Annotated in this window: 49 protein-coding genes, 1 tRNA gene and 1 riboswitch (1 of these 51 running past the window's edge); of the genes, 44 read left to right on the top strand and 6 right to left on the bottom strand. The window is 48.9% G+C overall.

The window, feature by feature from the left end; all coding sequences use genetic code 11:
* The 15 genes from DWW13_RS12435 to DWW13_RS12370 form a co-directional block, all read left to right on the top strand.
* Positions 1-786, top strand: partial view of a substrate-binding domain-containing protein gene (locus DWW13_RS12435; RefSeq protein ID WP_118720231.1) — the 3' portion only. 165 nt of this gene lie to the left of the window's left edge; 786 of the gene's 951 nt are visible here — the last part of the coding sequence; the start codon falls outside the window, past its left edge; it ends in the stop codon at positions 784-786.
* Positions 787-799: 13 nt separating this feature from the next.
* Entirely contained in the window at positions 800-1849 is a 1050-nt protein-coding gene (locus DWW13_RS12430; RefSeq protein ID WP_330425608.1) for a galactose ABC transporter substrate-binding protein, read from the top strand.
* 119 nt (positions 1850-1968) lie between these two features.
* The gene (locus DWW13_RS12425; protein WP_118720227.1) at positions 1969-2541 is read left to right on the top strand and encodes a DUF6553 family protein; all 573 of its coding nucleotides are present in this window, start codon (positions 1969-1971) and stop codon (positions 2539-2541) included.
* A gap of 55 nt (positions 2542-2596) precedes the next feature.
* Positions 2597-3019, top strand: a complete 423-nt coding sequence (locus DWW13_RS12420) for a PPC domain-containing DNA-binding protein (RefSeq protein WP_055228550.1) — start codon at positions 2597-2599, stop codon at positions 3017-3019.
* Positions 3020-3221: 202 nt separating this feature from the next.
* Positions 3222-3719 carry a flavodoxin family protein BilS gene (gene bilS, locus DWW13_RS12415; RefSeq protein WP_118720225.1) on the top strand — a complete coding sequence of 166 codons (498 nt, stop codon included), beginning with the start codon at positions 3222-3224 and terminating at the stop codon, positions 3717-3719.
* Between the two features lie 170 nt (positions 3720-3889).
* Positions 3890-5254 carry an MATE family efflux transporter gene (locus DWW13_RS12410; protein ID WP_118720223.1) on the top strand — a complete coding sequence of 455 codons (1365 nt, stop codon included), beginning with the start codon at positions 3890-3892 and terminating at the stop codon, positions 5252-5254.
* A gap of 338 nt (positions 5255-5592) precedes the next feature.
* Positions 5593-5907 carry a helix-turn-helix domain-containing protein gene (locus tag DWW13_RS12405; protein ID WP_022461712.1) on the top strand — a complete coding sequence of 105 codons (315 nt, stop codon included), beginning with the start codon at positions 5593-5595 and terminating at the stop codon, positions 5905-5907.
* Positions 5908-6245: 338 nt separating this feature from the next.
* Positions 6246-7454: an RtcB family protein gene (locus DWW13_RS12400; protein WP_118720221.1), complete on the top strand. Its 1209-nt coding sequence runs from the start codon at positions 6246-6248 to the stop codon at positions 7452-7454.
* A 49-nt stretch (positions 7455-7503) separates the two neighbouring features.
* Positions 7504-7758 carry a helix-turn-helix domain-containing protein gene (locus DWW13_RS12395; RefSeq protein ID WP_117510109.1) on the top strand — a complete coding sequence of 85 codons (255 nt, stop codon included), beginning with the start codon at positions 7504-7506 and terminating at the stop codon, positions 7756-7758.
* 106 nt (positions 7759-7864) lie between these two features.
* On the top strand, positions 7865-8017 hold the full coding sequence (locus DWW13_RS18860) for a hypothetical protein (RefSeq protein ID WP_158555015.1): 153 nt from the start codon (positions 7865-7867) through the stop codon (positions 8015-8017).
* Complete coding sequence (locus DWW13_RS12390) at positions 8017-8556, top strand: hypothetical protein (RefSeq protein ID WP_055220204.1); 540 nt, start codon at positions 8017-8019, stop codon at positions 8554-8556. Before DWW13_RS18860 ends, DWW13_RS12390 begins: the two co-directional genes overlap by 1 nt.
* 8 nt (positions 8557-8564) lie before the next feature.
* On the top strand, positions 8565-9950 hold the full coding sequence (locus tag DWW13_RS12385; protein ID WP_055228548.1) for a TrkH family potassium uptake protein: 1386 nt from the start codon (positions 8565-8567) through the stop codon (positions 9948-9950).
* Positions 9951-9997: 47 nt separating this feature from the next.
* On the top strand, positions 9998-10654 hold the full coding sequence (locus tag DWW13_RS12380) for a potassium channel family protein (RefSeq protein WP_118720219.1): 657 nt from the start codon (positions 9998-10000) through the stop codon (positions 10652-10654).
* 11 nt (positions 10655-10665) lie between these two features.
* Positions 10666-11436, top strand: a complete 771-nt coding sequence (locus DWW13_RS12375) for a TrmH family RNA methyltransferase (RefSeq protein ID WP_055228546.1) — start codon at positions 10666-10668, stop codon at positions 11434-11436.
* 182 nt (positions 11437-11618) lie between these two features.
* Positions 11619-13088 carry a hypothetical protein gene (locus tag DWW13_RS12370; protein WP_022461704.1) on the top strand — a complete coding sequence of 490 codons (1470 nt, stop codon included), beginning with the start codon at positions 11619-11621 and terminating at the stop codon, positions 13086-13088.
* A gap of 90 nt (positions 13089-13178) precedes the next feature.
* Here DWW13_RS12370 and DWW13_RS12365 read toward each other — a convergent pair whose 3' ends face one another.
* Complete coding sequence (locus DWW13_RS12365; protein WP_158579770.1) at positions 13179-14945, bottom strand: DUF885 domain-containing protein; 1767 nt, start codon at positions 14943-14945, stop codon at positions 13179-13181.
* 119 nt (positions 14946-15064) lie between these two features.
* A riboswitch (cobalamin riboswitch) is annotated at positions 15065-15268 on the top strand.
* Between the two features lie 31 nt (positions 15269-15299).
* Here DWW13_RS12365 and DWW13_RS19045 point away from each other — a divergent pair.
* From DWW13_RS19045 to DWW13_RS12345, 5 genes are all read left to right on the top strand, one after another.
* On the top strand, positions 15300-15488 hold the full coding sequence (locus DWW13_RS19045; protein WP_147398329.1) for a hypothetical protein: 189 nt from the start codon (positions 15300-15302) through the stop codon (positions 15486-15488).
* 59 nt (positions 15489-15547) lie between these two features.
* A complete protein-coding gene (locus DWW13_RS12360; RefSeq protein WP_118720215.1) occupies positions 15548-19336 on the top strand; it encodes a hypothetical protein in 3789 nt (1262 codons plus the stop codon).
* A 79-nt stretch (positions 19337-19415) separates the two neighbouring features.
* Positions 19416-20780, top strand: a complete 1365-nt coding sequence (locus DWW13_RS12355) for an ABC transporter substrate-binding protein (protein ID WP_226906338.1) — start codon at positions 19416-19418, stop codon at positions 20778-20780.
* 11 nt (positions 20781-20791) lie between these two features.
* Entirely contained in the window at positions 20792-21853 is a 1062-nt protein-coding gene (locus tag DWW13_RS12350; protein ID WP_226906339.1) for a FecCD family ABC transporter permease, read from the top strand.
* A gap of 6 nt (positions 21854-21859) precedes the next feature.
* A complete protein-coding gene (locus DWW13_RS12345) occupies positions 21860-22957 on the top strand; it encodes an ABC transporter ATP-binding protein (protein WP_055220215.1) in 1098 nt (365 codons plus the stop codon).
* Positions 22958-23529: 572 nt separating this feature from the next.
* Here DWW13_RS12345 and trxB read toward each other — a convergent pair.
* Together trxB and DWW13_RS12335 are read right to left on the bottom strand one after the other, a co-directional pair.
* Positions 23530-24450 (bottom strand): thioredoxin-disulfide reductase, encoded by a 921-nt coding sequence (gene trxB / locus DWW13_RS12340; protein WP_118720213.1) that lies wholly within the window; start codon positions 24448-24450, stop codon positions 23530-23532.
* A 59-nt stretch (positions 24451-24509) separates the two neighbouring features.
* The gene (locus DWW13_RS12335; RefSeq protein WP_118720211.1) at positions 24510-25835 is read right to left on the bottom strand and encodes a hypothetical protein; all 1326 of its coding nucleotides are present in this window, start codon (positions 25833-25835) and stop codon (positions 24510-24512) included.
* A 205-nt stretch (positions 25836-26040) separates the two neighbouring features.
* On the opposite strand from DWW13_RS12335, the gene dapF reads away from it, so the two are divergent.
* Together dapF and nrdD are read left to right on the top strand one after the other, a co-directional pair.
* Positions 26041-26889 carry a diaminopimelate epimerase gene (dapF, locus tag DWW13_RS12330; RefSeq protein ID WP_022461696.1) on the top strand — a complete coding sequence of 283 codons (849 nt, stop codon included), beginning with the start codon at positions 26041-26043 and terminating at the stop codon, positions 26887-26889.
* 171 nt (positions 26890-27060) lie between these two features.
* Entirely contained in the window at positions 27061-29196 is a 2136-nt protein-coding gene (nrdD, locus tag DWW13_RS12325) for an anaerobic ribonucleoside-triphosphate reductase (RefSeq protein WP_117510100.1), read from the top strand.
* A 97-nt stretch (positions 29197-29293) separates the two neighbouring features.
* Here nrdD and DWW13_RS12320 read toward each other — a convergent pair whose 3' ends face one another.
* A complete protein-coding gene (locus tag DWW13_RS12320; protein ID WP_117510099.1) occupies positions 29294-30661 on the bottom strand; it encodes an MATE family efflux transporter in 1368 nt (455 codons plus the stop codon).
* Between the two features lie 177 nt (positions 30662-30838).
* Here DWW13_RS12320 and DWW13_RS18855 point away from each other — a divergent pair, with 177 nt between their 5' ends.
* Positions 30839-30988, top strand: coding sequence for a hypothetical protein (locus tag DWW13_RS18855; RefSeq protein WP_158579769.1), 150 nt, complete (start codon positions 30839-30841; stop codon positions 30986-30988).
* Between the two features lie 210 nt (positions 30989-31198).
* Positions 31199-31271: transfer RNA gene (locus DWW13_RS12315), tRNA-Lys, on the top strand.
* A gap of 211 nt (positions 31272-31482) precedes the next feature.
* Here the strand turns inward: DWW13_RS12315 and DWW13_RS12310 are convergent.
* Both DWW13_RS12310 and trmB read right to left on the bottom strand, forming a co-directional pair.
* Positions 31483-31791, bottom strand: coding sequence for a hypothetical protein (locus tag DWW13_RS12310; RefSeq protein WP_117805220.1), 309 nt, complete (start codon positions 31789-31791; stop codon positions 31483-31485).
* 73 nt (positions 31792-31864) lie between these two features.
* Complete coding sequence (trmB, locus tag DWW13_RS12305; protein WP_117761983.1) at positions 31865-32515, bottom strand: tRNA (guanosine(46)-N7)-methyltransferase TrmB; 651 nt, start codon at positions 32513-32515, stop codon at positions 31865-31867.
* A gap of 414 nt (positions 32516-32929) precedes the next feature.
* Here trmB and DWW13_RS12300 point away from each other — a divergent pair, with 414 nt between their 5' ends.
* The 20 genes from DWW13_RS12300 to DWW13_RS12200 all read left to right on the top strand — a co-directional run bounded on the left by DWW13_RS12300 (position 32930) and on the right by DWW13_RS12200 (position 57326).
* A complete protein-coding gene (locus DWW13_RS12300; RefSeq protein ID WP_022461691.1) occupies positions 32930-33241 on the top strand; it encodes a hypothetical protein in 312 nt (103 codons plus the stop codon).
* Between the two features lie 4 nt (positions 33242-33245).
* Positions 33246-34286, top strand: coding sequence for a V0D/AC39 family V-type ATPase subunit (locus DWW13_RS12295; RefSeq protein ID WP_118720209.1), 1041 nt, complete (start codon positions 33246-33248; stop codon positions 34284-34286).
* Positions 34287-34297: 11 nt separating this feature from the next.
* Positions 34298-36244: a V-type ATP synthase subunit I gene (locus DWW13_RS12290; RefSeq protein ID WP_373142148.1), complete on the top strand. Its 1947-nt coding sequence runs from the start codon at positions 34298-34300 to the stop codon at positions 36242-36244.
* Between the two features lie 127 nt (positions 36245-36371).
* Positions 36372-36806 (top strand): ATP synthase subunit C, encoded by a 435-nt coding sequence (locus DWW13_RS12285; protein WP_022461688.1) that lies wholly within the window; start codon positions 36372-36374, stop codon positions 36804-36806.
* 50 nt (positions 36807-36856) lie between these two features.
* Complete coding sequence (locus tag DWW13_RS12280; RefSeq protein WP_055220228.1) at positions 36857-37165, top strand: V-type ATP synthase subunit F; 309 nt, start codon at positions 36857-36859, stop codon at positions 37163-37165.
* A 23-nt stretch (positions 37166-37188) separates the two neighbouring features.
* Positions 37189-37776 carry a V-type ATP synthase subunit E gene (locus DWW13_RS12275; protein ID WP_055220230.1) on the top strand — a complete coding sequence of 196 codons (588 nt, stop codon included), beginning with the start codon at positions 37189-37191 and terminating at the stop codon, positions 37774-37776.
* Entirely contained in the window at positions 37769-39535 is a 1767-nt protein-coding gene (locus DWW13_RS12270) for a V-type ATP synthase subunit A (protein ID WP_022461685.1), read from the top strand. The genes DWW13_RS12275 and DWW13_RS12270 overlap by 8 nt, the downstream gene beginning before the upstream one ends.
* A gap of 14 nt (positions 39536-39549) precedes the next feature.
* Positions 39550-40974: a V-type ATP synthase subunit B gene (locus tag DWW13_RS12265; protein ID WP_118595941.1), complete on the top strand. Its 1425-nt coding sequence runs from the start codon at positions 39550-39552 to the stop codon at positions 40972-40974.
* Between the two features lie 20 nt (positions 40975-40994).
* On the top strand, positions 40995-41618 hold the full coding sequence (locus DWW13_RS12260) for a V-type ATP synthase subunit D (protein WP_022461683.1): 624 nt from the start codon (positions 40995-40997) through the stop codon (positions 41616-41618).
* Positions 41619-41849: 231 nt separating this feature from the next.
* The gene (locus DWW13_RS12255) at positions 41850-43616 is read left to right on the top strand and encodes a sulfatase-like hydrolase/transferase (RefSeq protein WP_118720207.1); all 1767 of its coding nucleotides are present in this window, start codon (positions 41850-41852) and stop codon (positions 43614-43616) included.
* A 228-nt stretch (positions 43617-43844) separates the two neighbouring features.
* On the top strand, positions 43845-45530 hold the full coding sequence (locus tag DWW13_RS12250) for a formate--tetrahydrofolate ligase (RefSeq protein WP_118595939.1): 1686 nt from the start codon (positions 43845-43847) through the stop codon (positions 45528-45530).
* 187 nt (positions 45531-45717) lie between these two features.
* Positions 45718-48462, top strand: coding sequence for a hypothetical protein (locus DWW13_RS12245; protein WP_118720205.1), 2745 nt, complete (start codon positions 45718-45720; stop codon positions 48460-48462).
* Positions 48463-48627: 165 nt separating this feature from the next.
* Entirely contained in the window at positions 48628-49698 is a 1071-nt protein-coding gene (locus DWW13_RS12240; RefSeq protein ID WP_147398328.1) for a BMP family lipoprotein, read from the top strand.
* A gap of 197 nt (positions 49699-49895) precedes the next feature.
* The gene (locus DWW13_RS12235) at positions 49896-51251 is read left to right on the top strand and encodes a C40 family peptidase (protein WP_117510092.1); all 1356 of its coding nucleotides are present in this window, start codon (positions 49896-49898) and stop codon (positions 51249-51251) included.
* 240 nt (positions 51252-51491) lie between these two features.
* On the top strand, positions 51492-52193 hold the full coding sequence (locus tag DWW13_RS12230) for a hypothetical protein (protein ID WP_173815424.1): 702 nt from the start codon (positions 51492-51494) through the stop codon (positions 52191-52193).
* Between the two features lie 294 nt (positions 52194-52487).
* A complete protein-coding gene (locus DWW13_RS12220) occupies positions 52488-53207 on the top strand; it encodes a GntR family transcriptional regulator (RefSeq protein WP_022461676.1) in 720 nt (239 codons plus the stop codon).
* Positions 53204-53890, top strand: coding sequence for a deoxyribose-phosphate aldolase (deoC, locus tag DWW13_RS12215; RefSeq protein WP_055220244.1), 687 nt, complete (start codon positions 53204-53206; stop codon positions 53888-53890). The genes DWW13_RS12220 and deoC overlap by 4 nt, the downstream gene beginning before the upstream one ends.
* 143 nt (positions 53891-54033) lie before the next feature.
* Positions 54034-55095, top strand: coding sequence for an NAD(P)-dependent alcohol dehydrogenase (locus DWW13_RS12210; protein ID WP_118720201.1), 1062 nt, complete (start codon positions 54034-54036; stop codon positions 55093-55095).
* A gap of 32 nt (positions 55096-55127) precedes the next feature.
* Positions 55128-56072 carry a CobW family GTP-binding protein gene (locus tag DWW13_RS12205; RefSeq protein WP_118720199.1) on the top strand — a complete coding sequence of 315 codons (945 nt, stop codon included), beginning with the start codon at positions 55128-55130 and terminating at the stop codon, positions 56070-56072.
* A gap of 171 nt (positions 56073-56243) precedes the next feature.
* Positions 56244-57326, top strand: coding sequence for a hypothetical protein (locus DWW13_RS12200; protein ID WP_117510090.1), 1083 nt, complete (start codon positions 56244-56246; stop codon positions 57324-57326).
* The last annotated feature ends 345 nt before the right edge of the window (positions 57327-57671 follow it).

The raw sequence follows: 57671 nt of genomic DNA, 5'->3' as shown, positions 1-57671 counted from the left end.
AAGCAGGCTGCGGCAGAGAACAACGTTCATATGATCATCTGCAATACGGAAGAGATCGACGGGCCGGAGGTGGAAAGAGAATTTATCAGGGAACAGAAGGACAACGATATTGATGGCTTTATCATATATCCGGCACCCGGTCATGAGACGGAAAATATGCTGAAAAAAGAGTGTGGAAATAAACCGTATCTGCTGATTGCAGATGGTCTGGCGGTAAAAGAAGGAAAAACTGCCAGTCCCACGATCCAGCCGGATTACCGGGAGATCGGAAGATGGCTGGGAGAACGGCTGAGAACAAAAAAGCAGAAGATCGGAATTATCGCCGACTGGAAAATGTCCGAGGCTGTACAGGCTGAGATTTGTGGATTGAACGAGGCGCTGGAAGGCAGCGAAAGCAAGATCAGCTGGTGTATTTACCGGAGAAAAGAACAGGATATTGTGGAGCGGATGAAGAAGGAAACAAAAGCGGATGCCCTTGTCGTCCTGGATGCAGGAATCCTGGAGGAGTTTGGAGAGCAGGCAGAAAATGGAACATACGAGGGCGCAGAGCTCTATGGAGTGGGTTACAGTCTGAAGACGATTGCACTTCTGGATAACGGAAACATTCAGGGGCTGGCTGTGCCGGACGGATATGAAATCGGCTATAAAAGTGTGGAAGAAATAACCAAAAGGATCGAGCACAGGTCTTATAAAATGCAAGGATATATAACCGAATATCAGGTACTTGGCAAGGAAAATTTCTCTATGGACGAAGATTTAGAAAGGTTTTTATATTCCTATGAATAAAAAGAAAAGAAGGGTGGCAGTATTATTATCTGCCACGATAGGGAGTGCGGTGCTTGTGCTGTCGGGGTGTTCCGGCAAGTCGGACCAGACAGAGAAAACCCTGCGGGTCGGAGTGATAACCTACACGCAGGATGATCCTTTTATCAATGGATTGACGGATGAACTGAGGGAGCAGCTGAAAGCCATGGAAAACAAAGAACGAAGGATTATCGTATCGACAAAAAGCGGAAACGACGATCAGCAGGAACAGAACGAAAAGGTGGAAGAGATGATTGATGCCGGCTGTGATGTGCTCTGTATCAATCTTGTGGACCGGACAGCTCCGTCCCGGATCATCCGAATGGCAAGGAATGAAGACATTCCTGTGATCTTCTTTAACAGGGAACCGGTAAGAGAAGACCTGGTGCAGTGGGAAAAGCTGTATTATGTGGGCTGTGATGCAGAACAATCCGGGATCATGCAGGGTGAGATCGCAGCAGAATACATCAACAGCCATTCGGAAGTCGATAAAAACAAGGACGGAAAGATCCAATATGTGCTTCTGGAAGGAGAAGCGGGCCATCAGGATGCCATCAGCAGAACGGAATATTCCGTAAAGACACTGATGAAAAATGATGTTATGCTGGAAAAGCTAAGTTATCAGTTAGCGGACTGGAACCGGGGACAGGCGGAGAACCGCATGAACCGTCTGATCAGCCAGTACGGAAAAAAGATCGAACTTGTCATGTCCAACAACGATGAGATGGCACTGGGGGCGGTGGAGGCCTATCGGAAAGCAGGCTATGCCCGTGAAGACTGGCCGGTGATCTTCGGAATTGATGGCCTGGAAGAGGCTCTGGAAGCCGTAAAGGCAGGAGAGATGCAGGGCAGCATCCTAAATGACAGAGTGGATCAGGCAAAGGAAATGGCGAAAATGGCAGTGGAGCTGTTCGAGGGAGAGGACTTTGAACAGGAAAGCCTGAAAGAAGGCCGGTACTATTTTTCGGAATATCAGAAGGTAGACGGCAGCAACATCGATGAGTACCTGAACGCAGAAGAGACGATTTCCCACTCCGGAATGTAAGCAGGAAGACTGCGTTTGCAGGCAGAAAGAGTAAGTGAAGACGTGTCTTTATTTTAAACCAATCAAGCAAGCAGCGAAACGGATTGCGAATATCCGCTTGACAGAATGAGGAAAAACAGATGGAACATACATGGACCAAAGATTTTTATCAGGAGACAGATCCGGCAAAACGGCAGCAGATCTTAAAAGAACATATCGGAGAGGAGGAAGCCTGGGAAGAAGAATACCGGGCTCGGCTCTGGACGGCCCGATACGGACAACGCAGGCTCCAGAAGGATGAATTTGTCAAATGCCTGATGGAACTGAAGTATCTGGCGGAAGGAACCTCCCTGGATCTGGGAGGCGACAGAAAAAAGACGGGAGCCCGGATTCTCTCTACGTTGTGCCTGGCGGAAGCCATGCAGTCAGATGAGGGATACCAGAAAATTCTTGCAGATGAACTGTACAATGTATTCCTGAAATTTATTCAGGTCAGCAGAGGAGGCAGAGGATTTACCTCTCTGGTATTCGGCATGGGACAATTGTCCGAAGAAGGAATCGCGAAAAAAATCGCCGAACAGATCAGTGTGATCGCGTTCAAGGCACCACGCCTGCTTCACATGGAAAAAGAATTCATCCTGCTCCGGGAAGCCGCCCTCCGGGCATATCGGCAGGAGTATCCGAACAGGGAGCATTTTCTGAATAAATATTGAGGTTATTGCAGTAATGTCTGAAAAGTGACCGGGCGGAAAGAGAAAGGAGAATAAAATGGAATACAGAAAATTTGACAATGTTATAGTAGCAAGGATTGACAAAGACGAAGAAATATTGGAGCAGCTGAGGGTAATTGCCATAAAGGAGAATATAAAGCTTGCCAGTGTCCAGGCTCTTGGAGCGATCAATGATTTCACAGTCGGAGTATACAAGACAGACGAAAAGAAATATTATTCAAACAGCTTCCAGGGGTATTATGAAATTACATCACTGACAGGTACAATCAATACAATGGATGGAGAATATTATGCGCATCTTCATATGAGTGCCGGAAATCAGAAGGGCGAGGTGTTTGGAGGACATCTGAACAGAGCGATTGTCAGTGCAACCTGTGAGCTGGTCATCACGGTAATTGACGGAAGAGTGGACAGAGTTCATGATGAAGAAACCGGACTTAATATTTTTAAGTTTAACTGAAGCTGCAAAGCAGCTATTCGGTTATGAGCAAGTAGCGAAGCGGATTGCGAATATCCGCTTGACTTAAAAGCCTGAGAGGAAATAGTGAGAAGCAACATCGGGATGCAGCGTAAGCGAAATCGAGATGTGATCTGAAGAGATAATACAATTTACGAAAAAGTGGATTTTCCACATAAATACCTGAACTGGAGGTGTATGGGCTATGATAAAAGAACATTATTCGATCCTGTTTTGCAGCTTAACGGGTAATACAAAGAAGCTGGCTGATGTAATCTATGAAACGTTGCCAAAGGACAAATGCGATTATTTTGGCACAAACGATTCGCAGGTACCGCAATCCGACGTATGCTATATCGGATTTTGGACGGACAAAGGGAATGCAGACCAAAAGACATTAGAATTGCTGTCGAAATTAAAAAATAAAAAGATTTTTCTGTTTGGAACAGCTGGATTTGGCGGAAGTGATGCCTATTTTGAAAAGATTCTCGGACAAGTCAAACAGTCGATCGATGCAAGCAATACGGTCATCGGTGAGTATATGTGCCAGGGAAAGATGCCGCAGTCTGTGCGTGAACGGTATGTGAAAATGAAAGAAAACCCGGAACATCCGGTCAATCTTGATCTGCTGATTCAAAATTTTGACCGTGCTTTGTCACATCCGGACAGCGAAGATTTGGAAAGACTGAAAAAGTCATTATGAGATAGAAAAGTATGTTGTGCTTGATAAAAATAATCAGATAAGAGCAAAATTCGCGAAATGATTGCAATGGGTCGTCAAATGGAATAGAATGGAGAGAAAAAAGAAAGGTGTGGAAAAGGCAGGGCTGGCAAAGCATATCCGGCAGATGAGGTCATGCAGAAACAAAAACAATGAAAACTACAACAAAACAAACTCATTTATACAGTAACACGGATCTTCGCAAGCTTTTAATTCCAATCATCATTGAACAATTGCTTTCTTCCCTGATGGGAACTGTCGACACGATGATGGTCAGCAATGTCGGGTCTGCCGCAATTTCGGCAGTCTCGCTGGTGGATTCCATTAATATCTTAGTCATTCAGGCGCTTTCTGCGCTGGCGGCAGGAGGAGCGATTCTCTGTTCGCAGTATATTGGAAGCGAAAAACGGGATGGAGCAATCCGTTCGGCACAACAGGTGCTTTTTGTTATGGCAGTTTTGTCCGTCGCATTATCCGCGGGCTGTCTGATTTTCCGTGTTCCGCTGCTGCGTGTTATTTTCGGGGCAGTGGAAGCGGATGTTATGAAAAATTCACAGGTATATTTCCTGTTTACGCTGCTGTCATTCCCGTTTATCGGTCTTTACGATGCGGGCGCATCCATTCTGCGGGCGCAGAACAACAGCCGCAGTCCGATGGTGATTTCGGTGATTTCCAACTTTATGAACATCGGCGGAAATGCCATTCTTATTTTCGGCTTCCACATGGGTGTCGAAGGAGCCGCGATTTCGACTTTAATTTCGCGTATTTTCTGTGCGGTTGTCGTACTGTGGAAGCTTCGGGATGAAAGCAAACCGATTTTTGTGAAGCAGTATCTTTCCATTCGGCCGGACTTTGGTTTGATCAAAAAAATACTGTTCATCGGTATTCCATCGGGAATCGAGAACAGTATGTTCCAGTTTGGAAAGCTGGCGATTCAGTCCACTGTGTCCACACTTGGCACGGTTGCCATTGCCGCGCAGGCGATGACGAACATCCTTGAGAACCTGAACGGTGTCGCTGCGATTGGTGTCGGCATCGGACTGATGACGGTAGTCGGTCAGTGTCTCGGCGCGGGCCGGAAGGATGAAGCAATCTACTATATTAAAAAACTGTGCTGGCTGTCAGAAATGGTTATCGTTGCAAGCTGTCTGCTGGTATTTGTGCTGACAAAACCGATTACGATGATCGGCGGTATGGAGGCAGAGAGTGCAAAGCTCTGCATGCAGATGATGATCTTTATCACGATTGTAAAGCCGCTCTGCTGGGTCATGGCGTTTGTCCCGGGATACGGCATGCGGGCTGCCGGGGATGTAAAATTCTCCATGATCACATCCTGCTGTACGATGTGGCTGTGTCGTGTGAGTCTCTGTATTTACCTGTGCCGCATATGGGGATTCGGCCCGATTGCGGTCTGGATCGGTATGGCGGCAGACTGGAGCCTGCGGTCCATTCTCTTTACCATCCGGTTCAAATCAGGAAAATGGCTGAATCATCATTTGATAGAAGAAAAGAAATAGGAAGTTCGCCACACGCTCTAGACATCTTCTTGCGGTAAAAAGGAAAGCGCATATGCAAGAGAGTCGTTGAGATGAGATTTTTGACCGCGGCTGGAAGCCGTACCGGATCAATCACCTGAGCTGGTGGAAAGAGGAGCTTGCATCCGAAGAAGAGATGGAAGAGGGACGGAACAATCTTGCAGCACATGACAATCGGAATGTAGATGAAAAGAAAATCCTTTTGTATGAACAGATCATTCGGGTTGTGTAGAAACAGGAAGAAAAAACTGGATTTTTCCAGTACCGGATGATAAGATAAAACTGTGTTTCGGGATGGCTTAAACATATGGAGGTGCAGGATGGAACCAATTTATTTGTCAATCCAGCAGAAAGAAACTGGCAGCCGCATCAAATCCCTTCTTCGTGAAAGCGGATACACCGTGAGAGACATTCAGAATGCCATGGGTTTTGAAAATCCACAGGCGGTCTATAAATGGATTTCCGGCAAGTGCCTGCCAAGTCTGGACAACTTTCTCATTTTAAGCAGATTATTAAACACAAGCATCGAAGATATCCTCGTCATTGACGGGGATATTCCTCGTTTCCGAAGCAAATACAGAGAAATCCGAGAAAGATTAAACCGCTGGTATAATGACAAAATCGTTATTTTGTGATACAGTGAAGAAAAAGCAGAAAAAGAACCGGTTAAAAAGGTTTTGGAAAGGAAAAACAGATGTCAGAAGGAATACGTTTTGGCTACCGCAATTTAGAACATACCCCAGAAGCAACGTTTGTCGTCAAACAGCGTGGCTTTGTTTTGATATGTTCAATTGAGAAAAGCGACAGAACGGATTCTGTGGAATATGATACGGGAGGATCAAATTAGATGACCGCATCAGACAACTGGATACGAACGAAGAGGAGCCGCTTATCTTATGTTGAACACATGGGATAGGTGGCTTTTTCTATTAAATTTTTATATCAGAACAAATTGAGAAGGGAGAAACCCGGAATGGATCAGATCAAAATCAAAGGAAAAGTAAATACAGCCATCTGCTATGCCAGGGTCGTAGAGGAGGAAGCCATCGAGCAGATCCGCCGCATGTGCGATTATCCGATGACGGAAGGCTCGCGGATCCGCATCATGCCGGATGTGCATGCGGGAAAAGGATGTACGATCGGAACAACGATGACTATCCGTGACAAGGCAGTGCCGAACGTCGTCGGCGTGGACATCGGGTGCGGCATGTACACCGTAAATCTTGGAAGAGCCGAACTTGATTTTGCAAAAATCGACGAGGCGGCACATGTTATCCCGTCTGGCATGAATGTCTGGGAGGGGAGACAGGAACGTTTTGACCTGATGACACTTGCCTGCAGCCGGGAATTAAAAGACACAAAACGCCTGGAGCGGTCGCTTGGAACCTTAGGCGGCGGCAACCATTTTATCGAGATCGATGAAGCCGCCGACGGCACAAAATATCTCGTCATCCATTCCGGCTCGCGGAATCTCGGAAAACAGGTGGCAGAGTATTACCAGAATCTGGCAGTGCGGCTGGACCGCGGTTATGACGAGTACCTGGAAAAACGCGAGGAGCTCATACGCACCTACAAAGAGCAGGGCCGCAGAAAGGAAATCCAGGAGGCGTTAAAACAGCTGCAGTGGAAACCGGACGAAGCGCAGATGCCGGAGGATCTCTGCTATCTGACCGGAAAATATCTGGAAGCCTATCTGCACGACGTGGAGATCTGCCAGCAGTTTGCACGCCGGAACCGGGAAAAAATGGCGGAAATCCTGCTGGAACGAACCGGCCTTACAGGCACCGATGCGTTCCACACGATTCATAACTATATCGACACAAACGAGATGATACTCCGAAAAGGCGCAATCGCAGCGCACAAAGGAGAACGAGTGCTGATTCCGATCAATATGCGCGACGGCAGTATTCTCGCCGTCGGAAAAGGAAATCCGGAGTGGAACGATTCTGCCCCGCACGGAGCCGGACGGCTGATGTCGCGCAAAAAAGCGAAGGAAACCCTGGCACTGGAGGAATACCGGAAGAGCATGGAGGGAATCTATACGACTTCCGTCAACGAACATACCCTGGACGAGGCGCCGATGGCGTACAAATCACTGGATGACATTCTCGATATAGTCCGTGCATCGGTCGATGTCGTGGAGGTGCTGCGTCCCGTTTACAATTTCAAAGCATCAGAATAGAGGCGGAGGAAACCAGTAAAATTCCTCCGCAAGAAGGAGGAAGAAAAAAATGATGGCAATTCCGTCAATTGATATGGAAGCAACAGGAAGAAACATTACAAGACTGCGGCAGCAGGCAGGCCTTACCGTCCGCGACCTGCAGGAAATTTTCGGTTTCACCACCCCGCAGGCAATCTACAAGTGGCAGCACGGCACCGCCATGCCGGCAATCGACAACCTGGTCGTGCTGGCAGCGGTATTGAATGTGTCGATCGATGAGATCGTGATTGTGGAGACAAGAGAGCTTGTGCTTGCGAGTGCATAAACCTGAGAACGTATTTTACGCAACTTTAACACAATCTTCCCTCAATTTCATGTAGAATAAAAAGCACAGATTCCGTAGCTTTTCTACAAGCCGCAGCAGCCGGCTTATGGTAGCAGAAGCACTCGGTGAGGCAGAAACAGCAGGCTGGATCGGGTTGGCTCCGTTGACTTTATATGTGCAAACTGATAAGATACTCATAAGTATGTTCTTAGGGGTATCTTATTTTTGTATTTCAAAAAGAAAAGGGGAAATTAAATAATGACAAAAAAGAAAATCATTGGCCTTTGCATCGGCGCTGTCGTTCTTGCCGTGGCTGCGGCCGGTGTGAAGGAAGGCAGCTGGCTGATGAAGCATCGCCGGATGCAGAATGAGTTTACGCATGAGATGAATGCATTCACGACCAAAACAAACGCTGAGCTGATCCAGCCGACGATTGTTGCGGAGGATGATATCTACGGCTGGTTTTTCCATGAGGAAGATGACGGGCTGTACATGAATCTCTATTACCGGATCAAAAACGAGTCCAATCAGCACGAAATTGCATCCAGTGAATTTCCTGTGAAGATCAAAAAGGAGCTTCTTGCGGATGATAAAGTGTGGAGCAGAACGACGGGGACCGCGAAAAATCAGGTTCACGCGGAATACCTGGAAGGAGAAGATGACATGACGGTTTCGTTTGACGTCTATTACCAGTGTGAGGGTTCCTGCGGGGAATATTTTGCGGATATTACCGTGACGGATAGTGAGACCGGAAAGCTCTACTACAGCAGTGAAGCAGAAAATGAAGCGGCAGAATAGGAGGAGCGATGGCCGAAAAACAAAGCAAAAATAAATGGCACACACCGGCGGAGCGGATTATGATGCTGGGATTTGCGGCGGTAATCCTGCTGGGAACGATTCTTCTTTGCCTGCCGGTTTCTGCGGCGGACGGAAAAAGCGTTTACTGGCTCGACGCCCTGTTTACCGCAACGACATCTGTCTGCGTGACGGGCCTTGTCACCGTTCCGACGGCGACGACATGGAGTACCTTTGGAAAAATTGTGATCCTCGGGTTGATTCAGTTCGGAGGTCTTGGCATCATGGCGTGCCTGACGATGGTGTTTCTGATCCTGCGCCGGAAAATCAGTCTGCAGAGCCGGAAATTAATTCAGGATACCTATAATCTGCCGGTTTTAAAGGGCAGTGTGGGCATCGTGCGCCGGCTTCTGATTGGAACAGCAACCGTAGAGATTGCGGGGGCGGTTCTGTATAGCTTCTGGTTTGTGCCGGAGTATGGCTTCTGGAAGGGAATCGGCTACAGTATTTTTCACGCCGTTTCCGCTTTCTGTAATGCGGGAATCGATCTCGTTGGCGAAGCCTCTTTTGCTCCGTTTGTAACGAACCCGCTGATAAACTTTACGACGATGGGACTGATTCTTTTGAGCGGTCTTGGTTTTCCCGTCTGGTGGGAAGTTATGGAGCGGGTGCAGGAGCTTGTGAAGGGAAAACGGCCCCGTAAAAATTTTGTGCGAGGATTCACGCTTCATACGAAACTGGTTTTAACGACAACCATGATTCTGGTGTTCGGTGGAGCACTGCTGATTCTTGCACTGGACTGGAATCACGCGCCATCACTTGGCAGCCTGAAACCGGCGCAGAAGGTCATGGCGGCTTTTTTTCAGTCCGTGACGACAAGAACGGCAGGTTTTGAGACGATCCCGCAGGCTGATTTCTCGGACAGCTCTGCAATGGTAAGTATGGTTCTCATGTTCATCGGTGGCTCCCCGATGGGAACGGCAGGTGGTGTTAAGACGACAACGGTTGCCATTCTGGTTGTGCTGGTTGCCTCCTATATTCGCGGAGACTCAGATACGGTGGCCTGGGGGCGGAAAGTGATGGAAGAAAATATCCGTACCGCTGTCGTCATTTTCTTTTTTGTACTGACGACAGTCTTTACTGCCACCGTGCTGCTGATTTCCGTAACCGGAAGCCCGCTGCTGGATTGTACGTATGAAATTATTTCTGCGGTTGCAACGGTGGGCCTCACCCGTTCCCTGACGCCGACGCTTCCTTTTATGGGAAAGGTGATTGTTATTCTGGTTATGTTTATGGGAAGAATCGGGCCGGTGACGCTGGCTGTCGCACTGCGCCGCAGAACAGGAAGAAAAGATGTCGATATTCAGAGACCGGAGCAGCGGATTCTGATTGGATAGTTGGGAAAATAAAAAACAGGACAGATTTCAGAAAACGAGGAAAAGAAATGAGTAAACAGTATGCAGTCATTGGACTTGGAAAGTTTGGTTTTTCTGTAGCAACGACACTTGCGCAGGCAGGAAAAGAAGTGCTTGCCGTTGATAAAGACGCTGAGCCGGTACAGGAAATTGCCGATCTTGTTACCTATGCGGCGCGCGCGGACATCACCGACAGCCGTGTTTTTGCATCGCTTGGCATCAGCAACATGGATGTCGTGATCGTCGGCATCTCTGAAAATATGGAGTCGAGCATCCTCGCCACCCTGCAGGCAAAAGAGGCGGGCGTGCCGCTCGTCATCGCAAAGGGCATGAGCCAGATGCATGCCAATATTTTGAAAAAAGTCGGCGCGGACCGCGTCGTGATGGCGGAGAGTGAGACGGGCATCCGCCTCGGAAAAAGCCTGATTTCCGGCGGCTTCCAGGACTTCTTCATGCTGTCGGATTCGTTCTCCATGGTAGAGCTTCCCGTGCCGGAAGCGTGGACGGGGCATAGCCTCGAGGAGCTGGATCTGCGGAAGAAATACAGTATCAACGTAATCGCCGTCAAGGACGGGGAAGACATCCGTGTCACGGTCAATCCGAAGACGCTGCTCCGCGCAGAGGAAGTGCTGATTCTGGTCGGCGAAAACAAAGAACTTGCCAAATTGATGAAAAACAGGAAATGAGGGGACCATTCATGATTACAAGCAGCAGCAATGCACAGGTAAAAAACATTATTGCGCTGAACAAAAAAGCAAAAGAACGCCGGGAGCAGGACGTTTTCGTGGCGGAGGGCTGGAAAATGTTCCAGGAAGCGCCGCGGGAATGGCTGAAAAAAGTATATGTGTCTGAGAGCGGCAGCAAAATGCATGAAATGCCGTCCGACGGGACAGAATACGAAGTAGTGGACGACCGCGTGTTCCAGTCCATGTGCGACACGAAGACGCCGCAGGGTGTTTTAAGTGTGATCCGCATGCCGCATTACACCGAAGAGGAGGTGATGGACAACGGAAAGACACCGCTTCTGATGGTACTTGAGGATCTGCAGGACCCTGGAAATGTCGGAACAATCATCCGCACCGCAGAGGGCGCAGGAGTCACCGGCATCATCATGAGCCGCGGTACCGCGGATATCTTCAATCCGAAAACGATCCGCTCGACGATGGGCTCGATCTACCGTATGCCGTTTCTGATCGTCGACGATGCGGTCGGATTTGTAAAAGGCTTAAAAGCGCGGAAGATCTGTACGTACGCGGCACATCTGCACGGCGTGCATTCCTACCGCGAGGAGGATTACACAAAAGGAACGGCATTCCTGATCGGAAATGAGGGAAACGGCCTGACCGATGCAATGGCAGAGGCCGCCGAGTGCCTGATCCGTATTCCGATGGAAGGAAAAGTGGAGTCGTTAAACGCAGCGATTGCATCCGCCGTTCTGATGTATGAGGCACATGGCCAACGCGCATAAAAGATACCTTCGATTGCGTTACCGGCTTTCTTACATTTCTCTTAACCTGCCGGAAACCTACTCGACAGAACCGGTATTTTGAGCTAAAATAGAAAGAGCAGAGTCCGGGCTGAATTTCTGTCAGTCCGGTAAAACTGTAATATTTGCCAGAAAAGCAAAAGCTGTTTTGGGAGGAAGGAAAAATGAGTGAGAAAAAAAACATCAGTAAAAAGGAGCTCCGAAGAAGAAAGCGGAAGCGTGCGCTGATGATCAAAACAGGAATTCTATGTGTTCTGCTTGTCATCTTCGGCATTGGAATCTGGGCTTTGGCCGGAGGAACAGAAAAAATCCAGCAGAAAGCACAGGAAAAAGAGGATCAGAAAACAGCAGAGGTGGACGGTTCCGTATCGTCGGACAGCACGGGAAGTGCTGAAGCGCCGACAACGAAAGCACAGATTATGGCGGAAGCCGATGCACTTGCGCAGACATACGATTACGATGGAGCCATTGAAAAGCTCCAGAGCGTAGAGGGCGCAGCGACCGACGCGGATATCATCACAAAAGTAGCAGAGTACACCAGCACGAGAGATGCCTGTGTGCGCGTCAACGTCAACGAAGTAACCCACATTTTCTATCATTCTCTTGTAGTCGATCCGCAGAAAGCGTTCTATCAGGACAACGCACAGACCGCAGGCTTCTGCCAGTGGATGACCACCGTGGATGAGTTCAACGCGATCACCCAGCAGATGTACGACAGAGGATATGTCATGGTTTCGATCAACGATCTCGTGAAAAAGACCGTAGATGATGACGGAACCGTTCATTACGAGGAAGGGGACATTTACCTGCCGGAGGGCAAGAAAGCATTCGTTCTTTCTCTGGATGACCTTTCCTATTACCACTCTTACGACGGACGCGGCATTGCCAGCAAGATGGTAGTCGGCGACGACGGAAAACCGACCTGCGAATACATTCAGGATGACGGAACTGTTGTGACCGGTGCTTACGACTGTATCCCGCTGATGGATCAGTTTATCGAAGCGCATCCGGATGCCGTATACCACAATGCGCGCGGAACCGTAGCACTGACCGGCTACGACGGAATCCTCGGATACCGCACCGACGGTGATTACAAGACGAGAGAAGATCTGACGGATGATCAGGTAGCATGGCTTGATGCACACCCGGATTTCGACTGGGATAAAGAGTGCGAGGAGGCGAAAAAAGTAGCCGATGCGATCAAAGCAGACGGCTGGACATTCGCAAGCCATACCTGGGGCCATATCCGTGTCGGCGACAAACCGATCGAGACGATCCAGGCGGATACCGAGAAATGGCTGACGTATGTTGCACCGCTCATCGGCGGAAGCGATATCATCATCTTTGCACATGGACAGGATCTTTCCGACTGGCACGATTACACGATGGACAATGAGAAGTTTGCTTACTTAAAGAGTCAGGGCTTCAACATTTACTGCAACGTAGATTCCTCCCAGTATTTCGTTCAGGTAAGAGACAATTACCTGCGTATGGGACGAAGAAACCTGGATGGATACCGTCTGTACCAGAACCTCTACGGAGGCGGCGAGGACAGAACAAGCGATCTGTTTGATTCTGCCTCTGTTATTGATCCGCAGCGGCCGACAGATCCATCTCTTTACAATTTAGGTTAAAGAATTTTGAAAATGAAAAAGATCTCACAGAACTTTCTATTATTTATAGAAGAAAGTCTGTGGGATCTTTTTTTCAGCAGGGCGAACCGTTTACAGATATTTTTCTACGAGCGGAAACGGCAGAGGCCCGAGACGGAGCAGTTTTTCATGGAAACCGATCAATGAGAATGAGTCACCTTCCTGTTCCCGCACTTCCGAGAGGAGCTGCGAAAACGAGAGCGATCCGACACAGTATTTCAGATAGTTCGCCGGTGTCTCGAGAATATACTGATATAAAGAGGCAGCGGCCGACGCATCCGTGATGCCGAACTGCGCCAGAAAGGCTGACGCATCCGAGAGGAGCCATCCCTGGCTGTGGATTCCGAGATCCAGCAGCGAGCAGAGGGTAAGATGCACCGAGCGGTTCAGATACCAGAGACGGCAGAGCGCCTGCGTGTTTGCATCGAGATTACGTGCGGCGTAGCGGCAGGCATATGATTCAACGTAGGTTGCCCATCCTTCCACATAACCCGACGGCGCGTAGAGATGGCGGATCAGAAGCGGGTCGGAGCGCGAGAACGAGACGGTCTGGTACAGATGGCCGGGAAAGCCCTCGTGGGCAAGTGTGGAATACAGCTCGATGCCGGTCATCTCATCCGCGGGATTCAGGTAAATGGAGTTGGGTGAATTGATATCGGCGGGCGGTGTGAGATAAAAGGCGGGGCTTAAAAAATCCTTGAGGGAGTCATCCACGGTCTTTACTTCGTATGCGATACCCGAAAGAACGGGAAAATCTTCAGAAACGGCATTCTGCAGATCGGCAAGCATTTCCTCTGGCGTGGAGAACGGCAGCACGAGCGCTTGCTCGGAGAGGGAGAGCGACGGATTCTGATCGAGAATGATCTGCATTTCGGCACACTGGTCCGCAAGCTGCTGTGTTAAAAGGCGGGTCAGCTCCTCCGGTGAAGCATCAACACCGACGCGGCTGCGGAGAAGATACGCATAGTAGGAAAGTCCGCCTTCCTGCCGGGAAAGACCACCGGCGTTCTGTGTTCCTTTGCCGCGGAGTGAAGAAAGCGCATCGGAAAGAGAGCGGTAGGCGGGAAAAACACAGGAGGTAAGGAGTTTTTCATGCGTCTGCAGACAGAGATTCCTTTCCGCCTCAGAAAACAGTGAAGACGCCTGCAGTTTATTCTGAAAAACGGTGTGGAGCAGATGGCTTTCCGGTGTATCCGCGTCGGCGAGAAAAGCACTGCACTGGCGGATAATGCCATCGACCGCAAGGTCATTCTGAAACACGCCCTGCCGGGATTTTTCCTGCTCGAGTGCGATGAGGTCGGAGAAATAGCGCGGGAGATCCTGCAGAAGATGGAGGTAGTCGGCGATATCCTGCTGTGTGCGGAACGGGTACTCCGCGAGCAGAATGGGAAGCTGTGCCTGAATCCCAAGCGACGGACCGAGCGGTTCCGCAAGAAGGCTGGTGCTGCCCGGCATTTTTTCGCAGTCCAGCTCGTAGAGCAGAAGATCGAGCGTGATCTGATTTTCCGCGGAGAGGCGGTTTCGATGAAAGGATGTGAGCGTTGTTTCCACACTCTGCAGCAGGGCATCATACGAGGTGCGGTCAGGGATGGAAACCGTGCCGAACGAGGCGGTGCCGGGGGCAATTCCGCGGGAAGCCGGATCGGCGAGGGTATAGTGGAGCGTGATGGCAGAAGAGGTTACCTCGGAGTGGAACCGTTCCTCCACATACGCGGAAAACCGGCGGTTCTCACCAGGGGAAAAGAACGGGGAAAAATACCAGAACAGCAGGGCGAAAAGAAGTCCGCCGCACAGAAGCAGAGGGAACAGGATGCGGCGGTGCAGAGAAGCTGGTTTCATAGAATAGGCTCCGGTGCGGACAGTTATCATAAAGTATGTAAAAAATGCTGATTTTATGCGCTTTTTCCGTGGCCTTTCATTTGACTTTCCAAAACGGCTTTGCTATAATCAGTAACGAATGAAATAAGGGACTTTTCAGTGCGGAACGGATTTGAAAAAGAATCCGCGAAGGTAAAAGGGAATCGGGTGGAAATCCTGAGCGATCCGGTCACTGTAAGCAGGGAGTGTTAGCTGCAGAAATGCCATTGTGCGAAACGCATGAGAAGGCGCGGCTGCCGTGAAGATCTGCGAGTCAGGAAACCTGCTGGAAAGGTTAGTGAATCGCTTCCGATGAAAGCATATATTCATGGAAAGATGTACGAAGCAAAATCGGACATCTGCTTTTTTGTCGCCATGCGTCCGAAAAAGAGCTTCGGTGGAGAAACTCTTTTGCAGAAAAAGCAGATGTCTGTTTGTCTTTTCGCAGAAAAAATGTGTCCTCAAAAACAAGATTACTTGCAGGGAGACATCATTGACGGGGACAGGCACCGCCCAGCTGCCTGAAAAAGTCAGACGGAATCCGGAGCAGATGCGCGAAGGAGATCCGAAGAAAAGGAGAAGTTATGAAAGGAAATTCAAGCAAATTTCTGGCACTGCTGCTGTCGGCGTCCATGATCATGAGCCCGACTGCCAGCGTATTAGCAGATACGCAGGAAAAAGCAGCACAGACAGAAAGCAGCGCAGCCGCAGAGGAAGCGCCGCAGAGCGAAGAAACAGCAGAGACGGCAGAACCGGAAACAACACCGGCAGAAACCGAGAGCAGTGAAAGCACTGCAGAGACTCCGGCAGAAGAGCCGACGGAAACACCGGCCGCGCCTGCAGAGGATCAGACACCGGCAGGATCTGACGAGACCGAGACACCATCCGCAGATGAGGATGCTTCGGAAGATACTGCAGAGGACACTGCAAAAGACGGTGAAGAGACTGCCGATACCACAGAAAAAGAGCCGGAAGCAGCAGATGAGACTTCCCAAGATGCTGAAAAAGAAACACCGGCAAAAGAAGAAACCAAAGATGCTGTAAAAGAGAATACCAGTCCGGCGGCAGAACAGCCGAAAACGGAAGTAAAAGAAACAACCCAAAATGAGGCATCCAATACAGCCGAGAAGAAAGAAACAAAAGTAGCGGAAGCAGCAAAACCGGCAGATGGTGAGTATGAGACTTCTGCAGAAGCAACCGGAAGCATGTTCCGTGTGATTTCTTCCAGACTCATCGTAAAAGATGGAAAACTGAAAGCATCCATTCTGCTGAGTGGAACCGGCTATGATTACCTGTATACGGGAACAGCAGCAGAAGCTGCCGCAGCAGATGAAAAGAGCTGGATTGCTCCGACAGGAAGCGAAACCTATACGGATACGAAGACCGGTGCAGAAAAGACCGGATATCGTTTTGAAATTCCGGTGGAAGAGCTTGACAAACAGATGGATGTTGCCGTTCGCTCAGCCAAGAAAAAAACATGGGCTGATAAAACCGTTACGATCCACAGCACCGATGCAATCCCGACGGTAACACCGGAACCAACCGAGACTCCAAGCGAAAATCCAGGTGAGGATTCCTCGAATAAGCCAGCCAGTGTAGAAGCACCGGTTACCAAAGAGGACGGCAGCGTATTCAAAATGTTCGTCATCTCCGAGGCAACAATGATCAACAAGGGTGATAAACTCGTTCTTACACTGAAAACAAACAACGTATCATTTGATAAACTGTATCTTGGAAAGAACGATGACCTTGCAAAAACACCGGCTATCCAGGGAATGCAGGAAGCAAACGGCGGTTATTCCTTTACATTTGAAGTAGATGCGGACAAAGCCGGCACAACCGTTCCGATCGTTCTTGGAAAGAAAGACGGAACCTGGTACACCAAACAGCAGCTTTATCTTGCAGTTCCGGGAAGTAAAACACCGGAAGTAACTCCGATACCGGAGCCGACCGAGACTCCGGTCCCGACTGCAACCCCGACTCCGAGTGAGACTCCGGTTCCAACCGCAACTCCAACTCCGGAACCGGCGAAAGTAGAAAACGGTATCTACAGCGGAACCGCGGAGACCGGCGCAGCTATGTTCAAAGTAGTCGGCGTAGAGCTGACCGTAAAAGACGGCGACATGAAAGCACGCATCACGTTAAGTGGTGTTGCCTACGATTATCTGTACATGGGAACACCGGAAGAGGCAGCTGCCGCAGACAAGAGTGCATGGATTGCAGGCGTCGGCACCGTTGATTACACAACAGCAGACGGCGAGACGAAAACAGGAATGCAGTATGATATTCCAGTAGCAGCACTCGATCAGGCACTTGTTGTTTCTTCCCATTCTGCAAAACGGGATAAATGGTATGCAAGAACCATTACTATTGCATCTTCCAGTCTGAAAAAGACCGCAGATCTTCCGGCAGATGAGACCAATAAAGTAGCAGATGGTATTTACAGTGCAGAGGCAACAACTAATGCAGCAATGTTCAAGGTAGTCGGCGTAAAACTGACCGCGAAAAACGGAAAAATGACAGCAGTTATCACCTTAAGCGGAAGCGGCTATGATTATCTGTATATGGGAACCGGAAAAGATGCGGCAGCAGAGAGCGGCGCATGGATCGCTTCCACCGGAAAAGTGGACTACACCTTAGACGGTGAAACCAAAACCGGAATGCAGTTTGAAATCCCGGTAGAGGCACTTGATCAGGAATTTGCTGTAGCAGCTCATGCAGTAAAGAGCGGCAAATGGTACGACAGAGCCATCACGATTGCATCTTCCAGCCTGAAAAAGACCGGAGACCTTCCGTCGGATGACAACAAGGGCGATACTCCGAAACCAACCCTCGTTCCGACCAATACCCCAACCGTATCTCCATCTGAGACACCGGTTGTAAAACCCACCAGCACCCCGACTCCGGCACCGACCCAGAAACCGGCCGATACCAAACCGGAGCAGGAATCCAAATATGAGTCTGACTTAAGCGGTGGCACATCCAAAGTAGACAGTGCAACCACACTGGCAGACGGCGTTTACACACCAGACGGATTCTCCTTCTCCGGCGGATCCGGAAAGGTAACCATCTCCTGCAGCAAGATTACTGTAACGAACGGACAGGCTTATGCAACGATCGCATTCAGCAGTCCGTACTACGGATATGTAAAAGCAAACGGAAATAAATACATGGCAAATGTCAGCGGCGGAAGCAGCATCTTCACCATTCCGGTTGAGCTGAACAAGAACAATACCATTATCGGTATGACCACCAGAATGTCCGTTGCCCATGAGATTTCCTACAACATCTTCATCTCCCTGGCAGCAGCAAAGAAGGGCGGCAGCACTTCTTTCAGCACAGGATTTGTAAAAGCAGACGGAACAACCTCCACGATCAGCACCGATAACTCCAAGCTGGATACCACCGCTCCAGAGATCATGGGACTGGAATACAAAGCAGAGACAAAACTTGCTTACGCAGAGTACTTCAAGATGTATCATTACGACGAAGGCATCACCCTGCTGGAGATCGATATGACAAAAGATACCGAGCGTGATCCGGAGAAACGGACCGAGGACGACAAGAAAGCAGAAGATACCGATACCGCAGCAGCAGAGAATACCGCAGCAGCAACCGACGAGGAAGAAGCGGCAGCAGCATCCGATTCCAAAAAAACCAGCACTGAGAAAGCGAAAGATCTGACCGAAAAGACAAAAGAGCTGTACGAAGGCAATGTTGTCAAATATCTGATCGTTCCGAAAGATGTTGAGATTCCGGCAGGACTGGACAAAGATATGATCGTGATCCAGCTTCCGGTTGAGAAAACATACGTAGCATCTGAGGATGCCCTGAAACTTCTCGATGAGCAGTTAGACGCAGCAGAGAGCATCAAAGCAGTCGGCATGGAGCAGAAAGACTGCCAGATCGAAAACATTGCAAAAGCAATGGAAAACAAAAAAATCTCCTTCGACGGAGCATTCGATGATCTGGACTACAAAGCTCTGGTAAAAGACGAAATCGATTTTGCAATTCTTCCGTCTGAGTTCCTTCCGGGAAATGCAAAAGATGAGGAAGATGCTGATGCAGCCGACGAGACCGCAGATACCAAAGCTGAGGATCAGAAGGACGATAAAGACGATAAGACAACGGATGAGAAAGCAGACGAAGACAAGACTCCGGAAGAACTTCTGAAAGAGGAAAATGAGCGTCTGTCCGACACCGCAGAGCGTCTGGCAACCCTGACCATTCCGATGCTGGTTGACCGTTCCGCAGACGAGAAGACCGATCTTGCGAAAGCAGAGTGGCTGAAAGTCTACGGCGTGATCTTCGGATGCGAGGATCAGGCAAACGAGCTGTTCCAGCAGATGGTAAAGGCAGAAGAGAATAAATAAGTACAATAATTTGCAGCAAAAAATGAGAAAGGGCTGCTGCCGTATGGCAGCGGCTTTTTCTTTAAGAAAGGAATATCAAATGACAGGAAAAAACGAAAGAAAGCTGAAAAAATGGGCTGCACTTTTTCTTGCAGCAGCGATGTCACTGACGGCCTGCGGCAGCACCGCATCAACGGGAAGCAGCACATCGTCCGCGTCGGGCACTTCGGCAGTTTCTGAGAGCAGCACATCCACAGCATCCGCAGCAGACGTTTCCGAAAGCCAGACGGAGAGCACATCCGTCTCGGAAAGTACGGCTGAAAGTGAAAGCACCTCCGAAGCCACTGCTGCGAGCAGCACCTCCGGGAGTGATACCGCATCCGCGGATGGTTTCGCAACGACAGACGATGTCAGCGACGCACCGGACATCATCGGAATCACCATCGAGAGCAAGATGGTCCTGAATTACGCCGAGTGCTTTAACGTATACTACTGCACAGACGGCTATAAACTGATCGATGTCAAAGACGGCGCGCAGTATCTGCTCGTCCCGGACGGAAAAGAGGCGCCGGATGACCTCGATTCCGACGTAATTGTAATCCATCAGCCGCTGGAACGCATCTACATGGCAGCAACCTCTCCGATGGCGCTGTTCGATGCCATCGACTCCCTCGATACGATTCGTCTCTCCGGTGAAACCGCAGACAACTGGTACGTACAGGATGCCGTTGACGCGATGAATGCCGGAACGATGATCTTCGCCGGAAAATACAGTGAGCCGGATTACGAACTTCTGGTCAGTGAGAACTGTGATCTGGCCATTGAATCCACGATGATCCTCCATTCCCCGAAGGTACAGGAGATGATCGAGATGCTCGATATTCCGGTCTTCATCGACCGTTCCAGCTACGAATCCCAGCCTCTTGGCAGAACCGAATGGATCAAACTCTACGGTGCCATGCTGGACAAAGAGGAGGAGGCAGCCGACTTCTTTGCAAGTCAGGCAAGTGTTGTGGAAAATCTGAAGGATTTCCAGAATACCGAAAAAACGGTCGCTTTCTTCTATATTAATACGAGCGGAGCTGCCGTTGTGCGGAACCCGGAGGACTATATTTCCAACATGATCGAGCTTGGCGGTGCGCGCAACGCCTTCCGTGATCTCCAGGACGACAGCGGAAAAACATCCGTGCCGATCACGATGGAGCAGTTCTACGATACGGCCGAAGATGCGGACTACCTGATCTACAACGCAAGCATCGATTCCACCGTCAAAACCCTGGACGACCTGCTGGCAAAGGATTCTATGTTTGCCGATTACAAAGCAGTCAAAGAGGGCAATGTCTGGACAACCGAGAAATCGATGTATCAGGCAACCGATAAAATTGCACAGTTTACCAACGACATTAACCTTCTGGTAACGGGCGGCGATCCGGATCAGATGGTATTCTTAAGAAAATTATCCTGATGGAGGAACGTATGTCAGAGAAAAAAAATATGACAGGAAAAGAGAACAGTTTCCATATGGAAAACTTCCGGCGCCGTTCGCGGTATGCCGCTGTGTTTCTGGTTCTGATTCTGGCGTTCGCTGCCATCACCGTGCTGAATATCAATTCCGGAAACGTAAATATTTCGATTCCGGAAATTTTCCGGATTCTGCTGCGGCGGACCGGAGAGGGGAAAGAGTACAATATTATCTGGAAAATCCGCCTTCCGCGTATTCTGATGGCGGCAATCCTGGGCGGTGCTCTGTCCCTGTCGGGCTTCCTTTTACAGACTTTCTTTGAAAACCCGATTGCCGGTCCGTTTGTTCTTGGAATTTCCTCGGGAGCCAAAATGGTCGTGGCGCTGACCATGATCTTTTATCTGGAGTGGGCGCGCAATATCACATCTTACACGATGATTGTTGCAGCATTCTTAGGATCCCTTCTCTCCGTCGGCTTCATTCTGCTGATGTCCCGACGGATCAAAAATATGGCAGGACTTCTCGTCGGCGGTATTATGATCGGTTACATCTGCTCGGCGGTCACGGATTTTGTTGTCACTTTCGCGGAGGATTCCGATATCGTCAACCTCCACGGCTGGTCACAGGGAAGCTTCTCCGGCATGAGCTGGAGCAACGTAGCGATCTCTGCGGCTGTGATCGGCATCACCTTTGTCATCACGTTCCTGATGGCAAAACCGATCGGTGCATACCAGCTCGGTGAGGCGTATGCGCAGAGCATGGGTGTCAACATCAAAGTATTCCGCATCGCGCTGATTCTGCTTTCGAGTATTCTCTCCGCATGCGTCACCGCATTTGCCGGTCCGATTTCGTTTGTCGGCATTGCCGTCCCGTTCCTCGTTAAACAGAGCCTCGGCACATCGCGTCCGCTCGTCGTAATCCCGGGAACGTTCCTCGGCGGAGCCGTCTTCTGTATGATGTGCGACCTGATCGCGCGTATGGCGTTTGCACCGCTGGAGCTGTCCATCAGTACGGTCACATCGATCTTTGGTGCGCCGGTCGTCATTTTCATGATGCTGCGCCGGAAAAGGGGGTAAGAGAATATGAATGAATATTATTTTCATCTGGACCACCTGACGGTCGGCTATGATAAGAAGCCGCTGATCAAAGATATCTGCATCGGCATCGAAAAAGGCGAGATCGTTACGCTGATCGGACCGAACGGTTCCGGTAAATCAACGATTCTGAAAAGTATCACCCGCCAGTTAAAGCTGGTCGGTGGAAATGTGGAGTTTGACGGGAAAAACCTGCATGAGCTTTCGTTCCGCGAGTTGTCCACGAAGATGGCCGTTGTGCTGACGGAGCGCATGAAGCCGGAGCTGATGACCTGCCACGATATCGTGGCAACGGGCCGCTATCCGTACACCGGACGGCTCGGCATGCTGACCCGCGAGGATGAGGAAAAGGTCGAGAAGGCGATGCGCGCCGTTCATGCCGAAGAGCTCGGCGGCCGCGATTTCAACGCTATCAGCGACGGCCAGCGCCAGAGAGTGCTTCTTGCGCGTGCGATCTGTCAGGAGCCGGAGGTCATCATCCTCGACGAGCCAACTTCTTTCCTCGATATCCGCCACAAGCTGGAACTGCTCGCGATTCTGCGCCGCATGGCAAAGGAGAAGGGCATCACCGTCATCATGTCGCTGCATGAGATCGATCTGGCACAGAAAATTTCAGATAAGATCATCTGCGTCAAGGGCGATGCTATTTCCCATTTCGGCGCACCGGAGACAATTTTCCGCGAGGATATCATCCGCGAACTATACGAGATTGACAATGGTTCGTTTGACCCGTGCTTCGGAAGCATCGAGCTGCCGCGGCCGGAGGGAACACCGCGCGTCTTTGTCCTCGCAGGCGGCGGAACGGGAATCCCGGTGTTCCGGAAACTGCAGAAGGAAAATGTCCCGTTTGCGGCAGGCGTCCTGTATACGAACGATATCGATTACCAGCTCGCCCGCATTCTGGCGATGGAGACGGTAACCGAAGCACCGTTCCAGGAGATCAGCGACGAGGCATTTGCCCGCGCCTGCGAGCTGATGAAGAGCTGTGAACGTGTCATCGACACCGGCGTCCCGGTGGGCATGTGCAACCGCCGGATCGAAGAGCTGAGGGCAGAAGCAAAGCGGCTTGGAAAGCTGGCAGAGTAAAACAAAGAAAAATCCAATCAAAATCTCCTGTCTGGGAACGAAACAATCGTTTTCCGAACAGGAGATTTTCTTTTTGCAGCCATTGTAAAAACAGCAAAAGAACACGAAAAATGTAATATTAAATTGTACGAAAAATTCACACAATTCAAGTCAAAAACCAACAGAGATTGACACTTAAAAAGTCAAGTGCTTTATAAAATCTTTTGGCGAAATAACGGTTTTCTCTGTTATGACCAAAACACGCGTTCTGATTTCGCAAGATTTAAACACATGCTTTCCACACCGTTTTTCGTGGATAATGTGGATAACTCGGTGTATAACTTGTTTTTAGGCATGTTTTCGGTGGTTAACTATGTGGATAACTTGTGGACGAGATGTTTATAAAATTGGCCCGTGTGGAAAAAACCCGGTTTCTTTGTGCAATTTCGACAAAAGAGGTTTTAAAGTTTTATACGACTGACATGAAAGGTTTTTCAGATTTCAGAAACTACGGAAAAACAGAAAAAAGCAGGCAGTTCTCCGTACAATACGAAGAATGCCTGCTTTTGCCGTATTCTATTCGAAAGAAGCCATCAGTGGCTGATCAGATATTTCTCTACCGAAGTCACACAGTTCGCGCCGTCGGCGGCTGCCGTGATGATCTGACGGAGCTGCTTCGTGCGGACATCGCCTGCGGCGAACACGCCCGGCACGCTCGTCACACCGTCTTCGCCGGCTTTGATGTAGCCAGCCTCATCGGTTTCTACGGTGCCTGCGATCAGTGCGGAGACCGGAACGATACCGACGGCAATAAACACGCCGTCTACCGTGATCATACCGGCTTCTCCTGCCTTTTTGTTCGTTACCTTCACGCCGGACACCATCTCGTTTCCCTCGATGGAATCCACAACCGTATCCCACACCATTTCCACATTCGGCAGTGCCAGCAGTGCATCCTGGAGAACACCGGCTGCCCGCAGTTCATCGCGGCGGTGGATCACGTAAACCTTTTTGCACGTTCTGGCAAGGAAAATCGCATCCTCCACGGCGACATCGCCGCCGCCGATAACGGCAACGGTTTTGTCTTTGAAAAATGCGCCGTCACACGTTGCACAGTAAGAGACGCCCATGCCGGAGAGCTCCTTTTCACCAGGTACATTTAACGCGCGGTGCTCCGCACCGGTTGCAAGAATGACCGTTTTGGCATGATACTCATTTTTTCTCGTGCGGACAATCTTGATCTCTTCGTCAAGAACAAGCTCCTTCACACGCTCACGGGAAAATTCCGCGCCCATTTTTTCAGCGTGTGCGCGCAGCGTGCTTCCGAGATCCATGCCGCTGATGCCCGGAAGGCCGGGATAGTTGTCTACTTCATAGGTATTCAGCACCTGGCCGCCGCTTGCAAAGTTTGCCTCAATCGTAAGAGAGGAGAGCTTTGCGCGTTTCGCATAAATCGCGGCAGAAAGACCCGCCGGGCCGGAGCCGATGATGATAACGTCGTATAAGTTTTCCATAAAAATCCTCGTTTTCGTCTGTAGTAAGCTGCCATGCAGCCATTTTTCTGAAAGTATCGTTACGGAGCCGGTGTTTCGGACGGTTCCTGACTGTCGGAAACGGAAGATGAATCTTCCGCGGAAGTTTTTTTGGCTTCTTCTTCCGGCGCTTCCGGCTGGTTGTGAACCACCTTGATGCTGCGTACCAGCTTCAGATCGTTGTCGATGCCGATTTCAGTGTAGTCCAGCTTTTCGTCATCACTATAGAATGTGTAGAGTGTCAGGTTACTATCCTCTTTTTCCGTTTTTTCTGATTTGGCATCCCCTGCCTTCGCCAGAAAATCGCTCTCGGAAGTGCCGAGCGTGATGCCGTTTGTGATTGAAATCGGAATCTTTGTCGTATCGAGATCGCCGTACAGCGAAGTAACAAAACAGTTGCGCACTGTCGTCGCCTCCGCGCCGTAATTATGTACGGTGCAGTAAAGCTTCTGACCGCCCTTTTCCAGCGTGACGTAGCCGTATTTTCCGTTTAAAACGGCCGTATCGGACTCTTTCGTATTGACGGTCCAGTCGTGGTCCAGAAGTTCACTGACCGGAACGGGAAGATGATAGAGTACATCGTCAAAGCGGACGGTCCAGTCGTTGATTTCACTGCTGTCGGCTTCCGGTGCCTGGTAGGCCTCCACTTCCGGTGTTGTGGCATCGCTGACACCATCGAGCGCTTCTGCATCAGCCGTGGTCGTAAAGTTCTGCATATCGAGGGAATACAGAATTCCCGTTTCGTTATCGAAGCCGAGCGTGATCGTCTGGTACAGCCCGTACTCATACGTGAACTGCACAGAGGTATCGGTCTCATAACGGTCCTTTGGCGCACCGTAGATGCTTTCCGCATCCTCCATCAGCGACTGCTGCAGAGTGACGCCGTTCGGCAGGCCGACATAGATATTCTGGCCCTCAGCGGTCGAGGTGTCGATGTGAATGCCTCCGATCAGGCATTCCGCCACTGGCTTTGCCGTGGTATCCGGATTGGCAATATCGACGGTAATCTGGTTTCCGTCCTTTTCAAAACTTTCGCCCTCTGAGAAGGATTCCGGCTGGATTTCCTTCGTGTCGTCGCCGCTGTAGACCCAGCCAAGCGCTGTAAAATCCGCGTAGGATTCCGGAATTTCGTATGTATCGCCCCAGATGGCAAGCTGAAAACTGTTCAGGTTCTTCGAGAGATCCACATCGTATTCCGGAATCTCATCGGAATCGCCGGAGGCCGCCAGATTGTCTTCGGGGTCGTCATCGTCGGTACTCTGACTGATGGTTGTGATCGGAATCGTTTCTGTTTTCTTTCCGCAGCCGCTCGTTCCCGCGAGGAAAGCGGCAAATACTGCTGTTAAAACCCAACGGTATTTTTTCATCAAAACCTCCTCATAATAAATGGTTAAAAATATTTGAGAGTTACTTCATGTAAGTAACGATATCAGTTCCCCCTATTCTATCACATTCCGCTTCGTTTTCCAATGTCTGAAGCGGATTTGAGAAAAATGGTTTTTCAAAAGCGCGGTACGGAATACATATTTAGTAAGGAACTGGAAAGGGCAGAAGTCTGGGAGGAGGCTGTGTATGCGTTTTACAAAAATGCAGGGCTGCGGAAATGATTATATCTATGTAAATGCCATGGAGGAGCGGGTGGAGAGTCCGGGACGGCTGGCAAAAGCGGTAAGTGACCGCCATTTCGGCATCGGCGCGGACGGGCTGATTCTGATCGGGGCATCCAAAACAGCAGATTTTTCGATGGAAATGTACAACGCCGACGGCTCGAAGGGCGCGATGTGCGGCAACGGCATCCGCTGTGTGGGAAAATACGTGTACGAGCATGGGCTGACGAGAAAAACGACGCTGACTATCGAAACCGGCAGCGGAAACCGTGTGATTCATCTGCAGACGGGGGAGAATCTGAATGAGATCTGTCAGGTGACAGTGGAGATGGGAACGCCGGAATTCCGCGCCGCACAGATCCCCGTTGTTTCTCTGGGGGAATATGTGCTGGAGCATAAAATTACCGTGTGCGGGGAAAATTATACGATGACCTGCCTTTCGATGGGAAATCCGCATGCGGTGATTCCGGTGGAAGATGTGGAAAAAATATCCATTGCAAAGACCGGTTCCGCTTTTGAACACCTTTCCTGCTTCCCGGACCGTATCAATACAGAGTTTATCCAGACTTTAGATCAACACACAATAAAAATGAGAGTCTGGGAACGTGGGAGCGGTGAAACGCTGTCCTGCGGAACGGGAGCGTGTGCGGCAGCCGTCGCGGCGATGCTTTCCGGCTGTGTTTCGGAGGGAGAAACTGCCGTAGAACTGCGCGGCGGCAGGCTTTTCGTTACATGGGACCGGACGAAAAATAAGGTCCTTCTGACCGGCCCGGCCGAGACCGTTTTTGAAGGAACGCTTGCAGAACGAATTTGAAAAATGCAGATTTCTGTCTGCACGAAAGAGCAGTATGCAATATTCTGAAAATAAAAACTTACAGGAAATGCCTTTTCTTTTCAAAAGAAACATGCTACAATATGTGGTGCCCGCTACAAGAAAAGGGTGGGGGACACACAAGATATAGTGTTTGATTTGGAGGACACCACAATGGTTTATATTATCAAAAAGGACGGCACCAAAGAAGAATTCGACGCGCAGAAGATCGTCCGTGCCGTAAATAAATCCGCACAGAGAATCCTGTATACCTTCTCACAGCAGGAGATTGACTTTATCTGTAAGTTCGCAACCGAGCACGTATATTCCCTTGGAAAGACCGAAATTCCGATCAGCGATATGCACAATATCGTGGAGGGAGCACTCGAAAAAGTAAACCCGGCTGTGGCAAAAAGCTACCGCGATTACCGCAATTACAAAACTGATTTTATCCATATGATGGACGAGGTCTACACGAAGAGCCAGTCCATCCGCTACATCGGCGACAAGAGCAATGCCAACACCGACAGCGCCCTCGTTGCAACGAAGCGAAGCCTGATTTTCAACGAGCTGAACAAAGAGCTGTACCGCAAGTTCTTCATGAACCGCAACGAGCTGCAGGCCTGTAAGGACGGCTACATCTACATCCACGACCAGTCCGCACGTCTCGATACCATGAACTGCTGTCTGTTCGATGTCGGAAACGTTTTAAAAGGCGGCTTCGAGATGGGAAATGTCTGGTACAACGAGCCGAAGACACTCGACACCGCATTTGATGTCATGGGCGATATCGTCCTCAGCACCGCTGCACAGCAGTACGGCGGCTTTACCGTGCCGGAGGTGGACAAGATCCTTGCTCCGTACGCACAGAAGAGCTACGATTACTACGTAAAAGAGTTCCTGAAATATACCGACGCATCCTGGGAGGGTGCACAGGAGAAAGCCATCGAGTATGCGATCGACAAAGTAAGAAGAGAGTGCGATCAGGGATGGCAGGGAATTGAGTATAAACTGAACACTGTTGGATCTTCCCGCGGTGATTATCCGTTCGTTACCGTGACCCTCGGCCTTGGAACGAGCATGTTCGAGAAGATGATTTCCATCTCCCTTCTCGAGGTCCACAAAAACGGACAGGGCAGGAAAGGCCACAAAAAGCCGGTGCTCTTCCCGAAAATCGTCTTCTTATATGACAAGGCAATTCACGGAGAGGGCGGCATCGCAGAAGATGTCTTTGAGGCAGGACTTGACTGTTCCTCTAAAACCATGTATCCGGACTGGCTGTCGATGAGCGGCGAGGGCTACATCGCCGAGATGTACAAGAAATACAAGAGAGTCATCAGCCCGATGGGATGCCGTGCTTTCCTTAGCCCGTGGTACGAGCGCGGAGGCATGGAGCCGGCAGATGAGAACGACAAACCGGTCTTTGTCGGACGTTTCAACATCGGAGCCGTTTCCCTTCATCTTCCGATGATCCTGGCAAAATCCCGTTCCGAGAACCGCGATTTCCACGAAGTGCTCGACTTCTACCTCGAGATGATCCGCGATCTGCACAAACGGACCTACGATTACCTCGGCGAGATGCGTGCATCTACGAACCCACTGGCTTACTGTGAGGGAGGTTTCTACGGCGGCCACTTAAAACCGTCCGACAAGATCCGCCCGCTGTTAAAGCCGATGACCGCATCGTTCGGTATCACGGCGCTGAACGAGCTGCAGGAGCTGTACAACGGAAAATCTCTTGTTGAGGACGGACAGTTCGCACTTGACACGCTGAAATATATCAACGACAAGGTTGCCGAGTTTAAGAAAGAGGACGGCATCCTCTATGCGATCTACGGCACACCGGCAGAATCCCTGTGCGGCCTGCAGATAGAGCAGTTCCGCAAACAGTACGGCATCGTCCGCAACGTTTCGGACCGCCCGTATGTGAGCAACAGTTTCCACTGCCACGTAACCGAGGACATTACCCCGATCCAGAAACAGGATCTCGAGGGACGTTTCTGGGAGCTCTGCAACGGCGGAAAAATCCAGTACGTGCGCTATCCGGTCGGCTACAACAAAGGCGCGATCAAGACACTGATCGAGCGTGCGATGGAGCTTGGCTACTACGAGGGCGTCAACCTGTCCCTGGCTTACTGCGATGACTGCGGCCACCAGGAACTCGACATGGATGTCTGCCCGGTCTGCGGTTCCAAGAACCTGACGAAGATTGACCGTATGAACGGCTATCTTTCCTACAGCCGTGTCCATGGCGACACCCGTCTGAACGAGGCGAAGATGGCAGAAATTGCGGAAAGAAAATCGATGTAAAATCATTGCGATATTTGTAATACGATAAAAGAACGAAATCCCCTGCGGGAAATCCATTCGGTTTGGATTTTCCGCAGGGGATTTTATAGTTCGGTAATTATTCTTCGATATCGCGGGTGATGTTGCGTACCCAGACGTATTTTTTATAATGAAGATAAACCGCAGGCAGTTTCACGATCTCATCGAGGTTTACGATACAGTAGACAACCATGACCGGCAGCTTCAGCCAGAACGCGGCGAGGAAGCCAAGCGGTACGGAAAAGCACCACATCGCGCCGATATTTCCCTGCATATCGAATTTTGCATCGCCGCCGGCACAGAAGATGCCGTCGAGAACGGTGGTGTTGACCGACTGTGCCATCAAGTTCAGACCGCAGAAGAGAAGCATGTACTGCAGATATTCTGCCGCGGTATCGGTAAGCGGAGCGAAGTGGACGATTGCAGGAGAGATCAACATCAGAAGACCGCCGGTCACAACGCCGATGGCAATTGCAAGATGCGTCAGGCGGCCGCCGTATTCGCGTGCTTTCTCGAGTTCATCTGCACCGAGCAGATTTCCGATCAGAACCCCGGCACCACCGCTCACACCGCGGATCAGGCAGGAGAGAAGGCTCTTGGCAATCGAGGTGATGGAGTTTGCCGCAACGGCATCGCTTCCCATATGTCCCATGATAACGGAGTACAGAACGTAGGCAATTCCCCAGACGAGGGAGGCCGCAAGCACGGGAAGCGTGTAGCGCCAGAAGTCTTCTGAAAGTATTTTCCCTGCGGAAGAGAAGAGGCGGTTCCAGAGAATCCGTACACGCTCCGGTTTCTTTGTCTCGAGATAAGCCCAGATCAGTTCCACAACGCGGGCAGCTACCGTTGCATAAGCTGCTCCGCGGATCCCAAGTGCCGGAGCACCGCAAAGACCGTAGATGAGGATGGCATTTAAAATGATGTTCAGTACAACCGCAGTGGAACTGATGCGGGAGCTGACTGCTGCATGACCGGTGTTTTTCAGCAGGATCAGATAGACCTGCGAAATACCGCAGAGTACGTAGGAGAGTGCAACAGCGCGTAAATACTGGCTTCCGCTTGCAACCAGGGCCGCATCATTTGTAAAGATGCGCATCAGCATTTCGGGACAGAAACCGGCAAGGATGGTAAACAGGCCGGAGAACAGCAGGTTGGTGCGAAGTGCGATCGGAATCACTTTTTCGATCGAAGCGGCATCCTGTTTCCCCCAGTACTGCGCTGCCATAATACCGGCGCCCGCCGCGATGCCTGAGATAAAAAGGCTCAAAACAAACTGCACCTGTCCGGCCAGTGAAACAGCAGACAACGAAGTCTGATCAATCCAGCCTAGCATGATCGCATCCGTTGCGCTGACGAGAGCCAGCATAAAATTCTGGATCGCAATCGGAAGGACGAGGAGTTTTAGTTTCTGGTAAAATTCATCCTTAAAATTCATTCGTGTTTTCATAAAAATTCCCCCAAAGTATAAATAGTAGTTTTTGCTGTATTATAGCGGAAAGAAAATGGGAAAACAATGGCTAAAACAAGCTATTTTCTGGTCAATGTTGACATTCCCTGTATAATATAGAAGAAAAAGAACTTTTCCGGTGCCCGTGTCCGGTACGCCGGAAAGCGGAGAAGAAGTTTGATCAGAAAATCAGGTTTCCTTCAGCAGAAACTCCAGGATTTCTGCTATCAGAATAAATATGCCGGCAGCGGCTGTCTTTATAAAATCCAGAAATCCATTCAGGAGCTGGAGAAGCTTTTGAAAAAGAAAGATAAGAAACGGAAGTAGGTTCGGCTGCCATTGGAGCCGTCGTCGAAACAAACGGAAATATACGAAAAAATTGTGAAATTTAATAGAATTATAAGACCTGTTTTCGCTGTTTTTAACAAAAGTAAAGAAACAGTGAAAAAAAGGTTGCTTTTTTCGGCAGAATCCTTTATAATCTTATTTGTGTTCAGCGAGTGGATCATCCAATGAAACACAGAAAAACAAAAGTAAGCGCCTTTAGCTCAGTTGGTAGAGCAGTAGACTCTTAATCTATTTGTCCAGGGTTCGAGTCCCTGAAGGCGCATCGAAAGCACTGTTTTTGCAGACCTGAGAGCTGCGGGGACGGTGTTTTTCTTGTTTTACGCACAAAAAAACGACAGCGGAGAGATCTTAAAAAAATAGATCTTTTCACTGTCGGTTTTGCATTCCAAGTAAAAAATGTCAATAGTTCTTCAGCTCGCTCGCCGAATCAATAATAATCTGGCAGCCCGGCTGAACATTTTTCAGAATCGTAATCATCTGGTCTTCCGGAACAGAAATGCATCCGCCGGGAAATTCCAGGCTTTCGGCGTTGTCTTCGTCGTGACGAACTGATTGTAGTATCTGGAATTTACATCATCGACCCAGTAATACGTATCATCCACCTGGGTATAGGAAAGTTCCGTTCCGGGATTCGGGAGAATGCCGAAGGCATACGTAAAGCTGAACTGTCCGCGCGGTGTTTTGCGGTTCCATTCGGTAGTTTCGCTTACACCGCCGTATCCGACATAGCTGCTTGTACAAAGATCCTCGTTCCAGGTGCCGTCCGCATCTTTCGTTACCATGGCCACTGTCGCACTGGTGCCGCCAGAACTTTTCTTTTCGTTTTCAAATCCCCCTTACATGCAGAAATGTTTTTTACAGAAACCGTGCCTCCATCTTACAGATCGGGTTTCCGATTGAGGAAAACTTCTCCTCATATTCCGTCATTACATTTCCTTCTGAGAGAACCACATCGTGGTGCAGATCGTATGTGAATGCAGTGAGTTCCCATCCCTCTGCATTTTTCATCTCTTCAAGAGAGTAGTCAAACAGATCTTTATTATCGGTTTTGAATTCCAGTGTTCCGTCCTTCTTTAAAATCTTCTCGTACCGTGCAAGAAACTCATGCGATGTCAGTCTCCGTTTCGCATGGCGGTCTTTCGGCCACGGATCGGAGAAGTTGAGGTAAATGCGGTCTACCTCGCCCTCAGCAAACACTTCCGGAAGCTGGCGTGCATCCATGCGGATAAAGAACAGGTTTTTGATTTCCGTCTCCAGTTTTTCCCGTTTCTGTACTGCGCGGAGCAGCACGCTGTCGTACATTTCAATGCCGACGTAGTTGATTTCCGGATGCAGAACCGCCATATCCATCAAAAAGCGGCCCTTTCCCATACCGACCTCAATATGAATCGGATTTTCATTTCCAAAAATTTCAGCCCACCGTCCCCGGCAGCTCTCCGGTTCCTGCACAACGAACGGACAGGAAGCAATCACATCTTTTGATCCTCTGATATTTCTAAGGCGCATATGCGTAAAATTCCTTTCTTAAGTGATAAATATTAGAATAAAAGCCAATCATATCCAGTATATCATAGCTCCCGAAAAAGCAAAACAGAAAAATCCCGTTTTCAAATTTTCGAAGTTTTCAAAATACTATATACAATATCAACCTGCACATAGCATTTCTTATCAGCAATATGACAATCGGATTGGAACCATATCGAAATCATATGAGGGACCATCTTTTGGCTATTGAGATTGGAAGAAAAAATATGACCCATTGTCTATTTTTAATCAAAAAGTCGATCGAAATCCCACTTTTTTTTACGATTTCAATATGTCAACTTTGAAAAAAAAGGTGTAGAATACTAACAGCAAAGATGCGGGGAGTTTTCCTCGTCTTTGTTGTCTTTTAAATAAATAAGGAGGGAAAGCGATGCTATGGAATCTGTAATTAACAAACTTGCAGAGATCGAAACGGCTGCTACCAAGATTATGCAGGCTGCCGAGAATCAGAAGAAGCTCCAGGATGAGCAGCAGGAAGAGCGGATTGCAAAATTCGATGCAGATCTGGAAGCGGAAACGGCAAAGCGGATTGAAGAGATCACAACAAAACTTCATTCTACTACAGATGCGGATCAGAAAAAGCAGCGGGACTCTGCCGCCGAACTTCTATCTTCACTGGACGCTTATTACGAACAGAATCACGGAACACTGTCCACGCAGATTTACGAAAACATTATAAGGAAGTGAAACGATGAGCGGTCTATTATCCTACAGCGGCCTTACCACAAAGATAAGAGCCATGCAGAGCCATCTTTTAAACGACCAGAATTTTCGGGAAATCGTGGAATTGGAGAGTGTACCGCAGGCAGTTTCTTACCTCAAGCAGCATAAAAGCTATGAGGATCTGTTTGAGGGCTACAACGAAGCTGACCTTCACCGAGGTCAGATCGAGAAAATGCTGCGCCTGACGGTATACCGGGATTTTTCCAAGCTGTACCGTTTTGCAAATGTGGAGCAGAGAAAGTTCCTTGCGCTCTACTTTAAACGATACGAAGTGTCCGTTATCAAAGAATGCCTGAACACGGTATTTGATCACCGTGATGTGGTATTGAACCTGTCCATATTCGACGAGTTCTTTAACAAGCATTCCCAGCTGGACATCAATCTTCTGGCGTCCTCCAGGACGATCGAAGAACTGATTGCGAACCTGAAAGGGACAGAATATTATGCCCCGTTGTCGCAGCTCGCGGATATCGAGCGTCCGACCCTGTTCGACTATGAGATGACCCTGGATCTGTATTACTTTGCACAGATGTGGAAAGACAGATCAAAAGTAGTGACAAAGCGGGATCTGGAAGAGCTGACCGCTGCATGGGGAAGCAAGTTTGACATGCTGAACCTTCAGTGGATCTACCGTTCCAAACGCTATTATCACATGACCAGCGCACAAATCTACGCCCTGCTGATTCCGGTTCATCACCGGCTGAAAAAGGATGTGGTAAAGGCACTGGTAGAAGCCGAGAATATGAGTGCATTTTCCCAGCTGCTGGAACAAACCTATTATGCGAAACGGTATGATTCCTTCAAGGTCGATACGCTGGAATCCATGTATGCAGCCATTATGAAGCACATACTTTCCAGTGAATCCAGACAGGATCCTTATTCCGTTGCCACAATATACTCATACCTCTATCACAAAGAGCACGAGGTAAACCGGCTTATTATTGCACTCGAGTGCGTACGTTACCGTATCAGCGCTGACGAGGCAATGCAGCATATCGCAAAAACTTAATACACGGGGAGGTGTACTCATTGATTGTCAAGATGAAATTTTTGAGCATCACCGGGCCGAAAGCCGACATTGACCGTGTGGTCAACACTTATCTCTCAAAATATGAGATACATCTGGAAAACGCTCTGACGGAGCTGTCTACGATGCAGAATATCACACCGTATATCCAGATCAACCCATACAAAGAGACCTTAAAACAGGCGGAAGATTTTACAGCACTTCTGCCGGAAGAGAAGCGTACCACCACGAAAAGACTTTCCCTGGAAGATGCCATCAACTGTGTCCATGGTTTGGATCACACCCTTGGCCAGTTGAACCAGGAGCGTACAGAACTGGAAGCAAAAAAGAAAGACTTGATGGAAAAAGCACAGAAAATCGAGCCGTTCCAGGATCTGCACTGCAATCTTTCCTCCATTCTGGATTTCCACTTTATTAAATTCAGATTCGGAAAGATCACAAAAGAGTATTACAACAAATTTGAGAGCTACTGCTATGAGAACAGCGATACGGTATTCTACCGCTGCCATTCCGATGAGCAGTATGTATGGGGCATTTACTTCTGCCCAAGAGATCAGGTCACGAAAGTGGACGCCGTATTCTCATCCCTGCACTTCGAAAGAATCTACGTTCCGGACGAGTACAGCGGAACGCCGGAGGATGCTTACGCAGCACTTCAGGCAGAAATCAAAAAGACAGACGATGCACTCAGCGAGTGCTCACGGAAACTGGCAAAATGCCTTTCGGATTCCGCAGAGGATCTGGTTGCAGCAAAAGAGCAGTTAGAGCAGCTCTCCGGCAACTTTGATGTCCGTCGCCTGGCAGCCTGCACAAAATCCAAGAAGGAAACCTTCTATATTCTGTGCGGCTGGATGTCGGAAAAAGATGCCGCTTCCTTCCAGAAGGACATCGAAAACGACACAAATCTCTTCTGCTTCATCGAGGATGATGCAAACAACGTTCTGCGTCAGCCGCCGACAAAGCTGAAAAACCCGAAAATCTTCCGTCCGTTTGAGATGTACGTGAAGATGTACGGACTGCCAAATTACAATGAAATTGACCCTACGATTATCGTAGGACTCACCTATGCCTTTATTTTCGGAATCATGTTTGCCGATGTAGGACAGGGATTGTGTCTGCTGATTGGCGGCGCACTGCTGTACCACTACAAGAAGATGGATCTGGCAGCGATCATGAGTACCTGCGCGGTATTCTCTGTGATCTTCGGATTCTTGTTCGGCAGCTTCTTCGGATTTGAGAATGTCATACCGGCCCTCTGGCTGCATCCGAAGGAAGCGATGACAACGCTTCCGTTCATCGGTTCGATGAACACCGTATTTGTCGCAGCGGTTGCATTTGGTATGTTCATGATTCTGACAGGAATGGTTCTGCATATGATTAATGCAGCAAGAAACCATAAGCTCGGCGAGCTTCTGTTCAGCCAGAACTCCCTGGCAGGCTTCATTTTCTACGGAGCCCTTGCCGTTACACTCGTTCTCCTGTTCAGCGGCCATAAAGCTCCGGCTGTCGGCGTGATGGTAGTCATGTTCGGTATTCCGCTTCTTGCGATCTTCTTAAAAGAGCCACTGGAGCGTATGGTAGAGAAGAAGGGCAATGCATTTCCGGAGACCGGAAAGGGAATGTTCTTTGTACAGGCATTCTTCGAACTCTTCGATGTGCTTTTGAGCTACTTCTCCAACACAATTTCCTTTGTCCGTGTCGGCGCATATGCAGTCAGCCATGCGGCTATGATGGAGGTTGTCCTGATGCTCGGCGGAGCAACAGGCGGCGGCAGCATCAGCTGGCCGGTTATTGTTCTCGGAAATGTCTTCGTTGCCTGCCTTGAGGCACTGCTGGTAGCGATCCAGGTACTGCGTCTGGAGTATTACGAGATGTTCAGCCGGTTCTATGAAGGAGACGGAAAACCGTTTGTTCCGTTTTTGAAAAAAGGCGAGAAATAAAAGAGGATTCAGAGCCATGCGAAATGGAAGTGAATATGGCGGGAAGCTGTATCGGGAAAAAGTGAAAATGGCTCCGGATCGCAGCAAAGAGTAAATTTAATGAATTAACTTCAGGAGGAAAACTATTATGAACTCAGCATTTGTACAGGTACTTACTGCAATCGCAATGGTATTAACCATCGTTGTTCCTATGACTTATTACTTCAAAGGTGAGCACAACAAAAATCGTTACAAAAAATCTCTGGCAGCCAATGTAAGCGGCTTCTTCGGCCTTCTGCTGATCGCAACCGTTGTTTCCTTCGCAGGCGCAACAACTGCATCTGCTGCAACAGAAGCAGGCGCTGGTCTTGCAACCGGTCTTGGTTACATCGGTGCAGCTCTTGTTACAGGTCTTTCCGGTATTGGTTCCGGTATCGCCGTTGCATCTTCCGCAAGCGCAGCTCTTGGAGCAATCAGCGAAGACGGCAGCATCTTTGGTAAATCCATGATCTTCGTAGCTATGGCCGAAGGTATCGCTCTGTATGGTCTGATCATCTCCTTCATGATTCTTGGTAAACTTTGATTCCAAAACCGGAAGGTATTGATCTTCACCTTAAGTTGGAGGAATCATAAATGAAAATGTTCTTGATCAGTGATAACGTAGACACTCAGACGGGCATGCGCCTGGCCGGAGTGGAAGGCGTTGTCGTTCATGAGCGCGAGGAGCTTTATGATACACTGCAGAAAACACTGGCAGACAAAGAGATCGGAATTATTCTCCTTACAGAAAAGTTCGGGAAGGAATTCCCGGACATTCTGGAGGATGTCCGCCTCAACCATAAGCTTCCACTGCTCATTGAAATTCCGGACCGTCACGGTACCGGAAGAGCGCCGGACTTTATCACTTCCTTTGTAAATGAATCTATTGGATTAAAACTGTAAGAATGCCCTGGAGGTGACACACATTGACTACTGAGGAAAAACTTCAGAATTTTTATAATCATTCCCTGGACAGTGCAAACCGTGAAGCAGAACGTGTGATCGGCGATCACCAGAAAGCTCTGGATAAGATCTTCGAGGAGCATAAAGCAACCGCAAGACGTCAGGCAGAAGAAGAAGTTGCTGCCGAGACCGAGAAAGCAAAACGTGATGTCAATAAGACACTGTCTGCGGATCAGCTTCATATCAGACGGAAGCTGTCCCGTAAAAATCTGGAATTAAAAGAAAAACTGTTTAAAGAAGTTCGTGAAAAACTTACCGCTTATAAAAAGGATCCATCCTATGAGGAGTATCTGGAGCGCAAAATCCGCGAAGCCGTTACGTTTGCCGGAAATGACAAACTGACCTTATATCTGGATCCGTCAGACGAAGCTCATAAGGCTTCCCTGGAGCAGAAACTCTCCGTAACCCTTACCATTTCGGCCATGCCGTTCCTTGGCGGCGTGCGCGCGGTCATTCCGGAGAAAAATATTCTGATCGATAATTCCTTCGAGACCCTTCTGAACGAAGAGCGGGAGAATTTCATCTTTCACGGAGGTGTAGAGCATGAATAAAACCGGAGTTATCTATGGAATCAACGGTCCGGTCGTATATCTGAAAGGAAACACCGGATTTAAAATGTCCGAGATGGTTTACGTTGGTAAAGAACGTCTGGTCGGCGAGGTTATTGCCCTGACAAAGGATACCACTACAGTACAGGTTTTCGAGGAAACCACAGGACTGAAACCAGGCGAAACAGTTACCGCATCCGGAGATGCCCTCTCTGTTACACTGGGACCTGGAATCCTGAACAACATTTTTGACGGTATTGAGCGTCCGCTGTCCGAGATTGCAAAGCAGTCCGGTAAATACATCAGCCGCGGTCTTACCGTAGATTCTCTGGATACAGAGAAAAAATGGGATGTCCATGTAACTGTTTCGGAAGGCGAAGAGCTGATGGGCGGCGCAATCATTGCAGAGACACAGGAGACCCGTTCCATCGTACACAAATCGATGGTTCCGCCGGATGTCAACGGCACGGTTATCTGGGCTGCCAAAGACGGAAAGTACACCATCCTTGACCCGATTGTAAAACTGAAACTGGAAGACGGCACCGAAAAAGAGATCACACTGGCACAGAAATGGCCGATCCGTGTACCGCGTCCAACCCTGAAAAGATATCCGGCATCCGTTCCGCTGATCACAGGACAGCGTATCCTGGATACGATGTTCCCGATCGCAAAAGGCGGCACAGCAGCCATCCCTGGCGGATTCGGTACCGGAAAAACCATGACCCAGCACCAGATCGCAAAATGGTCTGATGCCGATATCATCATCTATATCGGATGTGGAGAGCGTGGAAACGAGATGACACAGGTTCTGGAGGAGTTCCAGGAACTGATCGACCCGAAGAGCGGCAACCCGCTGATGGACCGTACCACCCTGATCGCCAACACATCCAACATGCCTGTTGCAGCCCGTGAGGCATCTCTGTATTCCGGACTGACACTGGCTGAGTATTACCGCGATATGGGCTATGATGTAGCAATCATGGCAGACTCCACATCCCGTTGGGCAGAGGCACTCCGTGAGCTGTCCGGCCGTCTGGAGGAAATGCCTGCCGAGGAAGGTTTCCCGGCATATCTGGCATCCCGTCTGTCCGCTTTCTATGAGCGTGCCGGCATGATGCAGACCCTTTGCGGCGCAGAGGGAAGCGTATCCATCATCGGAGCCGTATCTCCGCAGGGTGGTGACTTCTCCGAGCCTGTTACCATGAACACCAAACGTTTCGTCCGCTGCTTCTGGGGACTGGACAAATCTCTGGCTTACGCCCGTCATTTCCCGGCGATCCACTGGCTGACCAGCTACAGTGAATACCTGCAGGATCTGTCGCCGTGGTACAAAGATCACGTAAACAAAAACTTTGTAGATATGCGGAACCAGTTAATGGGAATCCTGAACTCTGAGAGCTCCCTGATGGAAATTGTAAAACTGATCGGTAGCGATGTTCTTCCAGATGACCAGAAGCTGACCCTGGAAATCGCCAGAGTTATTCGACTGGGCTTCCTGCAGCAGAACGCATTCCATCCGGATGACACCTGCGTATCTCTGGAAAAACAGTACAAGATGATGGAAGTTATTCTTTATCTGTACAAGAAATCCAAAGCGCTTGTGACGATGGGCATGCCAATGTCCGTACTGAAAGAGGACAAGATCTTCGACCGCGTCGTTTCTATTAAATACGATGTACCGAATGACCGTCTGGATCTGTTTGACACATACAAAAAAGATATCGACACCTTCTACGATAAGGTACTCGAGAAGAATGGTTAAGGAGGGAATTCATCATGGCAATTGAATATTTAGGCCTTAGTGAGGTCAATGGCCCTCTGGTTGTTCTGGAAGGTGTAAAAAATGCTTCCTACGAGGAAATCGTAGAATTTACCGTAGACGGCAATGAGAAAAAACTGGGACGTATCGTTGCTGTATACGAAGATAAAGCCGTTATTCAGGTATTTGAGGGAACCTCGAGCATGTCTCTTACCAATACCCATACCCGTCTGACCGGACATCCGATGGAGATCGGACTTTCCGAGGAAATTCTGGGACGTACCTTCGACGGTATCGGAAAACCGATCGACCGCATGGGACCGATTGATGCTGAAGTAAAAAGAAACGTCAACGGCCTGCCGCTGAACCCGGTTACCCGTAAATACCCAAGAAACTATATCCATACCGGTATCTCTGCAATTGATGGTCTGACCACCCTGATTCGTGGCCAGAAGCTGCCGATCTTCTCCGGAAACGGACTTCCGCACGACCAGCTGGCAGCACAGATCGTACAGCAGGCATCCCTTGGAGATTCCGATGAAAAGTTCGCAATTGTATTTGCCGCTATGGGTGTTAAATACGACGTAGCAGAGTTCTTCCGCCGAACATTTGAGGAAAGCGGTGTATCTGACCATGTTGTTATGTTCCTGAACCTGGCAAATGACCCGGTTGTAGAGCGTCTGATCACTCCGAAGGTAGCACTGACAGCTGCCGAGTACCTTGCATTCGAGAAAGGCATGCATATCCTGGTTATCCTAACCGATATCACATCCTTCTGCGAGGCTATGCGTGAGGTTTCCTCCTCACGTGGAGAGATTCCTTCCCGTAAAGGTTATCCTGGATACCTGTACAGTGAGCTGGCTACGCTGTATGAGCGCGCCGGAATCGTACAGGGCGTAGAGGGATCCGTAACACAGATTCCGATCCTGACCATGCCAAACGATGATATCACGCACCCGATCCCCGACCTGACCGGTTACATCACCGAGGGTCAGATCGTACTGGACCGCCAGCTTCACGGCCAGTCTATTTACCCGCCAATCAGCGTGCTGCCGAGCCTGTCCCGTCTGATGAAGGACGGTATCGGTGAGGGCTACACAAGAGCCGATCATCAGGACGTAGCGAACCAGCTGTTCTCCTGCTATGCAAAGGTAGGAGATGCGCGTTCCCTGGCATCCGTTATCGGTGAGGATGAGCTTTCTCCGATCGATAAACAGTACCTGGTATTCGGTAATGAATTTGAGCATGAATTTATCGGCCAGGGAATGGATGAGAACCGTTCCATGGAAGATACGTTGAATAAGGCATGGGAGCTTCTTGGACTGCTTCCGAGAGAAGAGCTCGACCGTGTCAACACCAAGGTTCTGGATCAGTATTATCATCCGACCACCATTGATGCAGTAGCAAAAGCAAAGGCAGAAGCCGATGCCATGAATGAGTAAGCGAGAGGAGTGAGATCGGAATGGACCCGAATACCTTTCCTACCAAGGGAAACCTGATTCTTGCAAAGAACTCTCTGAAACTTGCCCACATGGGTTACGAGCTGATGGACAAGAAGCGGAATATTCTGATCCGCGAGCTCATGGGCCTGATCGATGAGGCAAAGGATATTCAGCGTCAGATTGATGTGACGTTCCGCGAAGCATATGCGGCGCTGCAGATTGCGAACATGGAGATCGGTATCACCAACGTACAGACCGTGTCCTATACCGTTCCGGTGGAGGAATCTATCCGGATCAAGACAAGGAGTATCATGGGCGTGGAAATTCCGCTGGTAGAGGCTGATCCGTCCGGACAGGCCCCGACTTATGCTTACTACAGCACGAAGGAGTCCCTGGATCAGGCAAGACAGGCCTTTGAAAAAGTAAAAGACCTGACCTTAAACCTTTCCATGATAGAGAACTCGGCGTACCGCCTTGCTGCGGCAATCAAGAAAACACAGAAGCGTGCCAACGCGCTGAAGAACATCACGATTCCGCATTACACCCAGCTGTCCAAGGATATCGCGGACGCACTGGAGGAGAAGGAGCGCGAGGAGTTCACACGACTGAAGGTCATCAAACAGAGAAAGAACAAGGCAAGCTGATAAGGCTTTCCCGGAATAGAGATGAAAAACCCGCTTGGGCCGCGAAGAGATTTGCGGTGCCGGGCGGGTTTTTATGTGTCATGCAAAAAATATGTTTTTGGCTGCACTTTTTGTGCAAAAATTTTATAAAAATTTTCTATCTTTTTAAAACGGTCTTTGCTATAATACGTAAGGCGATTGTAAAGAAAAGTTAAGATTTTGTAAGCTGTAATGCTTTTTGGAGGTAGGAAGATGAAACACAAGAAACAGAAAAAAACGAAAAAAGCAGGGCGCATTCTGCTGGCTGTGTTTGCAGTGTTGATCGGAACGCTTGGCGTGCTGCTGTTTACGTCCGAGCGCTGGATGCGGAAAACATGGCCGAATCTGAGCATGGAAGAGCTTGTTTACCAGTTAAAGGCCCCGATTGCCGGAACCAGCCATGATCTTCTGATGAGTTATGTCTGCTCAAGTGCGCTGATCGCAGCGGCAGCACTCATCCTTCTGATTCTGGTCAGCATTTTTCTTCGGGAAAAACGCAAAGCCCATGTGGCGTTCGGGATGATCTGTATCGCGGCAGGAGCCGCCAGCATCGTCTATTCCATCAATGACGTGTGGGCAGCACTGGACGTAAAAGATTATCTGAAAAATCAGAGCACGTACAATACCGTGGTAGAAGACAACTACGTAGATCCGGACCGCGTGAATATCACGTTCCCGGAACAGAAACGAAATCTGATCTATCTCTATCTGGAATCCATGGAGAGCACCTACGCAGACAAAGCCTCCGGCGGAGCATTCGATAAAAACTATATCCCAGAGCTGACCCAGCTTGCCGCAGACAACATCAGTTTTTCCAATTCGGAGCTGCTCGGCGGCGGCCAGCCTACCGTAAACGCAACCTGGACCATTGCCGGAATTTTCGCACAGACCTCCGGTCTGCCTCTCAGCATCGGAATCCAGCGAAATGAGATGGCATATCAGGCCAGCTTCTTCCCGGAAATCAATACCCTGGGTGATGTCCTGGCGGATGAAGGCTACAAGCAGTATTTCTTCATCGGTTCAATCGGACAGTTCGGCGGCCGGGAAGAGTACTTTAAAGAGCACGGCGACTACGAAGTAGACGATTACAACTGGGCTATGGAAAAAGGCCTGATCCCGGAAGGATATTACGAATGGTGGGGCTATGAGGATGAAAAACTCTTTTCCTTTGCCAAAGACCGTCTGACCGAAATCGCAGCAGAGGGAGAGCCGTTCAACTTCACCATGCTGACCGCAGACACCCATTTTGAGGATGGCTATCCGTGTGAGCTCTGCGATGAAGAAAACGACGGTGACAACCAATACGGAATGGTTCTGCACTGCTCCAGCAAGCAGGTCACCGAGTTCGTTTCCTGGATTCAGCAGCAGGATTTCTACGAGAACACAACGATCGTAATTTCTGGCGACCATCTGACGATGGATTCCGATTTCTGTGAGAACATTGATCCGGACTACATCAGAACCGTATACAACGTGATTATCAACTCTCCGATCCAGCCGCAGCAGGAGAAAAACAGAAGTTTCACCACCATGGACATGTTCCCGACCACCATCGCAAGTCTCGGAGCTACCATCGAGGGTGACCGCCTCGGTCTTGGAACGAACCTGTTTTCAGGTGAACAGACGCTTGCAGAGAAGCTGACTTTCGACCAGCTCAATGATGATCTCTCCCAGAAATCCAAATTCTTCGAAAAAATGGAAGAGCAGGTAACCTCCATCTGGACCAAAACCGATGAGGGCTGGAGGTTCTACATCGAAGACGAAGACCGCTGGGCCAAAAGCGAATGGGTTTCCCTGAACCCGCACCGCTATGCAAACGACACCGAGCAGAGATACTACATTGACGCAAACGGCTACGCCGTAAAAGGATGGAAACTGATCGACGGAAAATGGTATTACTTCTCCACACAGGGCAGCTACCGCCTCCTCGAAGGACCGTGCGACGAACCGTTTGAGGTGGATGAGTCGCAGTATTCTTAAAAAATAAAAAAGAGAAGGATTTTCGGCAGCAAAAAGCCGGGAATCCTTCTTTTTTTAATGCAGAATTGTGTCGCTCCGCCTTTTGGCGGAATTTTCTGCATTTTTTGGTACAAAACGTATAAAGATTGTGAAATAAATAATTATCAATTGAATCATCTTACAAAACATGGTAAAATATGGCTATCAATCGGCGGACAAAGCGGAAAAAAGAAAGGGGATTTTAAAACAATGGGTTACAAATCAGACATTGAAATTGCACAGGAATGTACCATGCAGCCGATCACAGCGATCGCAGAAAAAGCAGGTATTGATGACAAATATCTGGAGCAGTACGGAAAGTACAAAGCAAAAATTGATTACAACCTGTTAAAAGACACCAATGCGGAGGATGGAAAACTGATCCTCGTTACAGCCATCAATCCGACACCGGCAGGAGAAGGAAAAACAACAACTTCTGTAGGTCTGGTAGACGGACTTTCCAGAATCGGTAAAAAAGCAATGGTTGCACTTCGCGAGCCATCTCTTGGACCGGTCTTCGGTGTAAAAGGCGGAGCAGCAGGCGGCGGATACGCACAGGTTGTTCCAATGGAAGATATCAACCTTCACTTCACCGGTGACTTCCATGCAATCGGTGCAGCAAACAACCTGCTGGCAGCTATGATCGACAACCACATTTTCCAGGGAAACGCTCTGAATATCGATCCGAGAAAGATCACCTGGAAACGATGCGTAGATATGAATGACCGTCAGCTTCGTAATGTAGTAGACGGCCTTGGCGGAAAGACAAACGGAATGCCGAGAGAAGACGGCTACGATATCACGGTAGCATCTGAGATCATGGCAGTTCTGTGTCTGGCAAGCGACATCTCAGATCTGAAAGAAAGACTTTCCAGAATTATCATCGGATATACCTACGGAAAAGTATCCGAGCAGAAACCGGTAACAGCAGGAGATCTGCATGCGCAGGGCGCTATGGCAGCACTCTTGAAGGATGCCCTGAAACCAAACCTGGTACAGACTCTGGAAGGAACTCCGGCTATCGTTCACGGCGGACCATTCGCAAACATCGCACACGGCTGCAACTCTGTAACAGCAACCAAAATGTGCCTGAAATTAGCAGATTACACTATCACAGAGGCAGGCTTCGGTGCTGACCTTGGTGCTGAGAAATTCCTCGACATCAAATGCCGTATGGCAGGCCTGAAACCGAATGCAGTTGTAGTCGTAGCAACTGTTCGTGCCCTGAAATACAACGGCGGCGTTCCGAAAGCAGAACTGAACGGCGAGAACCTGGAAGCTCTGGAGAAAGGTATGCCGAACCTTCTGAAACACGTAAGCAACATCACAAACGTATACAAACTGCCATGTGTCGTTGCTATCAACGCATTCCCGACCGATACCGAAGCAGAGCTGAAGCTGGTTGAGGAGAAATGCAAAGAGCTCGGTGTCAACGTTGTTCTGTCCGAGGTATGGGCAAAAGGCGGCGAGGGCGGCGTAGCCCTGGCAGAAGAAGTTGTCCGTCTTTGCGAGCAGCCGAACGATTTCACCTATGCATACGATCTGGAAGGCTCCATCGAAGAGAAACTGAACGCCATCGTTCAGAAGATCTACGGCGGAAGCAGAGTTGTCCTGACCGCAAATGCACAGAAACAGGCAAAACAGTTAGAGGCTCTCGGATTTGGCAACTGCCCGATCTGTATGGCAAAAACCCAGTACAGCCTGACCGATGATCAGACCAAACTCGGCGCACCGACCGGATTCGAAGTTACCGTACGTAACCTGAAAATCTCCGCTGGTGCAGGCTTCATCGTAGCCCTGACCGGTGACATCATGACCATGCCAGGTCTGCCGAAAGTTCCGGCAGCAGAGCGTATCGATGTAGACGCTACTGGAAAGATTACAGGATTGTTCTAATAACACAGGATATTGTCTTGAAAAGACAGAATAAAGCGTGAAATAAAACACAGAAAAAAAGAGACATTCCTTCGTGAATGTCTCTTTTTTTACGTTTTTATTGCAAAATATTACAAAAGATAATATAATTTCTAATGATAACATGGAGAGAAAAGCAGATATAATATAGTAAGGGAGTTACTTGCCAATGACATCGAAGAAAAAATTGAGAAGTCTTCTGGGCGGTACACTTTTTATGGTGCTGATGCTCAGCGTACATCCGACGACTGTTTCCGCGAGTGCTGTGGGGAGCAGCACGGTGATGGACCAGTCTGTGGAGACAGAGGATCAGCAGAGCGGGATACAGAGTGAAACGCAGACACAGGCTTCACAGGACAGCGGTGCTGCTGTGCGGGCCAGTCAGAATGGCTGGGTTAAGGCAGGCGACAGCGGCTGGTATTTTTATGAGAACGGACAGCTGAAAACAGGATGGCTTTACCGGAATGGAAACTGGTACTGGCTGGATCCGGACCGGAACGGCCGCATGGCAGAAAACAGCTGGTTCACATACGATAATAATCTTTATTATGCCAAGGGAGACGGAGCAATCTATAAAAATGGTTTTCAGGAAGTAGATGGAAACCTTTATTATTTCCAGAGCTGGGGCGGCATTCAGAGAAATGTGTATCTCAGCATCAGCGGAAAAATGTATTATGTACAGGAAAATGGTATCGTTGCCCGTGGAATAGTCAGAACAATGAATGGACATGGTGATCTCTGCGCATTTGATGATACTACGGGAGCGCAGATCACACAAAAAGGCTGGCTGAAAAAAGGCACATCATATTATTGGGTAAGAGAAGACGGCGTCCTGCAGACCGGCTGGCTGCTGTACGATGATAACTGGTACTGGTTTGATGATAATGGTGTCATGATGACATCCGGCTGGAAAGAAATCAACAACAATCTGTATTACTTCCGGAGCTGGGGCGGCATTTATAAAAACGGTTTCCAGAGCATCGGAGGAAACGAGTATTATTTCCAGAGCTGGGGTGGTGTATATCGAAACACCTTCTTTACCGTAAAAGGGAAAACCTACATAGCGCAGAATGACGGATCGATCTATCATGCCAGCCAGACCGGCTGGGTTCAGCTGGGAGATCAGACTTACTGGATTAATCAGGATGGTTCTGTTCAGACCGGCTGGCTGAAGCTGGAAGGCAAATGGTACTGGCTGAAAGCGGACGGCACACGTGCTGCATCTGAATGGATCACGTATGACAACAACCGATACTATTTTGATGGTGACGGTGTGATGTACACCGGAATGAAAGAGGTTGACGGAGCAAGATATTATTTCCACAGCTGGGGCGGCGTTTACCATAACGAATCTTTTACCTGGCAGGGAAAGAAATACTGGGCAAAGGATGACGGAACCTTCTATACAGGTGTCTGCGATATCAATGGAAAGAAATACTATTTTCTGGAAGACGGCGAGCAGATTACAAAAGAGGGCTGGTATCTGACCAACGGAACGTATTACTGGATCAACAAGGATACGTCGCTTCAGACCGGCTGGGTGAAATATGACAACAACTGGTACTGGATGAAAGAAGACGGTACGATGGCATCGTCTGAATGGATCACCTACGACAAAAACCGCTACTATTTCCGAAGCTGGGGCGGCATGTACACCGGAATTCATACCATCGGCGGAACAAAATACGCATTCCAGAGCTGGGGCGGTCTGTACCATGATCAGACATTTACCATCGGCGGTAAAACATACTATGCCAATTCAGATGGAACATTTGCCACCGGCTGGGTGCAGAACGGCGGAAAAACGTATTATTTCGATGAGGACGGCACAAGCCATACGGGCTGGCTGCTTCTGGACGGAACGCATTACTGGATCAATGCCAATGGAACCAGAAGAGATGACGAGCTGTTTCAGTACGACGGAAACTATTATTATGTAGACAAAAACGGCGTTATGGCGACAAGCGGCTGGGTATACTGGGATTATAACTATTATTATCCGAGAAGCTGGGGCGGCATGTACAAGAATGCGTTTATTACCTATGATAATAACCTCTATTACCTTGGATCTGACTCGAAAATGGCAATCGGCTGGCAGTCGATTGGCGGAAATACATACTATTTCCGAAACTGGGGCGGCATGATAACCGGAAAACAGGTGATCGACGGAAAAACGTATGTGTTCGATGAGGACGGCAAGCTGGTACAGAGTCCGGACGGATTTGAACCGTCCGCGCAGATCGGTGTCCGCACCGTACGGAACTTTCTGAAAAATGCACTGCTTCCGCTTGGAAACACCCTGTATATCTGGGGAGGCGGCCACACAGACGCAGAGGCAGAGAGTTACGGCGTCAATGCGCAGTGGAAACAATTCTTCAATACACAGAATTCCACCTACAACTATTCCGATCATCTGTATGAGTACGGAAAAGGTCTTGACTGTTCCGGCTATGTCGGATGGACCGCACATCAGGTGACGAAAGAGTATGCAACGACAACCTCCACTGGAATGCCGGCCTACTTTGCAAGAAAAGGCTGGGGAACCTGCGTGACAGGCGATACATCCCAGAAATTTACGCCGGGTGATGTGGTCAGCAAGAGCGGTCATGTCTGGATTGTCATTGGCCAGTGCTCGGACGGCAGCGTGGTTGTCATTCATGCGACACCGCCGTATATTCAGCTTGGCGGAACCGTTTCTTCAACAGGAAGCATTAACAGTGAAGCTATTGAGCTGGCAAATGAATACATGAAAATGTATTATCCGGTTGCGTATGAGCGGTATGGTGTAAAAGTTCTTGACCGGTCCTATCTGACCGGTGTGAATCATTTCACCTGGAGCAGCAGTATCTTAAGTGACAGTGAAGGCTACCGCAGGAAGAAACCGGCAGAAATCCTGAACGATCTGTTCCAGTAAAATATCTTCTATAAAAAATAAGAGAGAATACAAAAAAACTTTGTAGTTCGTGTATTCTCTCTTTCTTTTTGCGCTGGAATTGTCTATACTAGAAGGTGCGTGAAAGACGCAGATCAGAAATACAAAAGAAAAAATTTGGAAAATAAAAATACAAGGGGAGTAAACATGCGAAAGAGCTGGAAATGGGCGCTCTGTCTTGGCGTAGTGTCGTTGCTGCTGCTGGGCGGCTGCGGAAAAGAAAAGACGGAACCAGTGGATCTGGTGCTGGTAACCGACGGCAGTGAGGTAGCTTCCGATGCCGTGTATCAGTCAGCATGGAACGGTCTTGCGCAGTATGGAGACGAGAGCGGTCTGAAATATGAAGCAAGTGTTCCGGCAGGACGGACAACAGAGGACTATGAAAACACCATCAAAGAGGCGGCGCAGAAGGGAGCATCCGTTATCGTCTGTGCCGGAACGAGCATGAGCCGCGCCGTTTACGATGCACAGCGCGACTGGAAGGATGTCCGTTTTCTGCTGCTGGAGGCAGAACCGGTCAGTGAGAGCGGCCGCAGCCGTCTCCGCGGAAATACAGAAAGCCTGGAAATTGATGTATCAGAGGCCGGCTACCTGGCAGGATATGCGGCAGTACAGGCCGGCTACACGCACCTGGGCTATATCGGACAGAAAAACGAAGAGAACGGAACAAAGTACGGGACAGGTTATGCACTCGGTGCAGAGACGGCCGCTGCGGATCTGGGACTTGGAGAAAACAGCATCACGCTGGATTATACGTATCGGAAAAGCAGCAGCGTATCACCGTCGTATTTGGAAAAAATCAAAAGCTGGTATGGTGAGGGCGGACAGATTCTCTTCTCGGACGGTGCATCGTATCAGAATGTACTTGGCGCAGCAGCATCTGCGGCAGGCGGAGCACTGATCGCAAACGGCGGCGTGGAGGAGTACGCCAATGCCGTGTTGAAAGTACGTCTGGATTATGGAACTGCAGTTTACAATGCGTTAAAAGAAATGAAACAAAAGGATTTTGAAGGCGGGAAAATTGTAACGCGCGGCGTGACCGATCAGGAAATCAGTCTGGAATGGAATCAGGATGCGGTGCCGTACTTTACAGAGGATCAGTACCGGGCACTCTGTGCGAAATTCTCCGCAGAGGACTTTTCAATCCCTGACGGCGATGCGCTTTCCTCGCCGGATCAATACAAATTGAGTTGTGTGAGTGTACAGAAGGTAAAATAACATGTATCGTTACTGTTCACGAATTGTTTACAAAAAGTCGGGATATTTTTCCTTGCATCCATTTGTGAATTGTGATATTATGTAAAAGAATTGGGAAAAATATTTCAAAATTGTTACAGAATAATTGAATTTCTAAGAAACAGGGAAACCTGAAACAAAGAAACCTACATACAACGAATCAATTTGGGAGTGAAAGAATGAGAAAAAAATTTCTTGCCTTAAGTTTAGCAGTGATCGTAAGTGCAGCTCAGGTAATGACAGTAAGCGCCTCGAAACAGGAGCAGTTACAGCAGCAGCAGGCAGCACAGGCAGAGACCAGCGCACAGCTTGACAACGCAAAAGCAGAAATCGACGATCTGGAAACCAAAAAGAATCAGATTACCGGCGAGATTGATGACCTGGACGCACAGCTTGTCGTAACCATGGCATCCGTGGAAAATCTGAAAAATGAAATTGCAGAGAAACAGACAGAAATTGAAACAACACAGGAAAAACTGGCACAGTCCCAGGCTGAAGAGGACGAGCAGTACGAGCTGATGAAAAAACGAATCCAGTTCCTTTATGAGAGCGGCGGAGACAACGGCTGGGCAGCACTTCTTCTGGAGGGAAAAGATTTAAGCAGCATTCTCAACCAGGCTGAGTACACCCAGAAGTTATACAAATACGACAGAGAGTGTCTGCAGGAGTACATGGATCTTGTACAGCAGGTAACAGACTACAGCAATCAGCTTGCAGATGAAAAAGCAGATCTCGAAGCTAGTGAGGCAGAGCAGGAAGCACAGCAGCAGTCCCTTGAGGCAATGCTTGAGCAGAAAAAAGCCGTTTCCGATGACTACGAAAACCAGATCGCAGACCTGAACGACATGGCTGCACAGTACAACGCAGTACTGGCAGAGCAGAACGCAAAGATCCAGCAGATCCAGGAGGAGATTGCAGCCGAAGAGGCAGCAAGAAAAGCCGAAGAGGCCCGTCAGGCAGCAGAAGCAGCCGAGGCAGCCCGCCAGGCAGAAGCAGCAAGACAGGCAGCAGCAGAAGCAGCCGCAAGCAGTGCTGCAAATAATACAACAACGGCAGACAACACACCGTCCAGCACAGGAAGCTCCACCACGACAACAACACCGTCTAACGGAGGAAGCTCTTACGATGATTCTTCGTCCAGCGATACCAGCAGCTCGGATGATTCCAGCAGCTCCAGCAGCACCGGAAGCGCAACCGGAAGTGCCATCGTATCCTATGCAACACAGTTTATTGGAAATCCATACGTATGGGGCGGCACAAGCCTTACCAACGGAGCTGACTGCTCTGGTTTTATCATGAGCGTTTACGCACACTTCGGATACGACCTTCCGCATTCCTCCAGTGCACTGCGTGGTGTAGGACGCGGTGTATCTTATGCAGAGGCTCAGCCGGGCGATATTATCTGCTACAGCGGCCACGTAGCCATCTACATCGGCGGCGGTGCAATCGTACACGCAAGCAATGAGCGCGACGGTATCAAGATCAGTAGCAACGCAGCGTATACCACGATTCTTGCGGTAAGACGTGTGGTTTAAAAAAGAATTACATAGTAAGAATTTTCAGATCCCGGGAGAGAAAAATCCCGGGATTTTTTGCGTTTTGCTTAAAATTGAGTGCATTCGCGTTAAAACTGTGATATACTAAAGCACATCGGAGATACAAGGGCGTATTGACCAACAGAAGGTCAGTATGCCCTTTTGCTTGTTAGGAAGAAGGGAGAATCGTTATGAAACTGGAAAATTATTTTCGTCGTTTCGGTATTCGGAACGGATCTGGTGCGGAAAGTAGCGTCAGTGCTGTCCATCTGCATTATTGCCGGTCTGCTGATCGTCTACGTCCCGAACATCATCGCCGGAGCCGGAAAGATCGGCGATACTGTAAACACCATGAAAACCGCAGACCTCCCATTCGGCAAAGCCCTGTACGCCGCATTCCTCTACGGAACCTTCCAGCTTGCCAATGTCGCAGTCTTCGTCCAGCATGCCAAGTCCTTCGAAGAACCGCAGGATGCCGGAAAGAGCATGGCAGTCGGTGCCGTATTAAATGCCCTTCTGATGATCATGGTCGTCCTCGGAATCATGACCGTATACCAGAACCCGGAAATGATCCAGCAGAGCGTCCCGACATTATTTATGGTTCAGCAGGGCGTCGGCAGTAAATTCATGACACCGCTGATTTCCGTACTGATCATCCTCGGTGCCGTATCCACAGCCGTCAACATGGTTGCCGCCATGGTCAAACGAATCCACGCCGGTCTCGCTGAACGAAGCAGCAGAACAGAAACCGCAGGCAAAATCAGCCGCACCCAGATCCTCGCCGCCCTCGCTTGCTGCATCGCAGACTTCCTCATCGCACAGTTTGGTCTGCTGACGCTGATCCAGAAGGCGTACAGCATCCTGGCATACCTGGCAATCCCGGTCATCTTGGTGCCGTACGTGGTGCACATGGCGGTGATGCGGTTTGATACGAAAAAATAGAAAAGAACAATAAAAAATTTGTAACAAAAATTTACACCGCAGAAAGAGAGATTTGCTTCTGGAGAATGGAAGTATTTCGCAGACAGCAGAAAAAAGAAGATTCATGCAGAGCAGACGTGAGTCATAAAGAAATGACATGCGTCTGCCTTTTTTCTGTGCGTCTGGCAGAGTATGTGTCGGTGACAAAGCAGAAAACAGGAACTCTTCTTTGGGACTCGATTGTGCCGTCAAAATATGGTATACTGCAAAAAGGATCAAAAAGCGGATATTGATATTTCACGGGAGGGGAAGAAGATGAAAAATGCACCGGCTTATGTGAAGGTTTACAGCAGACTGAAAAACGAGATCAATAAGGGAACATATCCTGTCGGGGGATTTCTGCCGAAGGAGTGTGAACTGGAGAAAATCTATCAGGTCAGCCGTACTACGGTACGGAATGCAGTAAAGATACTGGTGCAGGAGGGACTGGTTGAGGTTCGCCAGGGTTCTGGAACGAGGGTGCTGAATCATAAGGCAATTCAGAATTATAACAAGGTCACATCGGTCACGGAATCCCTGATGAAAAAAGGATATCGGGTAACGACGTCAGATATGATGATCGACATCATTTCGGCGGACAAACAGCTCGCCGATGAACTGGAAATTCCGGAGGGAACCAGCGTGGCGAGGATTCAGCGGCTGCAGCTTGCGGATGAAGAGCCTGTTACGCTGATGGAAAATTATATCGAATATGCGAAAGTCCCTGGCATCGAGGCGTATGAGAATCAGTTTGTAGCGCTGTATCAGTTTCTGGAGGAGAAATTCGGCTTGCAGATTGATGAGACACGAGACAGAATTTCAGCGAAATCCGCGACCTTTATGGAAGCCCAGGTTCTGAAAACGGAGCCGAAGGATGCGCTTCTTGTGGTGCACAGAGTCACCTACTGGCAGAACCGGCCGGTGAGCATTGACCACGTGCGGATCATCGGAAGCAAGTACGAGGTGGAGATTTCGGGAAAAGGACGGAGTAAATGAGCGATGAGACAGAAGAACAGAAGAAACTGATGCGGCAGATTGATATCAGCTGTGTACAGGCATTTCATACAATGGATGAAATTGATGCGATGGTGGAGCTGGCAAAGAAATATCGTCTGGCTGCTGTGTTTACCTTGCCGGCGTTCAGCGCCCATGTGGCAGAACGGCTGCAGGACACCAGAGAAATCCATGCGGGAGGCGTGGTAAGCTTTCCGGGCGGCGGAGATACGACCGGACAGAAGAAGCGGCAGGCAAAAGAACTGTGGGAGGCTGGCTGCCGGGAAATCGACATGGTGATGAATCTTACGGCGTTCAGAAGCCACGAATTTTCTTATGTAAAAGAAGAACTTCTGGCCATCCGGGAGCAGGTGCCTTCGGCGATTTTTAAGGTGATCATCGAGGCACCGCAGCTGACGGAGCAGGAAATCTGCCAGGCAGTGGATCTGTGTGTGGAAGGCCGTGCGGATTATGTAAAGACGAGCACCGGATGGTATCCCGGCTGTCCTTCCACCGTGGAGCAGGTTCGAATCATGAGCCGTGAAGCCGCCGGTCGCATTCAGATCAAGGCCGCCGGTGGAATCCGCAGTCTGGAAACTATACAGGAAATGCAGAAAGCCGGCTGTAGCCGTTTCGGTATGGGAATGCGGTCGGTACAGAATTTGATAAAAAGTATCTATAAGTAATCTATTGTGCAAAAGCTATAAAAAAGTCACGGAATATTCTACGATATTCCGTGACTTTTCTGTTGAATTAGTAACCTATTAGTGATATATTCGAATCATAGGAATCGATAAATCATTAACAATCTGAAAGGAGAGCAAAAGATATGAAAGGTTATGCAATGCTGAAAATCGGTGAATCCGGATGGATCGAGAAAGAACGCCCGAAATGCGGGCCGATGGATGCCATTTGCCGTCCACTGGCAGTTGCCATCTGCACATCAGATGTCCACACTTTATGGGAAGGGGCCATCGGTGACCGTCATAACATGATTCTGGGCCATGAGTGCTGTGCAGAGGTTGTGGAAGTCGGAGAGCTCGTAAAAGATTTCAAACCGGGAGACCGGGTTCTTGTGCCGGCCATCACTCCGGACTGGAATTCTCTGGAAGCACAGGCTGGTTATTCCATGCACTCCGGCGGAATGCTGGCAGGCTGGAAATTCTCCAACTTCAAAGATGGTGTCTTTTCTGAATTCTTTCATGTAAATGATGCCGATGGAAACCTTGCGCTGCTTCCGAAAAACATCAATGTTGTCGACGCGTGCATGCTTTCCGATATGGTGCCGACCGGATTCCACGGCGTAGAGCTTGCCGATGTACAGTTTGGTGATACAGTTCTTGTCATCGGAATCGGACCAGTTGGTCTGATGTCGGTAGCCGGAACGAATATGCGCGGCGCATCGAGAATCATTGCTGTCGGAACGAGACCGGTCTGCGTAGAAGCGGCAAAAAAATACGGCGCAACGGATTTTGTCAGCTACAAGAACGGACCGATTTTCCAGCAGGTACTTGATATGACAGATGGAAAAGGTGTTGATAAAGTAGTCATCGCCGGCGGTGGTGTAGAAACCTTTGCAGAAGCAGTAAAATGCCTGAAACCGGGCGGAAAGATCGGAAATGTAAACTATCTTGGATCCGGTGACAACATTGATATTCCGCGTGTAGAGTGGGGCGTTGGAATGGGTCACAAACAGATTAACGGAGGCCTGATGCCTGGCGGAAGACTCCGCATGGAAAAACTGGGAGCTCTTGTTTCGGCAGGCAAGCTGGATGTCAGCCCGCTGTCCACACATGTGTTTGATGGATGGGATCATCTGGAAGGAGCACTGTTCCTCATGAGAGATAAACCGAAGGATTTAATCAAACCAGTCGTTAAATTGGCTGACTGATGATTTGAAAATTTGACTGAAAAAGGAAACGTATGAAAATATTGATCGTATCCGGCTTTTTGGGCGCGGGAAAAACAACATTTATCAAACGGCTGGCCAGGAACGTCGATCAGCGGTTTGCCATACTGGAAAATGAATATGGAGCCGCAGGAATCGACGGCGTACGTCTTGGCCAGAACCGGCAGGGAACGCAGAAAAATGTATGGGAAATGACAGAGCAGTGCATCTGCTGCATCGGGAAAAAGGATTTTGCAGCATCCGTGCTGACCATTGCCAATGTGGTAGACCCGGAATACCTGATCGTAGAACCGACAGGTGTCGGAAGTCTCGCCCGGATTATAGAAAATCTGCGTCAGATCGAGTACGAGAGAATTCAGCTTCTCTCGCCGGTCACTATTGTGGATGTTTACAGTTACCGCCGCTATATGGCGGAATATCCCGAGCTGTATCAGGATCAGATCCGAAGCGCGGATACGATCATTGTTTCCAAAACAGAAGCATGCCAGGCGGAAGAAAAACAGCGCATCCAGAAATTTCTGCAGGAAATTAACCCGCAGGCAAAAATCATCACGGATTATGCATCCACGATGACACGGGAAGATTACCAGAGCCTGCTGCTGGGCGGCCGATATGAGAAAGAAGTACAGGATACGCAGAGCGGCGAAAAGATGCCGGAGACCTTCTCCTTCGAAAATATCCGAATGGAGGCACCGGAAACCCTGTGGTGTTTTCTGGAACAGATCATTCGCGGAGCGTTTGGAAATATCATCCGTGCAAAAGGACAGTTCGCAGCCGGAGACCAGTTTCTCCAATTTGATGTCGCCGATCACCGCTACAGCATCACCGGCACAGAACAGAAAAACGCCGGCCAGGCTGTGTTTATCGGAAACGATATGAACGAAGATGCGATCCGGCAGTATTTTAAGAAATGCGCCGGAAACCAGAAAATGAAATATGCTGCCCGTCATGTATCATAAAGTAAATAGGAAAAAGAGATTGCGGAGTCCTGCCAAAACAGGGTTTCGCAATTTTGGTTTTTACAGAAAGATTCAACTGAAAAACGAAGGATAGGCAAAAACGAAAAATTACGCTAAAATAAACATACAAGTATTTCAAATAAAACAAAAGAAAAATCAGGGGGATCTGATATGGAGGAACAGAAAAGAAGACGGGAAAGAAAATCAGCGGCATACTGGTTGAGCAAAAGCTCGATTTTATATCCGATCTGTATCTTGTATGTGATGTATGTGAAACAGGTTGAGGTATATATTACAGAATGTTCCGTCCATATTTCGTCGGGGACAATGCTTTTTGCCTATGCGCTGTGCCTGATTTTGTGGCTGGCCTCACCCATTCGAAGCTACTGCGCAGATGGAACTGCAAATGAAGTTTTATTCTATACATTTCCGCCGAGCATACTGATGCTGTTTTTATTTGCCCAATATTCACTGAAAATTGTGTTGTTTCTTGCAGTGCTGGATGGGATATTTCTTGTTACGGTTTTAAGAGATTTACATAGAAAAAAACGAAAATATTCTCCGAAAAAATTCTGGAGATTAAAAAGAAGTGACTTAAACGCATTTCTGTTTGTTTCAGTATGCGTGAGTATGGTACCGACTTGTATGATGATATATTGGAAGCTTGAGTCTCCGTCCGGAGTGGCAGAACTTTACGAACGAAAAAAGGACTATAATCTCGTCCAGAATCAGGAGAACATTTTTCAGGAAAATAAAGAATTTCTGCTGAGCTTAAAGGAGAGCGAATGGAGGCAAAAAACACTGGAAGAAAGAACAATTGCAGCGCAGAAGATGGTACGGCTTGAAACAGAACGACTTGGAATTCCCGAAATTCCGCTGTATGTGAAAGAGACAGGATCATCGAATTGCGTTGCATTATATAATAATGAAGAGAACGAAATATGGTATGCTCCAGAGCATTTAACATCTCAGACAGCAGAAGAATTTTTTACGGGAATTTGCGAAGAATGTTATCATGGAATGGAGTATTATCTGCTGGAGCGAATGGACTGGAATTCGGAAATGGCGAATACTGCTTATTTTGAAGAAATGAGGAAGTGGAAACTAAATGATAATCGCTACATATCTGGACGCGACGAGGGCGATTCGTTTGAAGCATATCAATCACAGCCGCTGGAAGCATCTGCCAAAAAGTATGCCAGTTCCGAAACAGAGGCACTGATTCATTTTATTGCTGTGTACGGCGATGAATAAAAATCTTTTAGGGGGGGAGGGAGAAAAGGAGCGTCGGGAAAAATAAAAAAAATTAGCACTCACCTCTTGTTATTACAGCGTAGCTTTTGTCTTAGTTCATAGAGTGCCGTAAAGTGCCTATTTACAGGCTTTTCACGGGTTTTATGAATTTATCACATTTCATCAAAAATCGTCAATATACAAAAAATTGGTGTCAAAATTGGTGTCAAATAACCTTAATTTGAGATTTTGATGAGTAACACATCAGTAAAAAAAATTGAATATTTTATAGACTATGGAACGCCTAAAATGACGTTCCTTTTCTATTTCCAGCCGTTCTTATTGGACGGCTATTTTATTACCAAA

The organism is Blautia sp. AF14-40 (assembly GCF_003479665.1).
GTDB classification, from domain to species: domain Bacteria; phylum Bacillota; class Clostridia; order Lachnospirales; family Lachnospiraceae; genus Fusicatenibacter; species Fusicatenibacter saccharivorans.
Note: the sequence above shows the minus strand (reverse complement) of the source record. Positions and strands in the feature narration are given on the sequence as shown.

Bases quoted from the DNA above. Each gene is read 5' to 3' on its own strand.
- DWW13_RS12425 (WP_118720227.1), top strand. From the start codon at position 1,969: ATGGAACATACATGGACCAAAGATTTTTATCAGGAGACAGATCCGGCA.
- DWW13_RS12420 (WP_055228550.1), top strand. From the start codon at position 2,597: ATGGAATACAGAAAATTTGACAATGTTATAGTAGCAAGGATTGACAAA.
- bilS (WP_118720225.1), top strand. From the start codon at position 3,222: ATGATAAAAGAACATTATTCGATCCTGTTTTGCAGCTTAACGGGTAAT.
- DWW13_RS12410 (WP_118720223.1), top strand. From the start codon at position 3,890: ATGAAAACTACAACAAAACAAACTCATTTATACAGTAACACGGATCTT.
- DWW13_RS12405 (WP_022461712.1), top strand. From the start codon at position 5,593: ATGGAACCAATTTATTTGTCAATCCAGCAGAAAGAAACTGGCAGCCGC.
- DWW13_RS12400 (WP_118720221.1), top strand. From the start codon at position 6,246: ATGGATCAGATCAAAATCAAAGGAAAAGTAAATACAGCCATCTGCTAT.
- DWW13_RS12395 (WP_117510109.1), top strand. From the start codon at position 7,504: ATGATGGCAATTCCGTCAATTGATATGGAAGCAACAGGAAGAAACATT.
- DWW13_RS18860 (WP_158555015.1), top strand. From the start codon at position 7,865: ATGGTAGCAGAAGCACTCGGTGAGGCAGAAACAGCAGGCTGGATCGGG.
- DWW13_RS12390 (WP_055220204.1), top strand. From the start codon at position 8,017: ATGACAAAAAAGAAAATCATTGGCCTTTGCATCGGCGCTGTCGTTCTT.
- DWW13_RS12385 (WP_055228548.1), top strand. From the start codon at position 8,565: ATGGCCGAAAAACAAAGCAAAAATAAATGGCACACACCGGCGGAGCGG.
- DWW13_RS12380 (WP_118720219.1), top strand. From the start codon at position 9,998: ATGAGTAAACAGTATGCAGTCATTGGACTTGGAAAGTTTGGTTTTTCT.
- DWW13_RS12375 (WP_055228546.1), top strand. From the start codon at position 10,666: ATGATTACAAGCAGCAGCAATGCACAGGTAAAAAACATTATTGCGCTG.
- DWW13_RS12370 (WP_022461704.1), top strand. From the start codon at position 11,619: ATGAGTGAGAAAAAAAACATCAGTAAAAAGGAGCTCCGAAGAAGAAAG.
- DWW13_RS12365 (WP_158579770.1), bottom strand. From the start codon at position 14,945: ATGAAACCAGCTTCTCTGCACCGCCGCATCCTGTTCCCTCTGCTTCTG.
- DWW13_RS19045 (WP_147398329.1), top strand. From the start codon at position 15,300: ATGTACGAAGCAAAATCGGACATCTGCTTTTTTGTCGCCATGCGTCCG.
- DWW13_RS12360 (WP_118720215.1), top strand. From the start codon at position 15,548: ATGAAAGGAAATTCAAGCAAATTTCTGGCACTGCTGCTGTCGGCGTCC.
- DWW13_RS12355 (WP_226906338.1), top strand. From the start codon at position 19,416: ATGACAGGAAAAAACGAAAGAAAGCTGAAAAAATGGGCTGCACTTTTT.
- DWW13_RS12350 (WP_226906339.1), top strand. From the start codon at position 20,792: ATGTCAGAGAAAAAAAATATGACAGGAAAAGAGAACAGTTTCCATATG.
- DWW13_RS12345 (WP_055220215.1), top strand. From the start codon at position 21,860: ATGAATGAATATTATTTTCATCTGGACCACCTGACGGTCGGCTATGAT.
- trxB (WP_118720213.1), bottom strand. From the start codon at position 24,450: ATGGAAAACTTATACGACGTTATCATCATCGGCTCCGGCCCGGCGGGT.
- DWW13_RS12335 (WP_118720211.1), bottom strand. From the start codon at position 25,835: ATGAAAAAATACCGTTGGGTTTTAACAGCAGTATTTGCCGCTTTCCTC.
- dapF (WP_022461696.1), top strand. From the start codon at position 26,041: ATGCGTTTTACAAAAATGCAGGGCTGCGGAAATGATTATATCTATGTA.
- nrdD (WP_117510100.1), top strand. From the start codon at position 27,061: ATGGTTTATATTATCAAAAAGGACGGCACCAAAGAAGAATTCGACGCG.
- DWW13_RS12320 (WP_117510099.1), bottom strand. From the start codon at position 30,661: ATGAAAACACGAATGAATTTTAAGGATGAATTTTACCAGAAACTAAAA.
- DWW13_RS12310 (WP_117805220.1), bottom strand. From the start codon at position 31,791: ATGGTAACGAAAGATGCGGACGGCACCTGGAACGAGGATCTTTGTACA.
- trmB (WP_117761983.1), bottom strand. From the start codon at position 32,515: ATGCGCCTTAGAAATATCAGAGGATCAAAAGATGTGATTGCTTCCTGT.
- DWW13_RS12300 (WP_022461691.1), top strand. From the start codon at position 32,930: ATGGAATCTGTAATTAACAAACTTGCAGAGATCGAAACGGCTGCTACC.
- DWW13_RS12295 (WP_118720209.1), top strand. From the start codon at position 33,246: ATGAGCGGTCTATTATCCTACAGCGGCCTTACCACAAAGATAAGAGCC.
- DWW13_RS12285 (WP_022461688.1), top strand. From the start codon at position 36,372: ATGAACTCAGCATTTGTACAGGTACTTACTGCAATCGCAATGGTATTA.
- DWW13_RS12280 (WP_055220228.1), top strand. From the start codon at position 36,857: ATGAAAATGTTCTTGATCAGTGATAACGTAGACACTCAGACGGGCATG.
- DWW13_RS12270 (WP_022461685.1), top strand. From the start codon at position 37,769: ATGAATAAAACCGGAGTTATCTATGGAATCAACGGTCCGGTCGTATAT.
- DWW13_RS12265 (WP_118595941.1), top strand. From the start codon at position 39,550: ATGGCAATTGAATATTTAGGCCTTAGTGAGGTCAATGGCCCTCTGGTT.
- DWW13_RS12260 (WP_022461683.1), top strand. From the start codon at position 40,995: ATGGACCCGAATACCTTTCCTACCAAGGGAAACCTGATTCTTGCAAAG.
- DWW13_RS12255 (WP_118720207.1), top strand. From the start codon at position 41,850: ATGAAACACAAGAAACAGAAAAAAACGAAAAAAGCAGGGCGCATTCTG.
- DWW13_RS12250 (WP_118595939.1), top strand. From the start codon at position 43,845: ATGGGTTACAAATCAGACATTGAAATTGCACAGGAATGTACCATGCAG.
- DWW13_RS12245 (WP_118720205.1), top strand. From the start codon at position 45,718: ATGACATCGAAGAAAAAATTGAGAAGTCTTCTGGGCGGTACACTTTTT.
- DWW13_RS12240 (WP_147398328.1), top strand. From the start codon at position 48,628: ATGCGAAAGAGCTGGAAATGGGCGCTCTGTCTTGGCGTAGTGTCGTTG.
- DWW13_RS12235 (WP_117510092.1), top strand. From the start codon at position 49,896: ATGAGAAAAAAATTTCTTGCCTTAAGTTTAGCAGTGATCGTAAGTGCA.
- DWW13_RS12220 (WP_022461676.1), top strand. From the start codon at position 52,488: ATGAAAAATGCACCGGCTTATGTGAAGGTTTACAGCAGACTGAAAAAC.
- deoC (WP_055220244.1), top strand. From the start codon at position 53,204: ATGAGCGATGAGACAGAAGAACAGAAGAAACTGATGCGGCAGATTGAT.
- DWW13_RS12210 (WP_118720201.1), top strand. From the start codon at position 54,034: ATGAAAGGTTATGCAATGCTGAAAATCGGTGAATCCGGATGGATCGAG.
- DWW13_RS12205 (WP_118720199.1), top strand. From the start codon at position 55,128: ATGAAAATATTGATCGTATCCGGCTTTTTGGGCGCGGGAAAAACAACA.
- DWW13_RS12200 (WP_117510090.1), top strand. From the start codon at position 56,244: ATGGAGGAACAGAAAAGAAGACGGGAAAGAAAATCAGCGGCATACTGG.